Below are 42,936 nucleotides of genomic sequence, written 5' to 3'. Positions count from 1 at the left end.
TTAAAGAGCCGGCGGAGGGACTCGAACCCACGACCTGCTGATTACAAATCAGCTGCTCTAGCCAACTGAGCTACGCTGGCGACTCAATATGTATTTTGTAATAAGCCAACTTAAATAAAAATCCATCTAAATAAATAGATGGATTTTTTAAAGAGCCGGCGGAGGGACTCGAACCCACGACCTGCTGATTACAAATCAGCTGCTCTAGCCAACTGAGCTACGCTGGCGACTCATTACGGGTGCAAATATAAGCCTGTATTTCGTTTTTTCAAAATAAATTCAAACTTTTTTTGCCCTTTTTTTTACTACAAATCGTTGATTTTAGCAATCAATTGATTAGCAGTTTGTTCCAATTCAACATTAATTTGTTTGAAGTGTGCTTTTTTATTTTCAACTTTCTTTTCGTTCACTTTAGTGATCAAAACGTCAAAAGCAGCAATAGCTTCATCGATTAATGCATTAGTTTCTGTTGTAGGTTTTCCTGTTGTAGAAATTTCGAACAAATAAACTGCTTCAATAATATCTCCTAAAACGTAGTTGATGTCTTTCTTTAAATTCTTAACGTTTGCCATTTTATTTTTATTTAATTTGCGTTTGCAAAAGTACACATAATCTTTCTATTACCTACTATGAAATGTAAATTTCTAAAATAGAAGCTTTTCCATTTAGAGTAAACCCATTCATAGCTGCTGGTATTAAAACCGTGTCTCCTTTTTTATAATTATACTTTACTTTATTGTATTCTATTTCAAAAGAACCTTCAAGACACATATAAACGGTGAAAGTCTCCCCTGTTTTAAATATTACCATTTCTCCATCTAACGGAAGAAAATTGGTTGTAAAATAAGGACAATCAACTATTGTATTAGACTTATTTACTTCCTTAGTATACTCCTTAAAAGTATCTACTTTATTGTAGTTTATGGCTTCAAGAGCCAGATCAACATGCAGTTCCCTTGTATTTCCTTGCGCATCTTTACGATCAAAATCATACAAACGATACGTTATATCCGATGTTTGCTGTATTTCGGCAACCACTAATCCTGCTCCAATAGAATGAACAGTACCTGTTTCTAAGAAAAAAACATCTCCTGGTTTTACTTTCACTTCATCAAGAATAGAAACCAAAGTGCTGCTTTTAAGATGATCTAAATACTCTTTTGGACTTGAATCTTCTTTAAATCCAACAATAATTCTAGCATCTTGATCGGCCTGCATAACGTACCACATTTCAGTCTTACCAAAAGAATTATGACGCTTTTTGGCTAATTCATCATTGGGATGCACTTGAATGGACAGGTCTTCGCGAGCATCCAAATATTTAAAAAGCAACGGAAATTGATTCCCAAATCTTTTATAAACAACTGTCCCCAAAACTTCGTTTGGATAATCACTAATCAGCTCCGTCAATGCTTTTCCTTTATAATCCCCATTTACAATAACGCTTACGTCTCCTTCAACAGTAGACAACTCCCAACTTTCTCCTGTAATACTCGAAGAAATTGGTTTGTTCAGAATTGTTTTCAATTTTTCCCCTCCCCAAATTCTTTCTTTGAGAATAGCTTCAAATTGCAATGGATATATTTTTAAGTTCATGTCTTTTATTTCCAAATTTCAACACTTTTATAATCAAACAGCTCTACCTGTTTTATCAATTTACTACTGTATTTTTCGTATTGATTCAAGCGCTTTAGGAATATGGCGAGCTGCCATCATACTGTCGAATATCATAATAATCGTTCCCGTTTTATCAGTAACATAGGTAACTCTTCCAGGCAGTATCCCAAACAAACCGGAAGCCACTCCAAAAAGTTTCCTTATTTTTTTATCCTGATCTGACAAAAGGATAAAAGGCAATTGAAATTGTTGGGTGAATTTTTGATGCGAAGCCACGCTATCGCTACTTATTCCTATTACCTCGGCACCCAGATCTTTAAAATCCTCGTACTGATCCCTAAAACTACAGGCCTGCGCAGTGCAACCCGGCGTATTGTCTTTTGGATAAAAATAAACAACCAATGTTTTTGTACCAATTACATCCTGACTATCAAAATCATTCCCATTGGTATCTTTTGCGGTAAAATTTGGAATTTTATCTCCTACTCTCAATTTCATTATTCTCCTTTATAGGTTACAAAATTGCGAGGTGTTTCATAAAGAACCACTTCCAAATCCAATTCTTCTTTTATTTTTTTTCTGATTTTATTCCAAATTACCACCACAATATTCTCAGCTGTAGGGTTCAAATCTTGAAATTCTGGAACGTCTAAATTCAAGTTTTTATGGTCAAATTGATCTTCAACCTCAACTTTGATAATATCGGCTAGAAATTTCACATCCATAACAAAACCTGTTTCCTGATCTATCTCTCCCGTAACACTTACTATTAATTCATAATTGTGTCCGTGAAAATTAGGATTATTGCATTTACCAAAAATGGCATCGTTTTGTTCGAAAGTCCAATCTTTTCGATACAAACGATGGGCTGCATTAAAATGGGCTTTTCTGGATATAGTTACTCTCATAAGTGATTTTAGATTTTTGAGTTTAGATTTTAGATTTAGTATATAGATTTTAAATTTTAGAGTTCAAATTTTAGGTTTTATATCCACAGCCTTCTGCGATCTGCCTTCTGCAATCTGAAATCTACACTCTAAAATCTGCAATCCTATATTGTATGTTCTTCCAAAAAATGATAAAATTCATCAAAAATGATTTTGAACCAAACGGTATAAATTTCTGGATTCAAAAGCATATCTTCTTTAATATCTTCAATTTTCATCCATTTCCAATCTTCAACTTCTTCTCTATTAATCAAAGGTTCACCATTATAATAGCCAATCATTACGTGATCGAGTTCATGCTCTGTCAAACCGTTATCAAAAGGCGCCTTATAAATAAAATGAAACAATTCTTTCAACTCTGTATTAAAACCCATTTCTTCAAACAGTCTGCGATTACCGGCTTGAATATTGGTTTCACCATCTCGTTGATGACTGCAACAGGTATTCGTCCATAGTAAAGGAGAATGGTATTTTTGATGTGCTCTTTGTTGGAGCATAATTTCGTTTTTATCATTCAAAACAAAAACAGAAAAAGCACGATGCAAAATGGCTTTTTCATGTGCTTCCAATTTAGGCATTAAACCAATTTGCTGATCTAATTCATTCACTAATATTACTTGTTCTTCTTCCATAAATTGTATTGATGGAACAAAAGTACAAAAAAGATATGCTTTATAAAGGCTTTAACATTCTTTTGGATTTTGTAGAAGTTATTTCTCTTGAGCAACCTTGAAAACCCAACCATAGCAATTCTACATCCCCTTTTTTGTATATTTGGAAGTAAAAATCATAATCAATGAATACAATAAGTATCCGAAAAGTAACTCTAAAGGATCTAGAAAAACTTCTGGAATTCGAACAAGGGATTATCACAGCCGAACGCTCCTTTGACCCAACATTGAAAGAAGGAAAAATAAGTTATTACAACATAGAAAAAATGATTTCAGCCGCTGATGTGGAAGTCGTTGTTGCAGTCCTGAATGAACAGATTATTGGCTCTGGATATGCCCGAATTGAAGATGCAAAACCTTATTTAAATCACAAATTATACGCATATATGGGTTTTATGTTTACGCATCCAGACCACAGGGGAAAAGGTGTGAATGCTCAAATCATTGAATCACTAACCACTTGGGTACGTTCGCAAGATGTTTTTGAAATGCGATTGGATGTTTACAATGACAATCCATCTGCTATAAAAGCATACGAAAAAGTGGGGTTCAAAAAACATTTAATAAACATGCGTATTGGTTTATAAAAAACTGTTCTATTTACTACTTTTTAAAACCAAAAAGTCATTTTTAACGTAACTAACAATAGTTAAAAATTGTATAAATAGAACTTGAATTGTAAAATACCCGACATTTCAATTGTAACTTGTCCATTACTTTTGGGGTATAAAAAATAAACATCATGAAAACAAGAACATCCTTTTTTTGCATTATACTACTGCTTCCCCTATTTGTATTTCAAGCTTGTGGACAGAGTAAAGAAACAAAGAGTAGTACTATAACTCCTGAAACTAACCAAAGTAAACCTGAAAATCCATATTACTCCCATACTGACACTACAAAACTGAATTTGACTGATGCCGAATGGAAAAAAATACTGCCGGAAGACGTTTATTTGGTTTCTCGTAAAGCCGATACTGAAAGAGCATTTACAGGAAAATATTGGAATACCGACCAAAAAGGCACCTATTATTGTGCCGCTTGCGGCAATACCCTTTTTCGTTCGGGAGCCAAATTCGCGAGTAGTTGTGGTTGGCCTAGTTTTTTTGAACAAGAGAATAAAAAAAGCATCGTGTTTAAAAACGATAATTCTCTAGGAATGGAAAGAATCGAAGCCCTTTGTGGTAGATGCGACGGTCATTTAGGACACTTATTCGATGATGGCCCTGCTCCTACCGGCAAAAGATATTGCATGAATTCCATAGTGCTTGATTTTATCCCTGATGCTAAATAAAAAATCAAATCGATTATTATGAAAACGAAAACAATTATTTTAGCCTGTTTGCTAATTACCGGAACACTATTTTCTCAAAACAATAATACAACTAAAAAAATGACACAATCGAATTTTGAAACCATAACCCTAGGCGGTGGATGCTACTGGTGTGTAGAAGCTGTTTACGAAAACCTGAAAGGCGTGAAATCTGTAGTTTCAGGGTTTTCGGGAGGTAAAGTTCTGAATCCAACTTACGAAGAAGTTTGTTCTGGTACTACAGGTCATGCTGAAGTAGTTCAAATTACTTTTGACAAAAACGTAACCAATCTTGATGAAATCTTCAAAGTATTCTTCACCGTACACGACCCAACAACACTGAATAGACAAGGTGCCGATAGAGGAACCCAATACCGTTCTGTGATATTTTATAATAATGAAGAACAAAAACAAGAAGCTCAGTCTCTTATAGCTGAATTAAAAAAAGCAAAGGTGTATGAAAACCCAATCGTTACTACACTCGAACCTTTGACTAAATTTTACAAAGCAGAAGACTATCATCAAAACTATTATGCGAATAATAAAAGTCAACCTTATTGTCAAATGGTCATTCAGCCAAAACTAGAAAAATTTGAAAAAGTGTTTAAAGATAAACTGAAAACTAAAAAGTAGTCATAACTTTGTTCAAGCCGGAATTCATTTTCGGCTTTTTTATTTAAAACAAAAAAAACAACTAGCGAAATTTTCAGCAAATGAGCCTTCAAAATCCAAGAATGACAATTGAAAAATTACCCAAAGACTTCATTTACATAAAAAATTTATTATCCGACAATAGCACCTTCGTAATCAGCCAACCCATTCTTGAACCCGAAAGTTCTGAATACGGAGCCTGTACTTTCGTTCTGAATAATTTAAACATTCGATACCGAACCGCCAAAATCACTCCTACCAAAACAGGTCAATTTGTTACGCTTTGGAAAAGAATAAACAAAGGCCCTATTCAGCCTTTTGACAGTACCGACCCTATTGATTTGTTCATTATTAGTGTTAGAAAAAACGATCACTTTGGGTTGTTTATTTTTCCTAAATCAATTTTGATAACCAAAGAAATAGTTTCTGATAAAAAAGAGGGCAAACGTGCTATCCGCGTTTATCCACCTTGGGATGAAACATCCAGCAAGCAAGCACAAAAGACACAACAATGGCAATTGGATTATTTTCTGGAAATACCTCAAAACCAAACAATGGATTCAAACCGTGTAAAATTACTCTTCCTTTTAGAAGACAAAAAAGACTTGTAATCACAAAAATAAAATTTTCTTTCCCTATCTTCATTACCACTATTAAACTAAAAACAAACTAATTACAAGTTTTAAATTCTTCAAAACATGACAAAAGCATTTATAAACCTAACCTATTCCCTATTTTTTCTGTTATTACTAGGCCTCAATTTAACTCAAGCCCAAGAAAAGAAAGTGGCCCCAACCTCGCAAGAATTATACAACGAAATTGCAGCAATGGACACCATCCTTTTCGATGCCTTCAACGCAAAAGATATGGTCAAATTTAAACCGCTGTTTGCCGAAGATTTAGAATGGTATCAAGACAATGGAGGATTGCTTTCCTATCAAACTGTTTTTACTAATTTTGAGAATATGTTCAAAAACGAAAATAAACTCACTCGCCAGTTGGTAAAAGGAAGTCTTGAAGTACATCCCTTAAAAGATTTTGGAGCTATCGAAATAGCCATTCATCAATTCCGGCACATGGAAAACGGAAAAGAAGAAATAGGCACCTTTAAATTTGTTGCAATTTGGAAAAAAATAGACAATCAATGGAAAATTTCAAGAATGATAAGCTACGATCATTGATTCCACTTTTAGCATTCCAAACTTTCATTAACTTCTGAAATTTAGCTTTCTTTGTATTTTCAAAAAAATGAAAAATGAAATGAGCATAACCTTTAATCGGTCGAAAACACCAATGAAGATATGCGAATTACATAAAAATATTATCCCATATGAAAGCACTTACCTTCTCAGTATTCGGAAATTCTGATGTACTTGAATATATAGAAATCCCTTCACCAACATTAAAATCAGGTGAAATATTAGTCGAAATGAAAGCAATCGGTCTCAACTTTGCCGATGTTTACAGACGCAAAGGAAACTACCACCTTAAAGGAAATCCCCCATTCATTGCTGGTTATGAAGGTGCCGGAATTGTAGTCGAAACTAATGGAAATTCCGATTTTAAAGTTGGAGATCGTGTAGCTTTTGCCGATGTTCCTTTTGCGAATGCCGAGTTGGTCGCAGTTCCTCTTGACCATGTAATTCCGTTACCAGAAAATATATCTTTCGAAATCGCAGCTACTATTTTACTACAAGGATTAACCGCTCATTATTTGGCAACCGACAGCCATAAAACCCAAAAAGGAGAAACCGTATTGGTTCATGCTTCGGCTGGAGGAGTCGGGCAATTCCTGACACAAATCAGTAAACTTTTGGGCGCTAGAGTAATTGGACTAACATCGTCTTCTGAAAAAGCGACCGTTTCTAAGCAAAACGGAGCTGATAAAGCATTTTTATATTCCGAAAATTGGAAAAAACAAGTATTCGATTTTTGTCCCAATGGCGTGGATGTTGTTTACGACAGTGTTGGCAGCACTTTGAATGATAGTTTTGAAGTAACCAAAATGTGTGGACAAGTAGTGTTTTTCGGAATGGCAGGTGGCGATCCCGAATTGGTAAACCCAAGAATGCTAATGGATACCTCGAAAACTTTGACAGGTGGCGACTTGTGGAGTTATTTGATTTCAAAAGAAGAACGCATCAAAAGAGCGCATCAATTATTCAATTGGATTTCTAATGGTGACATTACCATTGCAACCCCAACCATCTTTAAACTTTCAGAAGGAAAACTGGCCCATGACTATCTGGAAAGCCGAAAAAGTACAGGAAAGATTATCTTGATTCCTTAGCTGGAAACAGAACTACAGTTTAACAAAACAAACCTCGAAATATTAATTTTTTCGAGGTTTTTATTTATTCAAAACCTACCAAATCTTCAAAATATTTCTCCCTGTCAATCACGGCCGAGATCATTCCTCCTACGCAACTACCCCCTTTACTACAAGAACATAATCCTTTAATCTTCATTTAGTAAACTTCCGGAAGAACACTGTCTTTTTTTTACCAAAAGTATCAACAATACTATTGTTCACTTGAATCTATAAATAATTTAAACAAAAATGTAGCAATTTTATTATACATTCGTCTGTAGTATAAATTATGATTCTAAATACTATAACAACCCAATAAATCAATATGAAATTATTTAAAAAACTACTATTCTTTGTAACTGTAATTATAAGCAATTATACTATCCACGCTCAAACTGATAGCATTGATGTCTTTCTGAAAAATGAAATGCAAAAGCGACATATTCCTGGCTTGCAATTGGCCGTTGTTCAAAATGGTAAAATCGTGAAACTTGGAAATTTTGGATTGTCTAATCTTCAAGATTCAATTCCCGTGACAAAAAACACTGTTTTTATCATTAACTCCATCACCAAAGCTTTTACAGGAGTTGCCATAATGCAATTGGTCGAAGCGGGAAAACTAAACCTATCCTTGCCCGTTTCTACTTACCTCTATGACTTACCGGACGCTTGGAAAACCGTAACCATACAGCAATTGTTGTCCCATACTTCCGGAATTCCCGACATAGTAGATGAGGAAACCAATATAATAGCCCCCGAGGGAGAAGAAGCTTCTTGGGCGAAAGTACAAACCCTGCCAATTGATTTCAAACCAGGAGAAAAATTCAGATACAATCAAACCAATTATTTATTACTGGGACGTATCATTGACAAACTAAGCAACATGTCATTCACTGAATTTATAGTAAAAGAACAGCTTCAAAAAACAGGAATGATCAATACGACAAGAGCAGGCTTTGGAGGTTCTAAAGATGTCATAGCACATTCCGCACGTGAATATCGCTTCAAAAAAGGGAAATATACCAATATGTTTTTCTGGTTACCACCTTCATTACAAGCGGCAGGAGGCATGGGTGCAACCGCCAAAGAAATGGCTGACTGGATTATCGCATTACAAAACAAACAGTTACTAAAAGAACAAAAGAGCCTCACTACACTTTGGACTCCGGCACTTCTAAACAATGGAAAAACTGGTGGTTTTGACAATTTGCTTAATGGATACGCTGCCGGTTGGCCAACTATAACAAGGGAACAACATCCTGCCGTTGCTCCTGTTGGTGGAGGGCGTTCCGCTTTATTTGTTTATCCAAAAGACAATCTTTCCATTGTTGTGCTTACCAATTTAAACGGAGCATCTCCCGAAACTTTTATAGATGAACTTGCCGCATTTTATATCCCTGACATGAAAAAATTAGCTGGCATCGGTTTTTCACCTTCTGTTGGCAATTTAAGAAATGTATTGGAGAAATCAGGATATAAACAGGCCATTGAAGAAGCCAAAAAAGCAAAAACTACTTTTGAAGAAAATGAAATAAACAATTGGGGATATATGCTTTTAAAAGAAAAGAGAATCAAGGATGCAATAGAAATATTCAAGTTAAATGTCTCTCTCTATCCGAATAGCGCCAATACCTACGACAGTCTTGGAGAGATGTATGCGTTTATGGACGAAAAGGTGTTGGCTATCGAAAATTATGAATATTCCCTTAAGCTGAATCCTAAGAATAAGAATGCAGAAGAAGTATTGAAAAAATTAAAAAAATAATTTCTAATAAAGATTGGTATAATATGGATTTAAATGGCAAACTCCTTTTAAATCCATATTCGAAATATTTCTAAAAAAGCAAACCTCATTTAATATTTTAAATGAGGTTTGCTTTTTTTAATAAATACTGGAATTGATATTTTTGAATACCAATAAAATGGGTTGCACTCTATAAACTCTCTTTAATTTTCAAAGCACATTTTTCCCCGTCAATAGCTGCAGAAATAATTCCACCGGCATAACCCGCTCCTTCTCCACAAGGATACAATCCTTTGATTTGCAAGTGCTCATAGGAAACCGCATCTCTAGGAATACGAACGGGTGAAGAAGTTCTAGATTCTGGCGCATGCAAAATAGCTTCGTTTGTCAAATAACCTTTCATTGACTTTCCAAATTCGGAGAAACCTTCTCTTAAAATTTGGGTTAAAAATCCCGGAAAAACCTGCCCCATTTCTACCGAAGTAGTTCCAGGCACATAAGAAGTTTTAGGAATATCCGATGAAACTTTATTTTGAGTAAAATCGACCATGCGTTGTGCGGGTACTTTTTGGGTCTCCCCCGCCAAATGCCATGCTTTTTGTTCGATACTTTTTTGGAATTGCATTCCGGCCAAAGCACCAAATTTTTCAAAAGGTTTGAAATCTTCCAGTTTTAATTCGATTACAATTCCTGAATTGGCCGTTGCTTGATCTCGTTTAGATGGAGACCAACCATTAGTCACTACTTCACCAGGGCTGGTAGCACAAGGCGCAATTACACCTCCTGGACACATACAAAACGAATACATCCCGCGACCATTAACTTGCTTCACAATCGAATAAGGAGCTGGCGGCAAATGTTCCCCTCGATAATCACAACTGTACTGAATGCTATCAATTAAAGATTGTGGGTGCTCTGCTCTTACGCCCAAGGCAAAAGGTTTGGCTTCTATAAAAATTTTCTTTCTGTCAAGTAATTCAAATATATCTCGAGCAGAATGTCCCGTTGCCAAAATTAATTTATTTGCGGAAATTGTTTCTCCTTTTTGGGTTACAATTCCATGTACTTCATTATTTTTTACAAGAATATCAGTCACTCGAGTTTCGAATAAAACTTGTCCGCCACATTCGATGACTTTCTCTCGAATATCTTGTATGATCTGAGGTAATTTATTGGTTCCAATATGCGGATGGGCATCTACTAAAATATCCCCAGTAGCACCAAAGGCAACCAATAACTCTAATATTCTAGTGACATCACCACGTTTTTTGGAACGCGTATATAATTTCCCATCCGAATAGGTTCCGGCACCGCCTTCTCCAAAACAATAATTGGAATCCTCGTTGACAATATGATCGACATTGATGGCTTTCAAATCGCGACGACGACCTCGCACATCTTTCCCGCGTTCGATTACTACTGGCTTTAATCCTAATTCTATCAGCTGCAAAGCTGCAAAAAGCCCAGCAGGTCCTGCCCCAACAACTATAACTTCTTGGGCAGTTGACACATCCTTATAATCAGGCAGCTCTATTTTTTGCTCTTGAAAAGGCTCTCCTTGTAAATAAATCGAAACTTTCAAATTGATTTTGATTGCTTTCTGACGGGCATCAATGGAACGTTTCAAAATAGAAACATGCTGAATCTCATTTGCCGAAACTTTTAGCTGTTTGGACAAATAATCTTTAAGCAATGATTCATTAGAGGCTATCTCTGGTGAAACTTGTAATAGGAGTTCTTGTGGCATTTTTTTATATTCTGTAATTTTATGGGAATAATTTATAAATATCTTCCCGTTTGGCAAATCTAGCAAGTTCTATAATTTCTCCATCAAAATAAAATCCCAATCGGTATTTTCCAATTCTTATTCTATAAGCTTCGGAATGACCTTTCATCTTTTTTATATTGGATAGTAGATTTAGATTTTCTGCATTTTTTAAAATGATAATAACATCAAATAAATTATCCTTCAAAGTTTCATCATTAATTTTAGACAAATCTTTAGAAAATTGCTTTAAATATTCAACTTTCATTTACCTAATATTCTGAAGATTTCTTCTTCACTAACTTTCTCATTTCTATCAGCTTCTTGCATCAACATAAGCATGCCTATATCCTCTTTCTCTTCATCAGATAAATTTTTGAATTGACCGGATTGCTTATTTTTCACGTACATTTGCACAGCATTTTCTATCAATCCCTTAACACTTGTTTTTTCAAATATTGAAATCACTTTCAATTTTGTCAAAGTAGTTTCGTCTATATCAATTAATTTTCTCATGGGGAAATAAATTTTACACAAATATATACGATATATACGATATATACAACAACAAAATAAACTTCGTAACTTTACACCCTAAACGTTAAACATCTATAATGTCCAGAAAAATAAAACTAATATGGGATTTCCGTGGCCCTGCATCCGCAAAAACGGCAGAACACCACGAAATTCATTTGAAAGAATACATTACTATTGAAAAATTACCAATAAACATTACCGGATTTCAAATCTTGGATGAAATGTATGCGATTGCCTTTATGGTGGTTTTGGAAGAAAACATGATTCAGGTACGTGATGCCTTGAAACCGCATCGAGGAGAGGTCTATTAGTATTCAGTGGTCAGTTTTTTAGTGGTCAGTCCAATTAATGCCTAATTTTAGTGGCCAGTAGTGGTGAACGTTTAAATATCCAATTCAAACAGAAAAAAACTAAACACTAAAAAATGTTCAATGGCCAATAATTAGTAACCAGCACCATGAAAACAGGGATAACTGAACACTAAAAAACTGAACACTGAACACTTCTTCCTAATTCGCTACTTCGCTAATAAATTTTATTCGCATTAAACGCAATTCAATAAGATCATAATCTCCATCAAATTCTTTGAGGGCATTTTCTATGTTATCGGAATCGGATTCCATAAAATAATCATGGATTTCTTCTTGCTGATCATCGTCAAGCATTTCATCAATCCAATATTTGATGTTCAGTTTGGTACCAGAATATACGATTTGCTCCATTTCTTTGATCAAATCATCCATCTTTAACCCTTTTGCGGAAGCGATATCCGTTAAGGCCAACTGTCTGTCAATATTCTGAATAATGTACAATTTGTTAATTGAATTGACACCCGTTGATTTTACAACCAAATCGTCTGGACGAACAATATCATTGTCTTCTACATAACGACTGATTAGGGTAACGAATTCTTTTCCGTATTTTTTTGCTTTTCCTTCACCAACTCCGTGAATATTAACTAATTCTTCTTGTGAAATCGGGTATTTTAGAGCCATGTCTTCAAGAGATGGATCTTGAAAAACCACGAAAGGAGGAACGCCAAGTTTCTTAGCCACTTTTTTACGCAGTTCACGCAACATGGTCATCAATAATTCATCTGCAGTACCCGAAGATTTTGCGGCTGTAACGATAGCTTCGTCCTCGATTTCATTATACTCATGATCCTCAGACATCATAAACGACACTGGTTTTTTAATAAAAGCCGATCCTTTTTTAGTTAGTTTAACGATCCCATAAGTTTCAATATCTTTAGACAATAAGCCGTCTACAAGGACTTGTCTTAATAGGGCCATCCAGTATTTCTCGTCATGTTTGGATCCTGAACCAAAAAACGATTGAGAATCTGTTCTATGCGCTTTTATCATCGCATTCACACGACCAATTAAAGTGAATACAATTTCTTTAGATTTGTAAATATATTTAGTATCCCTTACCACTTCCAATAATTGAACTACTTCATTTTGTGCTTCTACTTTTGTCTTTGGATTTCGAACATTATCATCCATATCAGCTCCCTCACCAGTCTCGCTATCGAATTCTTCACCAAAGTAATGGAGTAAAAATTTTCGTCTGGACATAGAAGTTTCGGCATAAGCCACCACTTCCTGCAATAAGGCAAAACCTATTTCCTGCTCGGCTACAGGTTTTCCAGAGAGAAACTTTTCTAATTTCTCTACATCCTTATAGGAGTAATACGCTAGACAGTGACCTTCGCCACCATCCCGACCAGCACGACCTGTTTCTTGATAATAACTCTCTAATGATTTAGGTATATCATGATGAATTACAAAACGCACATCGGGTTTATCTATTCCCATACCAAAGGCAATGGTCGCCACAACAACCTCTACATCTTCCATCAAGAACATGTCTTGGTGTTTGGCACGTGTTTTCGCATCCAAACCAGCATGATAAGGCACGGCACTAATTCCATTTACTTGCAAAACCTCGGCAATTGCCTCTACCTTCTTGCGGCTTAAACAGTAAATAATTCCCGATTTTCCTTTATGTTGTTTTATAAAACGAATAATATCGGATTCGATATTTTTTGTTTTAGTACGTATTTCGTAATATAAATTAGGTCTGTTAAACGAAGCCTTAAAAGTAGTTGCATTAACCATATCCAGATTTTTCAAGATATCCTCTTGCACTTTTGGCGTTGCAGTAGCAGTAAGACCTATAATAGGTACATCCCCGAGTTGCTTAATAATATTTTTAAGATTCCTATATTCAGGTCTAAAGTCATGTCCCCATTCTGAGATACAGTGCGCCTCATCTATAGCCACAAAAGAAATAGGCACCGTTTGAAGAAAAGCCACATACTCCTCTTTGGTTAAGGATTCTGGAGCTACATATAACAACTTCGTAATTCCTGATGTAATGTCAGCTTTAACTTGGGTAATTTCTGTTTTGGTAAGTGAGGAATTTAAAACATGCGCAACACCATTTTCTGAAGATAGGCTTCGAATGGCATCTACTTGATTTTTCATCAATGCAATTAAGGGAGACACCACTATTGCGGTCCCTTCTTGAATTAATGCAGGCAATTGATAACAGAGCGATTTTCCGCCACCCGTAGGCATAATAACAAACGTATTTTGCTTATTGAGCAGACTTTTTATGACCTGTTCTTGCAGCCCTTTAAATTGGCTAAAGCCAAAATATTTCTTTAATTCTTTGTGTATGTCAATTTCGTTTGAATTCATTCTTTATTATGTGGTATTTTATCTAAATTTGCGGCACATAAAGATACTACTTTCTTTTATACTAACAAATTTTAAATTATCTGTTTTGATAACAAGAGAAAACATATTGGCGATAGCCAAAAAAACAATCGAATCCGAAAGCAAATCAATTACCAAACTAATTGATTTTATCGACGATACATTTGCGGAAGCGGTACAATGCATCTATAATTCTAAAGGAAGATTAGTCGTAACCGGAATAGGAAAAAGCGCCATTATTGCCCAAAAAATGGTAGCATCTTTCAATTCTACCGGTACACCTTCTTTATTTTTACATGCTTCGGAAGCCATTCATGGAGATTTAGGGATGATTCAAAATGACGATGTTATCATTTGCATTTCAAAAAGTGGCAATAGCCCAGAAATTAAAGCTTTGGTTCCACTTTTGACCCGTTTTGGCAATAAATTGATCGGAATAACCGGTAATATGACGTCATTTCTTGCCAAAGGTTCTGATTTTGTTTTAAACACTACTGTGGATACCGAATCTTGCCCTTTAAATCTGGCACCAACCAATAGTACAACCGCACAATTGGTCATGGGAGATGCCCTAATCGTTTGCCTAATGGAAATGCGTGATTTTAAAGCAGAGGATTTTGCTAAATTCCATCCAGGTGGTGCTTTAGGAAAAAAATTATTGCTTCGGGTAAAAGACATGCTGGAACATACTTTGAAACCAGAAGTTGCCCCGGATGCCTCTATTAAAAAAGTCATTTTTGAAATTTCGGAAAAACGCCTTGGCGTTACTGCTGTTGTGGAAAACAACAAAGTAGTTGGCATAATTACCGATGGCGATATTCGTAGAATGCTCAACGATAGAGATACTTTTGTCGATTTGACCGCAAAAGACATTATGACCAAAAGCCCAAAAACAACCAATTCAGAGAGCATGGTTATTGATGCTTTTAATATTATGGAAGATTTCTCCATCACACAATTAATGGTTGTTGACAACGGTGAGTACAAAGGAGTGCTGCATTTGCATGATATATTAAAAGAAGGAATCGTATAATGGCAAATAAAACTTTAGGCGAAATGTCTTTTTTAGACCATCTTGAAGAACTAAGATGGCTATTGGTCAGAAGTACATCGGCAGTTTTAATTATGGCTTTTGTGACTTATTTCATTAGTGATTACTTATTCGATGTCATTATTTTTGGACCAACAAGACCATCCTTTTTTACGTATACTTTTTTTTGTGACCTATCACATCAATTGGGTTTTGCCGAAAGCATTTGCATCACCGAAATGCCTTTTATCATTCAAAACACTGAAATGGAAGGGCAGGTTAATATTTTTGTCTGGATGTGTGTCTTGGCAGGTTTCATCCTAAGTTTTCCTTATATTTTATGGGAAGTTTGGAAATTCATCGGTCCCGCTTTGTATGAGAAAGAAAAGAAAAATGCTAAGTTTTTCATATTCACTTCTTCTTTACTTTTCTTTTTGGGAGTGCTGTTTGGTTATTTTGTGGTTATACCGATGTCCGTTAATTTTGTCGCTACCTTCACAGTAAGTGACGTGGTAAAAAATCAGTTTACATTAGACTCTTATATCGGAATGGTAAAAACCAGTATTCTGGCGAGTGGATTGTTTTTTGAACTCCCTATACTTATTTATTTTCTAACAAAATTAGGTTTGGTAACCCCTGAATTTTTAAGGAAATATTGGAAATATGCCGTGGTAATCATCCTAATTGTAGCTGCAATTGTTACTCCTCCTGATGTTGTGAGCCAAACTATTGTTGCCATTCCAATGTTGATTATTTATGAAGTAAGCATATTGATTTCAAAACTTGTAGTACTAAATAAAAAGAAAGAAAATGTCTGATATCATTCAAGAATTCAACGACTACCGTTCTAAAATGAACGAAAAATTATTGGCAGACAATAACAAAATAGTGAAACGCATTTTCAATTTGGACACCAATGCGTATGCCGCAGGAGCACTTGACGTAAAAACCAAAGAGCTATTAGGATTAGTAGCTTCAGCCGTTTTGCGTTGTGATGATTGCGTAAAATACCATTTGGAAACCAGCCATAAAGAAGGCGTTACCAAAGAAGAAATGATGGAAGCCATGGGAATCGCTACTCTTGTTGGCGGTACAATCGTAGTGCCCCATTTGCGTAGAGCTTATGAATTTTGGGAAGCTTTGGAAGAGCAAAAATAGGCAGCAGGTTTCAGAAATCAGATGGCAGTTCGTCATTTTTCGGATTCTAGTTGGCAAGATTAAAAACCAAAATTGAAGTTAAAACCTAAAACCAAATAGACGAAATTCGTTTCTTTGCAACAATAAAAACTTAGTTACTCAGTAACTATGCTACTTAGCAACTTTAAAAACATGAAATTAAGAGCAGAAAATTTAATAAAAACCTACAAAGGTCGCAGTGTTGTAAAAGGCATTTCGGTCGAAGTGAATCAAGGCGAAATCGTAGGGCTTTTGGGTCCAAATGGTGCTGGAAAAACCACTTCATTTTACATGATTGTAGGATTGGTCAAGCCAAATTCAGGAAACATTTATTTAGACGATTTGAATATTACGGATTATCCAATGTACAAAAGAGCACAACAAGGAATTGGGTATCTGGCACAAGAAGCCTCTGTTTTTAGAAAATTAAGCATCGAAGATAACATTTTGAGCGTATTGCAATTGACCAAACTTTCTAAGGAAGAACAAGAAGCCAAAATGGAAAGTTTGATTGCCGAATTTAGTTTGGAACACATTCGTACCAACCGCGGGGATTTGCTTTCGGGTGGAGAACGCCGTCGTACCGAAATTGCCCGTTGTTTGGCAACCGACCCAAAGTTCATCTTACTAGATGAGCCTTTTGCTGGTGTCGATCCAGTTGCTGTAGAAGACATTCAAAGAATTGTAGCCCAATTAAAAAATAAAAATATCGGAATTCTAATCACCGACCACAACGTACAGGAAACGCTGGCCATCACGGATAAAACCTATCTAATGTTTGAAGGTGGTATCCTAAAAGCAGGTATCCCAGAAGAATTGGTAGAAGACGAAATGGTGCGTCGTGTGTATCTAGGTCAGAATTTTGAATTGAGAAAGAAGAAGCTTGAATTTTAACAATCAGTCCTTATCAATAGAAGATTTAATATCATTATTAACCATTCCTAAAACGAATGGTTTTTTTTATATAAACCGATAACTGAATACTAAAAAACTGAACACTGAACACTTGTCCTCTACTCCACAGTAATAAACTGCAACTGCTGTAAGTCGCCATTGTAAATATTGACATCTACATTATAATCGATTCCCGGAACGGTACCTTTTTCCGTAAATTGCCAAAAAAGCCAGTTGTCTTGAATTTCTTCGCGGTAAAAATTATAATTGGCGATCCAAAAAAGATAATCGCTGAACTCCTCTTTCAAGAAATCATCGTAGTATTTCTCTCCTGTATAAATTATAGGCCGTACCCCATAATGCAATTCTACCGTTTTCAGCCAACGTCTTAAACCAATTTTCAATCGTTCTATAGACTGTTCTTTAGGTAGTTTTTCGATATCCAAAACGGGAGGTAAATCCCCTTTTTTCAATTTAACTGTTTTTATAAAAAGTTCGGCTTGTTCGAGAGAATTTTCGTTTGGACGATAATAATGATAGGCACCGCGAATCATTTTATTTTCTTTGGCGCCAAGCCAATTTCGCTTAAATTGATGATCCACCCTGTCGTTTCCTACAGTTGACCGAATAAGAACATAACGCAGCGGATATTTTTTTTCTAAAGTATCTACATAAGACCAACGAATTTTTCCCTGATATTCGGAAACATCTATACCTACTACTTTTCCCTCGTTTTTTTCTAAAACTTTTAAATTTCTAGCTTCGGAAAAAACATCAGTATTACGGGGGAAATGTGATTTAAAACCTAAATAATACGCAAAACCCGATCGGTAGTGATAACCAACCGATAAAACAACGACGATTAGGAAACCTATAAATAGATTACGAACTATTATAGCAGAGAAAACGGAACTTTTCTTTTTGGGTTTACGACTATACGTTGTTCTTGTATTCTTTCTTTTCATCCAAAAAACTACTTTTTTAGAAATTTATTATTAATTACCGAAAGCAATACATAAAATAGGATTACCAATGTAACTCCCAAATATTGAAGAAAAAACAACAATAAAACTGAGATGGCTAAGAAAATAATCTGAAGTGCATTATCCTTGAAATTAAATTTTTTGATTTTTAAAGAGAACAAAGGAATCTCGGCATTTAAGATATAAGCACTGAACAATGACACCAATAGTAAAACCCATTTCTCTGTCAAAATTTCAAGAACCATCAATGACTCAGCAGAATAATACTCTAAAACTAGAGGAAGACTCAATATAAAAAGAGCGTTAGCCGGTGTTGGCAAACCTATAAACGAGTCCGTTTGACGAGTGTCTATATTGAACTTTGCCAAACGAAAACACGATCCCAAAGTGATTATAAAACCTAAATAAGGAAAAAATTGAAGATATCCTTCACTCATGTAAACCGAGCTACTTTGCATCATTTTAAACATTACAAATCCAGGCACTACGCCACTGGTTACCATATCTGCCAGTGAATCCAATTGCAATCCCAAAGGGCCTGACACTTTAAACAAACGGGCAAAAAAACCATCAAAAAAATCTAGAAATATACCCAGACAAACAAAAAAGAATGCCATTTCAAAACGATCATGACTAACAAATACCAAGGCGATACAACCACATAAAAGGTTTAATAAAGTAATTGTATTCGGGATGTGTTTTTTGATGTTCATAGTTTTTAAATTGAATGATAAGCTCGACAAATTTAATACAATAAGTGAAAGTGATACCCGTTTTCTTAAGAGATTTTAGATTCTTACCCGCAAAACTTATTAATTAATTGAATTGAAGTAACTACATCATCAAAAAACTTTATTTTTGGTGAAAATTAAAAACGCTTTCTGCCACAAATAGTAACTTTTGAAAAAAATACAGTTCTTTTTATTGCTTTTTATTGCTAACTTTTGCTACAGCCAAACCGTTCGTAAATACTCGAATGAGTTCATGAATATTGGTGTAGATGCAGCCGCATTGGGGATGTCAAACGCTGTTGTTGCTTCAACTGCTGATGTAAATTCCTGTTACTGGAATCCAGCAGGGCTTATTAATCTGGAAGAAAACCAAATTGCTCTGATGCACGCCAATTACTTCGCTAATATTGCCAAATACGATTATGCAGCTTATGCAAGTCCAATTGATGACAGAAGTGCCTGGGGAATTTCATTAATTCGTTTTGGCGTGGATGACATTTTAAACACCACCGATTTGATTGACAATGAAGGCAACATTGACTACAACAGAATTAAACTTTTTTCTACTGCAGACTACGGGTTTACTTTTTCTTATGCCATAAAATTACCCGTACCTGGATTTCAATATGGGGTCAATGCTAAAATTATCCGAAGAGTAATAGGAGATTTTGCCAGTTCTTGGGGATTTGGTTTTGATTTTGGTTTGCAATTCGAAAAAAACGACTGGCAGTTCGGATTAATGCTTCGAGATATTACCACCACGTACAATATCTGGAACATCAATGAAGAAGCCTATCAAAAAATAGCCGATGCTATTCCGGGTCAAAATCAGGAAATGCCCGAGAGTTCTGAGATTACACCTCCCAAAGCCCAGCTGGGTGTCGCCAAAAAATTTATTTTTCATGAGGATTACAGCCTTTTGGCTGCTGCCAATATGAATATGCAATTTACCGAAACCAATGATTTAATTTCAACCTCTTTTGTGAGTATCGATCCAGCTATTGGTTTAGAATTTGGCTATACAAATCTTGCTTTTTTGAGAGCAGGTGTTGGGAATTTTCAACAGGTAACCCAATTGGATAATTCTGAAAAAATAGGATTTCAACCTAATATTGGCTTGGGATTTAAATACAGAGGCATCGCCATTGATTATGCATTGACCGCTTTAGGAAACCAAAGTACGGCTTTGTACTCAAATGTGTTTTCATTAAAAATTGATTTATCGCTTTTTAGAAATTAACTTTAGACTATTCAAAAAATTACATCTTAATTATATTTTAAAAATGAAAACTCCCCTATTAAAAAAAATATTCGTTTGTATTCTTTTACTGAGTTCAATTTACAACTCATTTGGTCAAGATGTTGCATTGTCAAAAAATGCCCATATCAGCATACTTACTTGCGGTACCGGAAATGAATCGTATTCTTTATTTGGCCATACCGCAATAAGGGTAAGCGACATAGACAACAATCTGGATGTGGTTTATAACTATGGAGCTTTTGATTTTGACACCCCAAATTTTGTGATGCAGTTTGTAAAAGGGGATTTGAATTATTTCATAGTAAACAATCGATATGCAGATTTTATCAATCAATACACTTATGAAAAAAGAGATGTCTACGAACAAGAATTAAATATTCCACTAGCGCTTAAACAAGAATTATTTAACAACTTAGCCCAATCAATGTTGTCTGATGAACGCTTGTACAACTATAAATTTATAGATAACAATTGTACTTCAAAAGTTGTAGATGTCATCAACAAAACATTACAAGCAAAAATAATCACCAAAAAAGCAGATACTGATCTAACCTATAGAACTATTTTATATCCTTATTTTGACAATCATTTTTATGAAAAGCTAGGGACGAGTATCCTATTTGGAAGAAAAGTGGATCAAATGGGCACTAAAATATTTTTGCCTTTTGAGCTTCTTAAAAGCTTAAAACTCATTCAATACCAAAATCACCCTTTGTGCGGAGAAACTAAAGCGATACTAGTCTTTGAAAAGGAAATTCCAACTTCTTGGTGGAATAATTATTACTCTTACCTTTTACTTTTAGGCTTTGTAATCCTAATAAATAAAAAAGCAATTGATTTCATTTATCTGTCGACGATAACCTTATTTGGATTGTTATTTGTTTTTTTAGGTTTTTATTCCTCCCATCATGAATTAGGATACAATTACAACACCTTATTATTCAACCCTACGCTACTGATCCTGTTCTATTTTTGGCGTACAAAAAACACAAAATGGATCTATAAACTAGCGGGTTTCAATATCCTGATGATGGTTTTGTATTTCTTTTTGATACTTAACAAAGCTCATTTGCTACTAGTTACACCTATTTTAGTAACCAATATGTTTGTTTTAGTAAGACTCGCCGTTAGAAACAAAAAACGTATTCCGATAATTATATAATATGGCTATTCATTACTCATATCAAACCAATAAAACTAGTCACAGATTTAAAGAAAGTGGGTTTGGGACTTTGACAAAGAATTGCTAACTGAGAAAAGCCTTGACAATGGAACGCAGATGACACGGATTGGCTAAAGCCAAGACGCCGAAAAAAACTGATTTCTAACAACCTAAAAAAGGGTTAAATAGCTTTAAAAGATTAACACGGATTTTATGTCTGTTTGATAAAATCCGTGTTAATCTTTTTTATCTGTGGCAAAAAAAACACTTGGTATATTTTGCGATTGACCTATACTATTATTGCCCTCTATAAAACAGAACGGTAGAAATTGTTTTGAAAGCAATGCCCAGATCCAAATAGACACTTCGATGTTTAATATAATACAAATCATACTGGAGTTTAATCAAACTGTCTTCCATTTTTTCTCCATAAGAATAATTCACTTGGGCCCAACCTGTTAGACCTGGCTTGATGATATGGCGAGTCTCATAGAAAGGCATTACTTTAGCGATTTTATTTACAAAATAAGGACGTTCCGGACGAGGACCAATCACTGCCATGTCTCCTTTTAGAATATTAATGAACTGGGGGAACTCATCTATTCTTGTTTTTCTTAGAAATTTTCCAAACTTAGTGACACGAGAATCATTGGTTGTAGTAAAGACGGCCCCTTTGGTTTCCGCATTTTCAATCATGGTTCTGAATTTTATAATTTCAAATGCAACACCATCTTTTCCCACCCGTTCTTGGGTATAAAACAATTCTCCTTTGTTCCAAAAAAAATTTCCAATGAAAATTATGGGAATCAAAACAAGACCGATAGTTATGCCAACTAACGACAAGCCAATTTCAAATAGTCTGACAATAGACAAATACAAATGATTTTGGTTACTGCGGCTAAAAGGAAAAAAACGGTGAAAATCTCTGGCAATATATTGCACTGCGATACGGAGTGTTTTGCTCTCAAAAACCTGGGCATATTCCCGAATAGTTACCCCTGATTCTAACAACTGAATCAACTGATGATACAAATCTACCGTTATTCCATCTGTTTTTTGGGATGCCACCACAAGTTCAGAAATTCCATTTTCTGTTACAAATGAACTTAATTCTTCTCTTTTTATACAACGAACGTGATGACATTCAAAATTATCGTCAATAGATGTATCTGAATTTATGTATCCTATTATTTTATAATGGGGATCTGCACTTTCAAGCCCCAAAATTAGTTCTTCGACCTGCTCTTTATCACATAGTAACACCACTTTTTGAACAAACCGATTGGAGGCCAAAAACCGAACATAAATCATTCTCCAAGTGTACAATGCAATAAAAAAAGCCAGATAAAAAACCAGCAACTGAAGCCTGTTCTTTGGTAATTGGGGAGATAAAATAGGGGTTAGTAAATAAAAAACCACCGTTGCAGTAGTCGTAAGAACAGTACTTTTTAGCACCTGAAAATGATTACTGGCCACTTGTAGATTGTACATTTCAAAAACAGCCCCAAATACATTTATATAAATAGCCAAAAGTATTGCCCAATAATAGTTGGTGACAGAAAATATAAAATACTCAAAATTAAATAAAAACCCAACAAGATACATAGCGCCCAAAACAAAAACCACATCGAAGAGGCGCAATAAGAGCTTTCTCTCTGAAATCTCGAAGTGTATGTTTTTTTGGTTATTCATATGTAGATAATATTGTTTTTGTTGGAATATGGTATCGCCGGATCTTCATTGGTGTTTGTGACAAATTTTGTCATGGCGATTTCATATGTAGATCTTTATTGCATTGTATCGGTCATATGTAATTGCTTCGCCAGTACGCATTCGCTCGAGTCACATATCTTTATTGTTTTTTTGCCACCAATTTTAGGGTCATGCTCATTTCGTATAAAGATAGCATTTGTTTTTCATTGAAATACGGTAAACCATTTATGCTTAACACATTCCCAATCAAAACACTCAGCTTTCTGTCTTGCATTCTTTGCTAAATTTACAAATAAATTATCATCTTCTAACAATTTTTCAATCTCCAAAACCATTTCATCAACATCATTGTCTTGCACTAATAGCCCTTCTTTTTTATTTTCCAATAAATAAGGAATACCTCCAACATTCGTAGAAACTATCGCTAATCCTAAACTCATGGCTTCTATTACACTTACGGGCATATTATCGAAACAAGTTGTATTCATAAAAACAGCATACTCTTTAGACTTACTTATCCAATCTTGTTTCGATAATTTTCCCGTAAAAAGAATATCCAATTTTAAATCTTTGTTTTTTTGTTTAGCTTCTAATAAACTTCCATCTTTTTCTGGTCCAACCATACAGAGTGTCGCTTCGGGATATTTCTTTTTTATCATAGAAAACACCTCAACTGCCATTAAAGGATTGTACATTTTGGTAAAAGAACGCACCCACAAAAAATTTGGAGAAGCTTTTTTTCGTTCTTGAAAAGGATAGTTTTTTATTTCAATACTATTAGGAATGCAAATTAAATTATTAAAACCCTGCTCCTTGAATTTTTCCAATAAATAATTGGAAGGAGCTATATTTTTATAGGAATAATTAAAAATCAAGCTACAAATCCTTTTATTTTTTTGCAATCGGAAAGATAAATTTCCTCCGTGCAAAATTGGAATGTATTTTAGTTGCAACAATCGACACAACTGAGAAGTAGCAAATGCATACCAAAAATTAGTAGTGCTATAGGTGTCAATCAGTACATAATCTGCTTTTCTGTTTTGAAAAACAGACCATAGCATATCAATCATCCTAAGGCAAATATTCTTATATGAAGAAGTATAGATCACGACGAAACCCTCTTGTTCCAAAAGTGGCCCAAGAATTTCAATGGTAGTTGGAGTAACCCCATGCTTGGATAATTTATTCCCTATGTACAGTAGGTTTTTCAATTTCTGCTTTGTGATTTTTAAATTTTATACAATTGCATTTCTCCAAATTTTTTAATTAATATTGCATCTTTCCAAACAGTATTGCCTAAGATATAATTAACTTTTTTCTTTTTTAAAAAGTTAATTTTGTCAAAACTGTTTTTAAATGAATTGAATTCATTTAAATCTATATACCACTGAACAAACTTATGTGGATTTCCCTCAATAAGCATTGAAGCCCCTTTCGCATCTAGTACAACTGCTCTATTCGCAGCAGTACGTACAAGAGATGGTCCATAAAAAACCGCATCCTTTTCAGTATTCTTTTTTACATATTCAAGCATTAACCCTAAATCCGTTTTCCTCTTATCTTCTTTCTCATTATAAATTTTGAATGATCGTGGCAATACTTTTGTACTGATATCATCACCAACAAATGGAATGTTTTTAAAAATGGGTAATGTTGATATGATTAGAACTATTGTGTAGCCAACAAAACTTATCATTTTAAATAATGACCCAACAAGATATTTGTTAAACAATTCTACTAACAATAAATAAAAACCGGTTTCAAATAATATTAAAATAAACTTTTGATACCTGATCAGCTGAAAGGACATTCTAATATTGGAATCAAACAATTCGTTGATTAAGCTCTCAAAATAGGCAAATGAATTAGCGGAAACAAAGACAATTAATACCGTAAAAAAAAGTATTTTAAAATTTATCTTTTTAAAACTAGTGTCAAAAAAGTAATAAATAAAAAAAACTGTTCCAAAAAAAATCAATGGCGGTCTGTTCCATCTAGTTATAAATTCTAGAGGATCCGTAAACATAGAACCTATTCTGCTTCTAAGAGCTAACTCATAAATAGTAGAGTCTATATGTAAATCCGTTTTAACTGCTGCGAAATAAGTAAACAAAAAAGGTAATAATCCAACAAAGCAGGACAACATTAGCACTATCAAATTTTTCACAAACAAATTGTTTTGTACTGTTTTCTGATAATAGTTATACAGCATAAACATTGAAAAGTAAACTACAATTATACCAATACCACTTAGTGGATGAAAATTAAGTATAAAGCCAAGCAAAAAACCGGAAATCATAATCTTATATTTTTTTAAATAAACATAAGATATGAAAGGCAATGGTACCAAGGCCAAAAAAACGGTTCTTGGCATTATGGTCCAAAGCTCTGAAATTCCTAATAATTCCCCACCTGGAGGCCATACAACTCCTCTAATAAGTAACGAAGAAATAATGGCAAGCCAATACTCGTTTTTTAAAGCATAAAACAATAAAAACCACAATACTCCATAGCTTAAATGAGTAATAAAACCCAATATATTAAGCGCTTCAATATAGTCTCCCTTCGTTATTTTTGAAAGATAACGCAACGATTGAACGTAGAATGGAGTATAATACGCTACATCTTTACTATCATTTAGATACAAATCATTTTTAAAAGAGCTTGGATTGTCAAGCTTCATACATACCGGAATTATATTTCCTAAATCCGAAGAAATATCAGTTGCATTTGCATTTCGGTCGTCGTAATAGAAACCTAAGGCTATGGCTAAGTTTAAGAAAAAAACAAATCCCAGTAGTTTGCTATTCATTTTCACTTTGATTTTGGAGCATTAAAAATGTCGTATTGCATGGCTTGGAGCCATAACTCAAATCCAATAATTATCGATAGAGAAACAATCATTATTGTTCCCGTAGGTGCAAAAATATTTTGAGAAGCATAAAACCACCACTCATATAATCCAAAAAACACTCCAAAAAGGAATAAGGGTATTCCAAAAAGAATGTAAAGCGAACCGATATTAAAATCAAAGAGAAAATACTTTTTAATTATTCTTGTAAAAAAAACTCTAATCAGGTTAATTAGAAAAATTACTGGCATTTTCCAAATTTTCATATTGGATTTTTCGTCACCGTAAATTGCTGGCATTGCAATATCTTTGATTGGAGCTCCCGTAAAATAGAGTTCCGCAATTAAAGAGGTTTCGAAAAAATAGTTGTCGGATAAATTAGAAAAATCAATTTTTTTAAGAAGACTGACTTTAATGGCTATAAACCCATTTGTAGTGTCAAAATTATTCCAATAGCCTGTTGCCGCCTTAGTTAAAAAAGAAAGAGTCAAGTTTCCAATTCGTCTCACAATTGGCATATTCTCAATTGATTTTAAATCCCTAAACCTATTCCCTTTAGACATTTTCACTTTCCCATTAATTATGGGTTTGAGCATTTTCTCTAGATAAGACGTATCCATCTGATTGTCTGCGTCAACTTTAACAACGATATCAAAACCGTGATCAATTGCATATTGAAATCCTTTTTTGGTTGCTCCTCCAACTCCTAAATTAATTTCATTCTCTAGGATAACCAACTGTGTTTTGACATTACCTATTTTTTTGATTCTTTCATAAGGTAGCGGTTCAGCACTATTGTCATTAACAATGATAACAGCATCGATAAAATCGGGCAAATCGGTTATTACTTTTACAATATGATTCGCAGCGTTATAATACGGTATTGCGACAGCTATCCTTTTATTTTTTTTATTCATTTTTATGCAGTATTGATACAAAAATATTTGATATTACTAAAAATAAACCCAAAAAACCAAACAACGGCCTGTATATATAGAGATGTTCCCCAAAAAATAATGTTACTAACATTGAAAATATTAAGCCTTTCAAAGCTAATGAAAATCCCTTAAACTGTTTGAAATCAATAAACAAATAACTTAAAAGCCAACCAAAATACAATACAAATCCAACAATTCCTAATTCTCTGACGACCTGAATATACATATTATGGGCTGATAATCCCGGCGCATTCGAAAATCTATTTACAAATCCCATCCCAAAAGGAATGATTTGTGGATTCTCTAGCAAATAATACAAATTACCCGTAGAAAGCCGATCGCGACCAGAGCCCAAATCTGAATAAAGCTCACCTACTTTTCCTTCTTCTATAGATTCTTTGTTTTTAATTTTATCTGTTACTCTATTACTGATAACTTCATCAATTTTTTTAAACAAATCACCATTAATATTGATTGTTAGAAAGAAGAGTCCTAAAACCAATATAGTAACGTAGCTGAATTTCAATGTGCTGAAAACTGCAAAATAAATCAAGAAAATCAGCAGTGCAAGATATGCTGTTCTAGAACCTGACAACATAACAATGTATAAATTTAAAGCAATCGATACAATTATTACCGTTTTATTAATGCGAATTGATTTTTCAAGATAAACACCAATTGATAGCACAAAGACAATAAATGAGGTCATTCCCAGTACAATTTTATTTGGCCCTAAAGTTCCCGAATTAAACCCACTATAAGCTGACCTATAAAGATCGCTCCAAAGAAAAGGCACAATTCTAAAATTTTGAAGAATTACAATCACACCAACAATCATTGACCCAACGACAATAACATAAACAAACCACTTTCTGTTGATAGGATTTAAACAAAATACATAAATAAAAATAGAGCTCAAATAAAACACCCAAAAATGATACAAGTATAATAATACTTGAAAAAAAAACGAGATTCTATCATTAGCAATGCTGAATAGAAGTGTCAGTATTATTCCAAATCCCGCCCAAATAATGAATCTATGCAATAATTTTAAGTAATTTATCCCTTTAATTAGAATGGATATCGTTTTGTAAAATTTAAAATAATAATAAAATACAAATACCCCTAAAACATCATACAACCTAAATTCGTTTTCTCCTGTAACACTGTATTTTATTACCGGCAAATTATAAAAAAATGAAATTATCATTCCCGAAACCACATACAATAACATTCTTTCTTTTAAGATCAGCAACAAACTAATCCTAAAAGACATTTTTAAACGTTCCAATTTCTGAGAATTTAATTCGGTTCTATTCATGCTCTGTTTTAATCATAGAATCTGATTCAGGGAACTAGATTCAGGATTCTTATTATAAATTACTCTGTAACCAATTTAAATATTTTTTTATTACACTTTCAGCAGTATAATCGGCTTGAATGGTATTATAAAGTGCTTTTCCAAAATCAGATCGCAACTCCATATTGGATATCAAATTGACCAGAAATTCGTAAAATAAATCGGCTTCATCTGAATCTACAATAAAACCGTTGATTTTATGCTGAACTACCATGGGCATTTCTCCAACCTTAGTAACAACAACCGCTTTTTTACACAATCCATATTCTAAAAGTGCAACTGGTAAACCTTCGGATTGTGAAGTCAAAACAGCAATTGATGATTGATTGAGTATGTTTTCTACATCTTGTTTGGAACCATATAGAAATACATTATTTTCTAAATCGTAATCAATTATTAATTCCTTAATTTGCGCAGCATACTTATCTTTAAAATCTTTTCCCACCAAATGGAAAGTCCAATCTGCATGCGATTGCTTTAGTTTCTTAGCTACTTTCAAGAGTAAAAAATGATTTTTTTGTTCCCTTAAATTAGCCAAAGAGACAATCCGTTTTCCATCTAACCCTTTTAGGATTGTATGGTCATCATCACCTAGTTCTTTTACTGGAAAGTTAGGCAAATAAATAACATTATTAGCTTTTAATTGTACTTCTGACCAATTTTTAAGCTTTTGGTTTACAGCAATAACCCCGTTAAAAAAGGAAGCTGTTTGTTTCAATACAAAATTAGGTCTAGTCTCTAAAAATTCATTGTTCCCATAATGATCGTGCCTAATGATTTTCAAGTAAGGACAAATCAATTTTAATAAAAACGCTAAGAAAAAAGAAGTACTGTGTGCATGAATATGAGTCACTTTGTTTTTTAGAACAAAAGACCGTAATCTTAAAATTGCCGCTAAATCAAGTTGTTCCTTTTTATTCAAAAACAAATACGAAACTTTAGGATTGATTTGATTGAACAAGGTACCTTCCTTTCGAGTAGCAACCAAACCCGAAAATTCAATTTCATCAGCCAAAGTATTGGCATAATTTACCGCCATGCGCTCGGCTCCACCAGCTTCAAGGGAATCTATGATTTGAATGATTCTCATAGATTTATTTTTTTTTCAATAATATATTTACACTTCCTGCTATTAACTCTTCATCACTATACTTTCTAAAGTCTTCATGAATTGTTAATTCTTTAAATTTTTCATACCCTTTTGAGTCAATATTTATTTTATCATGTTCAAAAAATAGTATCTCAAATTTATTTTTAAAAAGTGCTAAATATTGAGGAAGCCTTAATCTATTATGATAATCAAATTTAGTTTGGATCTGATTCCACTCTTTTTCACTGTATTTTAAAAAATCTTGCAATGAAAGTGAATCATCACCATATGCTCTATGATCACTTGGTGAAATTAAATGTAACACATAACTACCTGATTTCAAATTAGAAAACAAAAAATCATGAATCTCTATGATTTCATTGGGTGATACATGTTCTAGTACAAATCTAGATAATACCATATCGATATCTTCAAATTTTCCATTACAAATATTTGTTTTAGGAAAATAGGTAACTGCATTTAATAAAGGGTATTTACCTTTATTCTCAATTTCAACAGTACCATTATAACTGTTACTATAATAATCGTTTAGTTTTTTAATTTGTTTTAGATTATAATGCTCGTTTATATCATAAGTATCGACACGCTTAGCATTTCCTTCTAGAATTAATTGATATGGAAAAATAGGTGTCCAGCCAGAACCTAACTCAGCTATTCTGGTCCCTTCAAGGTTTATATTGTTTTTCTGCAATATTCTTACTACACTCATGTAAGTGCTATATGTAGATTGAATTTTACTCTCCACTGTTAGCTTACTGCTTTTATCTTGTAAAAAATGATATAATGAATATCCCAAACGATTAGGAAGCAATGAAAGCATTTTAAAAATTCTAGTTTTTATAATATGTTTCATGATTTATCATTTTTTTTATTGCTGAATCAAAAACATCAAGTGTATATTTTCGTGACCAATCTAAAGCCTTTTTCCTTTTAGCATCAAAACCTATTTCATCATTTATGATCGTTTCCAGTTGTTGAGCATCTTGTTCTAAATTGCTGCGCCAGTTCGAGCTATGCTCTCGGGTCATTTGCAACAATGCACCTCTTTCTCCATAACCAAGCATAAAAGGCACACAGGAAATTGGTACAGCAATTGGAACACAACCCCAAAACATCCCCTCGGCGAGAGCTTTTGGCCAACCTTCACTTTTGGAAGGCAAAAGTACAAAATGGCTGTTTTGATAGGCATTGGTAACCGTATCTTGATTTTGGTTCCCTCTTAACTTTATAATGTTGTCTATATTATTTGAAATAATGTAATACTCTAAAGCGTTACGTTCTATTCCTTCTCCATATAAATCTAGACATACGTCGTATCCTCTTTTATATAAACCTTCCACTAACTGTACCGCATACAATGGATTCTTTCCTGACACTAATGCCCCTACAAAAATAAAATGTATATCCCCCTTTAAATTCAATGGTTTCATCGGTACTTTATCCGCTTCGGAATAGGTAGCCGTAAAAAAGGGCTTTATATTTTTAGTGCTTCCCTCCCATTCCCCATAGACCAAAACTTGCATGTTTCTAGTCAAAAACGTATTGTTCAAAATCCATTTTTGCAAACGGTAACTCCAAGGTTGTTTTGCTTTCGGATCCCAATTACCCGCATATTTTGCCGTTTTGGATTTATTGGGAAATAAAATCTGAACCAAACAACCCAATAAACCAATATTGCCAGGGCAACGCAAATGGATGTGATCGGCTTGGCGCATGGCTTTAAAAATTTGCCGGCAAATCTTGGGCGTCTTCAAAATCGCATTCAAAACCGCCTGTAATCCCCTCAAACTAATTTGGCCAATTGGCACAAATTGTATGTTACTATTATGGTAAGAGCAATCCATAGCTGTTTTATCAGCTTTTTGCATAGGAGCCAAAACAATTAATTCATCACTATATTTTGACCAAATATTCATCTCATTTACATAAGGTCCATACGCAAAATACAGATTTTTTAATTGAATGTGAGGCACATGGGTGATGACAGCAAATTTCATTTAAAAAACAAATTAATTATTATCTCCAATAATTGATAGTACTCTTTTAATATAATTTTTTGGATGCAAATATTCATTACTCCATTCAAGATTATTATTCCCAACTTCAAGATACTTTTTATCTTTTAATAAATATTCAATTTTATCAGGTAACTCACTAAAAGCAGATCGAGTTGATAATTTCCCGTAATTAATATTCTCTTTGAAATTCTCTAAACTAATACTTAATGGAGTAGTAATAACTGATTTTCCAAATAATAAATATTCTCCAATTTTCCAACCAGGAGTATCTTTTAAACCATCATCAGCTATGCCAATATTATAGTTTTTCAATTTGTCAAAATATATTTTTTTATTAGAATCCTTACAACTTAATAGAATATCTGGAGCCATATTTCTTGAAAGATCGTCCGAAAACAAACCAACTGATGAGTTTGTGAAATTTTTCTTAATTATTCTACACGCATTAATTCTAAAATCATTTTGAAGTCTTCTACGTTCTTTTTCATCAGCATCAGGATGATTATTTGGATCCCATAATCTTGTATGAAAAATCACATTACCGCCTGTGTCCTCATTTTTTTTCGGATAATGTCTAATGTCTAAAACGCTATGAGATGAATTAGTAAATATTGAAAATCTATCTAAAGCTCGAATAACTTCCGTCCTGTTTGGTTTATAAAGCAACAAATCTCTACTTAATTTTAATGTTAATGAAACTGACTTATATGCCATTGGAACATTAAAATTAAGAGGGTAAACGTTTTTAATTATATTGGTAACAAGCAAAGATCTTTTAAAATAATAATCAAAATTCTCTGGAAAGTCAATAAACCTGCTGTCATCGGAATAATCAAAAAAAATTTCTTTTCCCTCTAAAAACAATACTGCTCCGTTAAAAGCAACCTTATTATTGAAAATTATTTTCAGTTCTAAATCTTCTTTTTCACAATAATAAAAATAAGAATATATTAATTGATTCAAATGATGTGTCCAAGAAGAAATTTCCAATCTCATAAAAATTTACTTTTAGTATTTATTATATTCCAATATCAAAAAAAACTGATTAATTATTTTGGTTTACTAATCATCAAACTCCACCAACCTACAGTTCTTCCCAATGCTTCGGTAAAGGCTTCATTTCGTTTTATAGTGTTAAAGATATTACTAAATCGTATGATTATCAAAAGTATTGTGATAGAATGCCATTTGAGTTGATCCTTCCATACTGGTTTTGGATTTTTTACACGCCACACATACCAGCCGTTTATAACTACCATTTTCCCGTATTGGTATTGGTTGGGTCGTCCTGAATCTCCATGATAATGATTTAACTGTGCTGCAGTATTGAGATACAACTTACCTCTTTTGGCTACTCTCAAACTAAAATCGGCATCTTCATACAAACCATAGCCTTCAAAATAAGTAGAAAACTGAAAAGTTTCAAATACAATTTTTCTAAATGAAGAAACCCCTCCCATCAATTGCTCCACTTCATACGTTTTGTCACTTGGAGGTAGAAAACCAACACTTCTTCCATGCGAAAATAAAGAAGAAAATCCTGGTGCACAATCACTGTCTATACCTAGTTTTTTTCTTAAAATAAATCGGCTTCCATCTTTTCTTTTCCATCCATCAAAAAAAAACTCGTTTATTTTAGGCTGATAATTAACCCCAACACATTCCCACTTTGTTTCATTATGAATGTACCCACCCACTCCTAATGCATCCGGATATACTTGGTACGTATTTAGTAATTGCTCAAAATAGCCTTTTTCTAAAACTGTATCATCATCCAAAAAACAAACCACTTCCGCATTCGAATCAACTCGAACAATTCCAAAATTTCGTTGCTTAGTCAAACCTCTATGTTCTTTTGGAACTAGAGAATATTTTAGATTTTGAAAAGGGTTATCCGTTACTATTTGTTCGGTTTCCCTATCAGTAGAACCATCGACAATAAGAATTTCATCTGGATATACCGATTGTTCCCGAACCGATTGCAACAATTGAAGCAACGGTTTTGGACGCATATACGTGCAAATGATTAATGAAAATTTCATATGTGTAAAATTTATTTATCAGAGGTCACATATGGTATCGCTTTTTATTTATCGGTGTTTATCTCACAATATTCTATTATCGTCGGTATTCGATGATTTTCAATTGTTTGCAACAAACTGATTGTTAATGGCGATTTCATGACTTATTTTTCAATATATTTACCCAATATACGCTTTTTTTCCACTGTTTTTTATAATAAATTAAATACCTAAAAGGGTTTTTAATAGTTTGAAATTTAAAAAATTTAAAAAATAGCGTGGTTTTATATCCCATTACTTGCTCTCTAACATTGTATTTCTGCTTCACATACATAATAGTTGGAGAAGGTTTGGGTTGTATCTTTTCATTAGACCAAACAAAAGTAGGCTTTATTCTAAATCCTCCCATTGGCGCTTTTAAATGTAAAATATTGAGATTTGGAAAATAGATTATATCAATCCCCAAATTTCTCAACTGCAAACCAAAATCAGTATCCTCTCCATAGCCAAACTCTAAAGATTCATTAAAAGAAACTTGCTTTAATAATTCCGTTTTTAAGAAACTATTACCTGAACCAAAAATACCAGATTGAGAAATAATTGAATTTTGAAGTAATTCATTGGGCTGCAAATAGGATGTAGTAACACTTTTAACTCCATATTTTTTAATATTCTCAAACACTTTTTCTATTAAATCCGATTCAAATCGATTGTCATCATCATTCAAGAAAACCCATTCGCTTTCAACTTGGTTCAAAGCCAAATTTCTTGCATTACATGCCCCTGCTTGATGGGTAAAAGTATGCTTAATCTCAAATGGCCATTTTTCGGTATGCAGATAATCCAATTCTGAAACACTACCCTCTTGTGGATTTTGTTCTACAATAATCACATTAATAGGCAAATGGGTTTGCTTGGCTAAATCTTTCAATACATCGTACAAATATTGCTTTCTCCCAATAGTAGGGATAATGACATCGATTGTTGCCCTTTCAACTATATGCCTATTGGATTGAACAGGAATACTCGCTAAAGAAATTGAACACCTATTTCTATTTTTAAAAAAAAGAGCAAAAATGAAAGCAAAAAAAAGAAATCGACGCTCATACAGCAGTATATTCAGCAGTAATAAGAATATCCAACGTGTTTTATAATGTTGCTTTACAAATTTAAAAAGAGTAAATACAGAGGCACTTGAGGTTACTTTAATTTGAGCTTTAACTAACAATTTAGGTTCAGAATAACACAACAACCCTAAAGACATACCAATTTTGGCGATAGAATTGAGATAATAATCAAAATCCGAATCTAGCTTGATTTTATCTTTAAAAGCAATTAAAACAGTGGCGTGAATAACACCTACTAAACTACTCATTTGCCAAGTAGGATAGGTTACTTTTTTATTTACATTGATAAAAGGGGATTCTTCGACATAACCAATTTTACTTCCTAGATAATTACAATCAGTCGGATTATAAGATAGCATCATTTTTTGATGATGCAGTATTTCTGGCACGACTGCTATATCAATTTGCTCTTGGCATTCTTGATGACACCAAACTAACGTTGATTCCGGAAACTGAATGGCTACTTGCATTAATCCAAATGCAATAGTCTTTTTTCTATCAAAGACTATAGTCTTATCCTCTTCGGATTCAACTCTGGTAATACAACTGCTATTATGGTAGATTACAATCAAAATTAACAGATTAACGTTTTATAAAAAGCTACATTTTGTTTTGCTATTCTTTCTATATCAAAGATAGTTTCTATTCTTATCCTTGCTGCACTCCCAATGGTACAACATAAATTATCATCTTGTAACAAACCAATTATTTTATCGGCAAACAAATCGTGATCTTTGGGGTAAACCAAATACCCATTTTCTCCATCAACCAGCAATTCTTGCGCCCAACCTATATTACTATTTACCACAGGCTTTTGCAAAGCCATGGATTCAATAGTTACCATCCCTAAAGTCTCTGCAAAAGTAGGAAAAACGCAAACGTGGGCTTTTTTGATGTATTGTTGTACCTCGTGATACGGAATCTTTCCTAAATAAGTAAGGTTGTTTAAATCCTCTCCTTTAAACTCTTTTTGCAATAATCCCCATGTGGATTCCGATTTTGTCTGAATATCAAACGAATCACTTCCAATTAAAACCAACCGTGCATTGGGATATTTTTCTCTTACTTTATTGAATATAACGGGTAATTCCAACACCCCTTTTTTTCGGATTATCGTACCAATATACAAAATAAACCCTTTCTCATAAACCAAGGGATTTGCATTTTCAAATTGATCCAGTTTCAATCCGTGGTGAATGGTTTGGATTGTTTTATTCTTGATATCAAAAAGTTTTTTCGACAATTCTCCTGCAAAATGAGTAGGGGTAATAAAAGCCTGAGCATTACTTACCGCTAATTTTTCGAACCAAAAATTCTTGAGTTTTTGTTTTCGTTGTTCCAAATGACAAAAATAAGTATCACTTCCGTGAAAGCGAATTACAACCGGCACTTTCAGATTCATGAAAGCGGTAATTCCTGTCCAATCGGGGGCCTCAACCAAATCTATTGCTTCTGAAACAATGTATGTATTAAGATAATTTTGAATGTATTTTCGATGTAAATACCAACCTAGCACTTTATTTTTTTGTGCTTTTATCAAATGAATTTTAACGCCTTCTTCCTGAAAAAAAGTCTCTTCTTCCTGTCCATAAACAAAAACGGAAACTTTAACTCCACTTTTAGCCAAAGCTATCACCAAGTTCTTGATACTCGTACCAATTCCTGCCGCATATTTTACGCGTTCATGAGGATATTCAGAGGTCAAAAAAGCTATGTGCATGATTTTCTATTTATTGCTTAATCCCATAAATAACAGCATTTTGTAAAATACATTTGTAAAACATATAAGTCATATAAGTTTTCAATTTGAATAAAATCAAGTAAAACCAATAGTTCATTTAAGCAAAGCCACAAAGTCTTACAACGAACGTTTTTAACTTATGTTCACTTTTAACCATTAATTTGAAAAAATAACTTTCTTTAACTTACACTACTTATATGTTTAAAATTGAATGCGGTTTATTTTAAAACATATCCCTATTTATTAAAAAAGTCCTTCAAAATTTGAGCGGTAAATAATCTTGCGCCTGTATTATTCAGGTGCCCACAAGACGAAAAATATTTATCCTCAACCACTACATTTTCATAATTATGAATTTCGGGATAGAGTTTTTGCACTTTATCAAAATAATTAATTCCCTCAGTGTTTTCACACATTGGGGTCATTACGGCTATGAAATTGATTTTATTGGCCTTACAAATTTGCTTGATTTCTTCGTAGTATCGGTTGTGTTGTAAAGGTTTTAAATTGACAATATTATTTTTCAAATTAGCATTCGGTTTTTTGCCTAATGGATAATACCCTAAATTATTTAAATGTGTTGTTTTTTTATGAATCACACTAAAAAACATTTCTCGAAAACCAATACGAGCATCAAATTTAATATATCGGTAAAAAGGAATATAATACAACTCCTTAAAATCGTCCTCTTGTTCAAAATGCCTTTTAATGGTTTCCGACTGATGCAAGTAAGGCAAGAACTTGGCCGAAATTCCCTCCGCTTGATGGTCATTCGACAAATTCAAATCAGCTTCGAGAATTACAGTTGCAATTTTATAATGCCGCTCCATCATTAACTTTAAAAGCAAAGAAGCTTCGAATAAATGTCCGCCACTCATGCCGTAATTAAATGTTTTCAGCCCTTTGTCTTCAAACATTTGTGAAACAAAATGATTGTTGGCTCTGGATGATCCTAAAATAACCACATCAAAATTTCTATTTTTAGAGTTATAGATATGATCTATTTTACCTCGATTGCTCGATTGCAAATAAACAGCAGTATATAAAAAGTCTAGAACAACAGCGATAACTATCGTTAAAGCTAACATTTTTAAAGTGAATAGTATAAACTTTTTCATTAGAATTGAAAATATATAAATTCTTTATAATCCGAATAGGTTCCAAAAGCGAGAATGGCAACTATAGCCAGAGCCATTTTAACGGTATTGTATTTCCCAGAAATAGGCTCTTCTTTGGTTCTATTATTCCATTCTACCAAAACAAATACGCCCACCATCAAGAGCAATTCATAATTGTAACGCTCATTCAAAAGGTATTGCGAGCTAAATTCTCTATTCACTACAATTCGCTTCAAATACAAAAAGGCGTCGGATATGGTTTTGGCTCTAAAAAATACCCAGGCTATACAGGTTAACGAAAAAGTGTATAACATGCGCCCAATTATTCCAACCGAATCAAAATTCCATTTTAGAGTCTCTGCTTCAAGATTATTCCGGTTTCTACTTAACAATAGCAGTGGCAAAAAATACAATGCATTGATAAATCCCCAAGTCACATACGTCCAATTGGCGCCATGCCAAAAACCGCTTACCAGAAAAATAATAAAAACGTTTCTGATTTGCATGGCTTTAGAACCTTTGCTTCCACCCAACGGAATGTACAAATAATCCCTAAACCAAGTGGTGAGAGAAATGTGCCAACGACGCCAAAACTCGGCTATATCTCTTGAAAAATAGGGGTAATTAAAATTGCGCAATAAATCCAGTCCAAACAATTTTGATATCCCCAACGCCATATCAGAATATCCAGAGAAATCACCATAAATTTGGAACGCAAAATAGATGGCGCCCAAAATCAGAGACCAAGAATTCATGGTTGCATAATTATCAAAAATGGCATTGGCATAAGTAGCGCACGTATCGGCAATAACCACTTTCTTGACCAATCCCCAAATGATTTGACAGACTCCTTCTTTGGCTTTTTCTAAATCAAATTCACGTTTAACTTTTATTTCAGGCAATAAATGAGTGGCTCTCTCAATAGGGCCCGCCACCAAAAGCGGAAAATAACTCACAAACAAAGAGTAATCGACAAAATTATACTCGGCCTTGATTCTCTTATAGTAAATATCAATCACGTAGGACAAACCATGAAACGTATAAAAAGAAATTCCAACGGGTAAGATGACATCCAATAAAATAGGACTCGCTTTAACCCCTACAGCAGTAAGCATTTGTGCAAACGAAGTGGAGAAAAAATTATAGTATTTAAAAATCCCCAAGAATCCCAAATTGACGCCAACACTCAACCAAAACCAAAACTTCCGTCCTTTCTCGGTACTGCTTTTTTCAATTCTAATTCCGGTATAATAGTCTAAAAATGTAGAGAAAACCAACAGAAACAAAAAACGCCAATCCCAACAGGAATAGAAATAATAACTCGCAATAATGAGGAGTGCATTTTGAGTATTCTTTGTTTTATTAAAAACAAACCAATACAAGAAAAACACTATCGGTAAAAACACGGCAAAAGCCAGGGAATTGAAAAACATAATTTATTTTAAAAAATTGTATTGTAATTGTAAGATGCAAAGAAAAGGATTATTCCTTAGAAATGATGATTTTAATTCCTTCCCAAATACGTCTTGAAGCTTCTTGTGCAGGATGCTGATTAATGATTTCAAACCATTGCTGTGCAGCTTTTATAACCGAAGGTTTAGTTGCTATTCCTTCCTTAATCATTGTTGCAATTGCATCTGGACTATTGATCCAAAAAACGGTTTCGGTATTCGGCATGGAGCGAAAATGAACGTAATTGTATATTTTTTTTACGGACCAATCTGTATTTTTTTTATGGACAACATCATAATTGATAAAAGCACAGGCTTTATGATGGGCCACATAATCAAAAACCATGGATGACCCTAGATTGACCACTAGTTCCGTATGCGCTATCGTATTCATTTGCAAATCAACATCGGCTTGAGTGGGCAAAACAGTATTCCAACCTTCCCCTATTTTTTTCCAAAGCGGGGCAATTGGAGTGATTACATCCTGATAATCATTGAGCACTTTGTCATATCGATTCGAAAAATCAACGGGACAACGCCGAAAAACAATTCCCAATGAATGTCCATTTTTGTTTAATTCTCGAATGGCAATAGCAACATCCTCAAGGTATTTTGGATCATCGGGACAAGTCGTTACATCGTCTCCCGAATAGCAAATGTATTTTTTATTCACATCTAAAGCATTTTGCTCAAAAAAATCCGCTCGTGAAAGCAACTTGTTTTTATCAAAATGGGATTCGAATTGTGGAGTCCCAGTCACAAAAACCTGTGATTCTTTAATATACGGATAGTAAAAAAGTAATTCCTTTTTCATTAAATCACTCCACACAAAATAATGGTCCGTTTCTATCACCATGGTAGCCTTAGCCAAATTATCCCAAGAAAAAATGAAGGTTGCGGTAGGAATTCCTAACTCTTGTGCAGCCAACAATGGTGCAATTGCAGTCATCGGGCGTTGATTGGTGCAAAAAACCATCGCAGGATTTTCTTTTTGCAGTGTTTCTAAACATTGATGGTAATACAACGTTTTGCGTTCCTCTTGTTTAATTTTTTCCCGAATGCGTTTTAATCCATACTTTGAAGAATGGGTAAATGATAGTAGTTGTGTAACAAAACTCTTTATCGCTCTTGGAGTCGTTGCATATAAAAAAGGAAACCGATAGGTGTCATAAACTCGGTCTTTGGTTCTTCGAATAAAGAGATTTAATTCTATTTGTTTACGGACATTCTTATAGGTTTCCGTAAGCGGATGCGATTTGGAGTTTTGAATCTTTATTTCTTTAAACCCCAATTCGGTTAAATCAAATGGAGTATTGTTCCAAAAAACAACATCAAAATTTTCTTGGGCCCCAATAGCCTGAAAATCAGAATACGCAAAATTACGTAGACCGATTCCGTCGGGTAGAAGGATGAGTATTTTATTATTTTGCATTATCTGTCTCTAAACTGTTTCTGATGATTCATTTTCCAAAACTCCCCTTTTTGAAGGCATTCCAAAAATAATTCAGCGCTATTGCCTTGCCCAAAATCGACAACAGTTTGATTCACTTGGCGCGAATCGATAGTTGTCAAGGCTTCTGTGATATTCTTTTCATTATAATCTACATGTATAATATCAGCATGCACTGCTCTATTTTGCTGTCGGGAACCGATATTGATAATGGGAATCCCGTAATAAGGAGCTTCCCGTATTCCTGCACTGCTATTCCCAATTATGAATTGGCAATTTTTCAATAATACCAAAAAATATTCAAATCGCAATGATGGAAAAATCCGGAATCGGGGATTACCTACTAATCGTTCGTAGGTTTTCAAAATCGTTTTACTTCCCAAATCATTATTGGGAAATACAACAATGTAATTATGTGTATCTGCCAGCAATGCATTGACAAAGTGGGTAGCGTACTGCTCCATTTCGTTTATTTCTGTGGTAACAGGATGAAACATGACTATAGCGTAGGTTTCAAAAAACAATTGATAATATTCTTTAGCATCAGCTAAATCTGGAAGTTTATCCGAAAACATAACGTCAATATCAGGTGAACCAATGGTAAAAACAGATTCATTTATCTCACCCATCTGTTCCAATCGCTTGGCAGCTTTGGCATTCGAAACAAAATGAATATGGCTCAATTTACTGACACTATGGCGAATCAATTCATCTACAGTTCCCGATATTTCGCCACCCTCGATGTGGGCCACCAAAATATTATTCAAAGAACCCACAATGGCTCCCGCCAAAGTTTCTACCCGATCTCCATGCACGAGAATCAAATCCGGTTCTACTTTTTTTACATAACTGGAGAGCCCTTCGATGGTTTTGGCCAATGTCAGATCCATGGTGGTTTCATGGGTATGATTATGAAAAGTATGGATATTTTTATACCCACAACGTTGTATTTCTAATACCGTGTAGCCATATTCTTCCTGTAAATGCATACCGGTTACCGCCACAAAAACTTCAAATTCGGGTTGTAGCTCCAAAATCGAAATCAATGATTTTATTTTACCAAAATCGGCACGTGTACCCGTTAGGAATACTATTTTTTTCATTTATTTTTTCTTTTTAGTCAACCAACCCTTTCAGAGTTTATCCCGATAACTATCGGGACTGAAAGGGTTAATCAGCAAGAATTAATCAACATCCTCCCAACTAATCTGCTCATCATTTACAATATCCCTAGTGGCTCTTTTTCCTAATACGACATCAAAATGTTCCGCCAGAATCTTTCCCGTTCCCGGGCGTTTCACCCAAATATTTTCTTTAGTAAATACCTCCCCTTTTTTTATATCGGCGATAGCACAAACCGTGGCAAAAGCAAAATCAATAGTCACTTGTTCTTCTTGGGTTGGCGCTTTGACTCCTCCTCGCATTTGCCAAATCTCATTAGAACTTGTAATCAATTCTTTGGTGGTTTGTTCATCCATACTACATACGATATCTGGCCCTGTACGCTGCATGCGGTCTGTAAAATGACGTTCCAAAATACTGGCTCCCAAAGCCACTGCTCCCAAACAAGCATTATTATTCAAAGTATGATCGCTCAAACCAAACACTTTATCCGGAAAAGCTTCATGCATTTGAGTCATGGCCCCCAAACGAACCAAATGAGTTGGTGTTGGATATAAATTAGTCGTATGCAATAAAACTACAGGGACTTTATGACTATCAAAAATAGCTACTGCTTTGCGAATACTTTCAATGGTATTCATTCCCGTACTCAAAATAACAGGTTTCCCAAACGAAGCAATATGTTCTAACAGCGGATAATTATTACATTCGCCCGAACCAATTTTATAAGCCGGAATATCAAAATTTTTCAATCGCTCGGCTGCGGCGCGAGAGAACGGAGTCGAAATAAAAATCATCCCTTTACTTTCCACATACTTTTTTAATTCCAATTCATCTACTTCATTCAACGAACATCGTTCCATGATTTCATATATGGAAACATCGGAATTCCCTGGAATAACTTTTTTGGCAGCTCCAGACATTTCATCTTCGACAATATGGGTTTGGTGTTTAATTACCTCAACTCCTGCTCTATGGGCTGCGTCTATCATTTCTTTGGCCACTTGTAAAGAGCCTTCATGATTAATCCCAATTTCGGCAATGACTAAGGGGGGATAATCGAGCCCAATTTTTCGCCCTGCTATTTCTATATATGGGTTCATAAAATGAGTTACGAGTTATGAGTTATGAGTTTTTGATAAAGATATTCTGCGTATTCCATATCATCTTTTGTATCAATGTCAACATTGGAAAAAACATGATTTACTTCGAGAGGAAAGGCATTTTCTGAGATAATGACATTCTGCAAAATCAACGATGCTTTTGTAATATACAATAATCCATTTTCAGAATATAGAGGCTCTAAATCTTGGCTGCGTTGCCCAATTGCATAATTGTACGGAATGAATTTATTATCGTCTATTTTTCCAAATTTCTGATGATTTCTCGTGACTGTAAAC

At 34.1% G+C, this 42,936-nt stretch carries 43 protein-coding genes and 2 tRNA genes (1 of these 45 running past the window's edge); 14 read left to right on the top strand and 31 right to left on the bottom strand.

The features are described 5' to 3' along the window. Positions 1-6: 6 nt before the first annotated feature. The 7 genes from DB891_RS07400 to idi form a co-directional block, all read right to left on the bottom strand. A tRNA-Thr gene (locus DB891_RS07400) sits at positions 7-80 on the bottom strand. Positions 81-153: 73 nt separating this feature from the next. Beyond that, positions 154-227, bottom strand: a tRNA-Thr gene (locus DB891_RS07395). A gap of 78 nt (positions 228-305) precedes the next feature. Beyond that, positions 306-572 (bottom strand): hypothetical protein, encoded by a 267-nt coding sequence (locus DB891_RS07390; protein WP_116762090.1) that lies wholly within the window; start codon positions 570-572, stop codon positions 306-308. Between the two features lie 55 nt (positions 573-627). Beyond that, positions 628-1,596, bottom strand: coding sequence for a type I phosphomannose isomerase catalytic subunit (locus tag DB891_RS07385; RefSeq protein ID WP_116762088.1), 969 nt, complete (start codon positions 1,594-1,596; stop codon positions 628-630). A 63-nt stretch (positions 1,597-1,659) separates the two neighbouring features. Further along, entirely contained in the window at positions 1,660-2,115 is a 456-nt protein-coding gene (locus DB891_RS07380) for a peroxiredoxin (RefSeq protein ID WP_116762086.1), read from the bottom strand. Next, positions 2,115-2,525: a 6-pyruvoyl trahydropterin synthase family protein gene (locus DB891_RS07375; protein ID WP_116762084.1), complete on the bottom strand. Its 411-nt coding sequence runs from the start codon at positions 2,523-2,525 to the stop codon at positions 2,115-2,117. Before DB891_RS07375 ends, DB891_RS07380 begins: the two co-directional genes overlap by 1 nt. Positions 2,526-2,668: 143 nt before the next feature. Then, complete coding sequence (gene idi, locus DB891_RS07370) at positions 2,669-3,196, bottom strand: isopentenyl-diphosphate Delta-isomerase (RefSeq protein ID WP_116762082.1); 528 nt, start codon at positions 3,194-3,196, stop codon at positions 2,669-2,671. Between the two features lie 164 nt (positions 3,197-3,360). On the opposite strand from idi, the gene DB891_RS07365 reads away from it, so the two are divergent. The 7 genes from DB891_RS07365 (at position 3,361) to DB891_RS07335 (ending at position 9,274) form a co-directional block, all read left to right on the top strand. Continuing rightward, positions 3,361-3,822, top strand: coding sequence for a GNAT family N-acetyltransferase (locus tag DB891_RS07365; RefSeq protein WP_116762080.1), 462 nt, complete (start codon positions 3,361-3,363; stop codon positions 3,820-3,822). A gap of 155 nt (positions 3,823-3,977) precedes the next feature. Continuing rightward, entirely contained in the window at positions 3,978-4,529 is a 552-nt protein-coding gene (gene msrB, locus DB891_RS07360; RefSeq protein WP_116762078.1) for a peptide-methionine (R)-S-oxide reductase MsrB, read from the top strand. A gap of 18 nt (positions 4,530-4,547) precedes the next feature. After that, positions 4,548-5,180 carry a peptide-methionine (S)-S-oxide reductase MsrA gene (gene msrA, locus DB891_RS07355; protein ID WP_116762076.1) on the top strand — a complete coding sequence of 211 codons (633 nt, stop codon included), beginning with the start codon at positions 4,548-4,550 and terminating at the stop codon, positions 5,178-5,180. 80 nt (positions 5,181-5,260) lie between these two features. Beyond that, positions 5,261-5,809 carry a MepB family protein gene (locus tag DB891_RS07350; protein ID WP_116762074.1) on the top strand — a complete coding sequence of 183 codons (549 nt, stop codon included), beginning with the start codon at positions 5,261-5,263 and terminating at the stop codon, positions 5,807-5,809. Positions 5,810-5,896: 87 nt separating this feature from the next. Then, positions 5,897-6,379 carry a nuclear transport factor 2 family protein gene (locus DB891_RS07345; protein ID WP_116762072.1) on the top strand — a complete coding sequence of 161 codons (483 nt, stop codon included), beginning with the start codon at positions 5,897-5,899 and terminating at the stop codon, positions 6,377-6,379. A 149-nt stretch (positions 6,380-6,528) separates the two neighbouring features. Next, the gene (locus DB891_RS07340) at positions 6,529-7,488 is read left to right on the top strand and encodes a quinone oxidoreductase family protein (RefSeq protein WP_116762070.1); all 960 of its coding nucleotides are present in this window, start codon (positions 6,529-6,531) and stop codon (positions 7,486-7,488) included. 346 nt (positions 7,489-7,834) lie between these two features. Then, positions 7,835-9,274 carry a serine hydrolase gene (locus DB891_RS07335; protein WP_116762068.1) on the top strand — a complete coding sequence of 480 codons (1,440 nt, stop codon included), beginning with the start codon at positions 7,835-7,837 and terminating at the stop codon, positions 9,272-9,274. Between the two features lie 169 nt (positions 9,275-9,443). On the opposite strand, the gene DB891_RS07330 is transcribed toward DB891_RS07335, so the two are convergent. From DB891_RS07330 to DB891_RS07320, 3 genes are read right to left on the bottom strand one after another with little or no spacing between them, the layout of a single operon-like run. Then, entirely contained in the window at positions 9,444-11,000 is a 1,557-nt protein-coding gene (locus tag DB891_RS07330; protein ID WP_116762066.1) for an NAD(P)/FAD-dependent oxidoreductase, read from the bottom strand. Between the two features lie 19 nt (positions 11,001-11,019). Then, complete coding sequence (locus DB891_RS07325; protein WP_116762063.1) at positions 11,020-11,286, bottom strand: type II toxin-antitoxin system RelE family toxin; 267 nt, start codon at positions 11,284-11,286, stop codon at positions 11,020-11,022. Continuing rightward, complete coding sequence (locus tag DB891_RS07320; RefSeq protein ID WP_116762061.1) at positions 11,283-11,534, bottom strand: hypothetical protein; 252 nt, start codon at positions 11,532-11,534, stop codon at positions 11,283-11,285. Before DB891_RS07320 ends, DB891_RS07325 begins: the two co-directional genes overlap by 4 nt. Positions 11,535-11,632: 98 nt before the next feature. On the opposite strand from DB891_RS07320, the gene DB891_RS07315 reads away from it, so the two are divergent. Then, entirely contained in the window at positions 11,633-11,866 is a 234-nt protein-coding gene (locus DB891_RS07315; protein ID WP_116762059.1) for a hypothetical protein, read from the top strand. Between the two features lie 198 nt (positions 11,867-12,064). On the opposite strand, the gene DB891_RS07310 is transcribed toward DB891_RS07315, so the two are convergent. Continuing rightward, entirely contained in the window at positions 12,065-14,260 is a 2,196-nt protein-coding gene (locus DB891_RS07310; protein WP_116762057.1) for a RecQ family ATP-dependent DNA helicase, read from the bottom strand. 85 nt (positions 14,261-14,345) lie between these two features. On the opposite strand from DB891_RS07310, the gene DB891_RS07305 reads away from it, so the two are divergent. The 4 genes from DB891_RS07305 to lptB all read left to right on the top strand — a co-directional run bounded on the left by DB891_RS07305 (position 14,346) and on the right by lptB (position 17,378). Further along, a complete protein-coding gene (locus DB891_RS07305; RefSeq protein WP_189337120.1) occupies positions 14,346-15,311 on the top strand; it encodes a KpsF/GutQ family sugar-phosphate isomerase in 966 nt (321 codons plus the stop codon). Then, positions 15,311-16,126, top strand: a complete 816-nt coding sequence (gene tatC / locus DB891_RS07300) for a twin-arginine translocase subunit TatC (protein ID WP_116762055.1) — start codon at positions 15,311-15,313, stop codon at positions 16,124-16,126. Before DB891_RS07305 ends, tatC begins: the two co-directional genes overlap by 1 nt. Next, positions 16,119-16,466, top strand: a complete 348-nt coding sequence (locus tag DB891_RS07295; protein ID WP_116762053.1) for a carboxymuconolactone decarboxylase family protein — start codon at positions 16,119-16,121, stop codon at positions 16,464-16,466. The genes tatC and DB891_RS07295 overlap by 8 nt, the downstream gene beginning before the upstream one ends. Before the next feature lie 171 nt (positions 16,467-16,637). Then, positions 16,638-17,378: an LPS export ABC transporter ATP-binding protein gene (gene lptB / locus DB891_RS07290; RefSeq protein WP_116762114.1), complete on the top strand. Its 741-nt coding sequence runs from the start codon at positions 16,638-16,640 to the stop codon at positions 17,376-17,378. Positions 17,379-17,497: 119 nt separating this feature from the next. Here the strand turns inward: lptB and DB891_RS07285 are convergent, their stop codons facing one another. Together DB891_RS07285 and DB891_RS07280 are read right to left on the bottom strand one after the other, a co-directional pair. Next, positions 17,498-18,343 (bottom strand): glycoside hydrolase family 25 protein, encoded by an 846-nt coding sequence (locus DB891_RS07285; RefSeq protein WP_116762051.1) that lies wholly within the window; start codon positions 18,341-18,343, stop codon positions 17,498-17,500. Positions 18,344-18,351: 8 nt separating this feature from the next. Continuing rightward, on the bottom strand, positions 18,352-19,074 hold the full coding sequence (locus DB891_RS07280) for a CDP-alcohol phosphatidyltransferase family protein (protein WP_116762049.1): 723 nt from the start codon (positions 19,072-19,074) through the stop codon (positions 18,352-18,354). Between the two features lie 187 nt (positions 19,075-19,261). On the opposite strand from DB891_RS07280, the gene DB891_RS07275 reads away from it, so the two are divergent. Continuing rightward, entirely contained in the window at positions 19,262-20,332 is a 1,071-nt protein-coding gene (locus DB891_RS07275; RefSeq protein ID WP_449404074.1) for a putative type IX sorting system protein PorV2, read from the top strand. A gap of 43 nt (positions 20,333-20,375) precedes the next feature. Next, positions 20,376-21,515: a lipoprotein N-acyltransferase Lnb domain-containing protein gene (locus tag DB891_RS07270; RefSeq protein ID WP_116762112.1), complete on the top strand. Its 1,140-nt coding sequence runs from the start codon at positions 20,376-20,378 to the stop codon at positions 21,513-21,515. 297 nt (positions 21,516-21,812) lie between these two features. Here DB891_RS07270 and DB891_RS07265 read toward each other — a convergent pair whose 3' ends face one another. The 18 genes from DB891_RS07265 to DB891_RS07180 form a co-directional block, all read right to left on the bottom strand. Continuing rightward, entirely contained in the window at positions 21,813-23,207 is a 1,395-nt protein-coding gene (locus tag DB891_RS07265) for an exopolysaccharide biosynthesis polyprenyl glycosylphosphotransferase (RefSeq protein ID WP_116762045.1), read from the bottom strand. 224 nt (positions 23,208-23,431) lie between these two features. Further along, a complete protein-coding gene (locus tag DB891_RS07260; RefSeq protein WP_116762043.1) occupies positions 23,432-24,439 on the bottom strand; it encodes a glycosyltransferase family 4 protein in 1,008 nt (335 codons plus the stop codon). 17 nt (positions 24,440-24,456) lie between these two features. Continuing rightward, positions 24,457-26,040: a hypothetical protein gene (locus DB891_RS07255; RefSeq protein ID WP_116762041.1), complete on the bottom strand. Its 1,584-nt coding sequence runs from the start codon at positions 26,038-26,040 to the stop codon at positions 24,457-24,459. A 2-nt stretch (positions 26,041-26,042) separates the two neighbouring features. Further along, positions 26,043-26,996, bottom strand: coding sequence for a glycosyltransferase family 2 protein (locus DB891_RS07250; RefSeq protein WP_116762039.1), 954 nt, complete (start codon positions 26,994-26,996; stop codon positions 26,043-26,045). Then, on the bottom strand, positions 26,989-27,936 hold the full coding sequence (locus DB891_RS07245; protein WP_189337119.1) for an O-antigen ligase family protein: 948 nt from the start codon (positions 27,934-27,936) through the stop codon (positions 26,989-26,991). The genes DB891_RS07250 and DB891_RS07245 overlap by 8 nt, the downstream gene beginning before the upstream one ends. A gap of 454 nt (positions 27,937-28,390) precedes the next feature. Then, positions 28,391-29,467, bottom strand: coding sequence for a glycosyltransferase family 4 protein (locus DB891_RS07240; protein WP_116762035.1), 1,077 nt, complete (start codon positions 29,465-29,467; stop codon positions 28,391-28,393). A gap of 4 nt (positions 29,468-29,471) precedes the next feature. Next, positions 29,472-30,341, bottom strand: a complete 870-nt coding sequence (locus DB891_RS07235; protein ID WP_116762033.1) for a hypothetical protein — start codon at positions 30,339-30,341, stop codon at positions 29,472-29,474. Beyond that, on the bottom strand, positions 30,319-31,485 hold the full coding sequence (locus tag DB891_RS07230; protein ID WP_116762031.1) for a glycosyltransferase: 1,167 nt from the start codon (positions 31,483-31,485) through the stop codon (positions 30,319-30,321). Before DB891_RS07230 ends, DB891_RS07235 begins: the two co-directional genes overlap by 23 nt. A gap of 12 nt (positions 31,486-31,497) precedes the next feature. Further along, complete coding sequence (locus tag DB891_RS07225) at positions 31,498-32,502, bottom strand: hypothetical protein (protein WP_116762029.1); 1,005 nt, start codon at positions 32,500-32,502, stop codon at positions 31,498-31,500. A gap of 53 nt (positions 32,503-32,555) precedes the next feature. Continuing rightward, positions 32,556-33,548 (bottom strand): glycosyltransferase family 2 protein, encoded by a 993-nt coding sequence (locus DB891_RS07220; RefSeq protein ID WP_116762027.1) that lies wholly within the window; start codon positions 33,546-33,548, stop codon positions 32,556-32,558. Positions 33,549-33,684: 136 nt separating this feature from the next. Further along, positions 33,685-35,226: a glycosyltransferase family 2 protein gene (locus tag DB891_RS07215; RefSeq protein WP_116762025.1), complete on the bottom strand. Its 1,542-nt coding sequence runs from the start codon at positions 35,224-35,226 to the stop codon at positions 33,685-33,687. A 2-nt stretch (positions 35,227-35,228) separates the two neighbouring features. Beyond that, positions 35,229-36,374 (bottom strand): glycosyltransferase family 4 protein, encoded by a 1,146-nt coding sequence (locus DB891_RS07210; protein ID WP_116762023.1) that lies wholly within the window; start codon positions 36,372-36,374, stop codon positions 35,229-35,231. Between the two features lie 257 nt (positions 36,375-36,631). Then, positions 36,632-37,513, bottom strand: coding sequence for a hypothetical protein (locus tag DB891_RS07205; protein ID WP_116762021.1), 882 nt, complete (start codon positions 37,511-37,513; stop codon positions 36,632-36,634). Then, positions 37,513-38,946, bottom strand: a complete 1,434-nt coding sequence (locus DB891_RS07200; protein ID WP_116762019.1) for an MBOAT family O-acyltransferase — start codon at positions 38,944-38,946, stop codon at positions 37,513-37,515. The genes DB891_RS07205 and DB891_RS07200 overlap by 1 nt, the downstream gene beginning before the upstream one ends. 49 nt (positions 38,947-38,995) lie before the next feature. After that, positions 38,996-40,396: a glycosyltransferase family protein gene (locus DB891_RS07195; protein ID WP_116762017.1), complete on the bottom strand. Its 1,401-nt coding sequence runs from the start codon at positions 40,394-40,396 to the stop codon at positions 38,996-38,998. Next, on the bottom strand, positions 40,396-41,517 hold the full coding sequence (gene neuC, locus DB891_RS07190; protein ID WP_116762015.1) for a UDP-N-acetylglucosamine 2-epimerase: 1,122 nt from the start codon (positions 41,515-41,517) through the stop codon (positions 40,396-40,398). The genes DB891_RS07195 and neuC overlap by 1 nt, the downstream gene beginning before the upstream one ends. An 81-nt stretch (positions 41,518-41,598) precedes the next feature. Then, positions 41,599-42,639: an N-acetylneuraminate synthase gene (gene neuB, locus DB891_RS07185; RefSeq protein ID WP_116762013.1), complete on the bottom strand. Its 1,041-nt coding sequence runs from the start codon at positions 42,637-42,639 to the stop codon at positions 41,599-41,601. 8 nt (positions 42,640-42,647) lie between these two features. Then, positions 42,648-42,936, bottom strand: the 3' end of a protein-coding gene (locus tag DB891_RS07180) for an acylneuraminate cytidylyltransferase family protein (protein WP_116762011.1). Its footprint extends 395 nt past the window's final position; only the last 289 of its 684 coding nucleotides appear in the window; its start codon lies off the right edge, out of view; it ends in the stop codon at positions 42,648-42,650.

Source organism: Flavobacterium laiguense, assembly GCF_003097655.1.
GTDB classification, from domain to species: Bacteria; Bacteroidota; Bacteroidia; order Flavobacteriales; family Flavobacteriaceae; genus Flavobacterium; species Flavobacterium laiguense.
This window is presented reverse-complemented; position numbering and strand designations above follow the sequence as displayed.

What these genes read in the sequence shown, in the direction of transcription:
- idi (WP_116762082.1), bottom strand. Translation starts at nt 3,196, where the DNA reads ATGGAAGAAGAACAAGTAATATTAGTGAATGAATTAGATCAGCAAATT.
- msrB (WP_116762078.1), top strand. Translation starts at nt 3,978, where the DNA reads ATGAAAACAAGAACATCCTTTTTTTGCATTATACTACTGCTTCCCCTA.
- neuC (WP_116762015.1), bottom strand. Translation starts at nt 41,517, where the DNA reads ATGAAAAAAATAGTATTCCTAACGGGTACACGTGCCGATTTTGGTAAA.
- tatC (WP_116762055.1), top strand. Translation starts at nt 15,311, where the DNA reads ATGGCAAATAAAACTTTAGGCGAAATGTCTTTTTTAGACCATCTTGAA.
- DB891_RS07225 (WP_116762029.1), bottom strand. Translation starts at nt 32,502, where the DNA reads ATGAGATTGGAAATTTCTTCTTGGACACATCATTTGAATCAATTAATA.
- msrA (WP_116762076.1), top strand. Translation starts at nt 4,548, where the DNA reads ATGAAAACGAAAACAATTATTTTAGCCTGTTTGCTAATTACCGGAACA.
- DB891_RS07365 (WP_116762080.1), top strand. Translation starts at nt 3,361, where the DNA reads ATGAATACAATAAGTATCCGAAAAGTAACTCTAAAGGATCTAGAAAAA.
- DB891_RS07265 (WP_116762045.1), bottom strand. Translation starts at nt 23,207, where the DNA reads ATGAATAACCAAAAAAACATACACTTCGAGATTTCAGAGAGAAAGCTC.
- DB891_RS07385 (WP_116762088.1), bottom strand. Translation starts at nt 1,596, where the DNA reads ATGAACTTAAAAATATATCCATTGCAATTTGAAGCTATTCTCAAAGAA.
- DB891_RS07205 (WP_116762021.1), bottom strand. Translation starts at nt 37,513, where the DNA reads ATGAAAAAGTTTATACTATTCACTTTAAAAATGTTAGCTTTAACGATA.
- neuB (WP_116762013.1), bottom strand. Translation starts at nt 42,639, where the DNA reads ATGAACCCATATATAGAAATAGCAGGGCGAAAAATTGGGCTCGATTAT.
- DB891_RS07220 (WP_116762027.1), bottom strand. Translation starts at nt 33,548, where the DNA reads ATGAAATTTTCATTAATCATTTGCACGTATATGCGTCCAAAACCGTTG.
- DB891_RS07310 (WP_116762057.1), bottom strand. Translation starts at nt 14,260, where the DNA reads ATGAATTCAAACGAAATTGACATACACAAAGAATTAAAGAAATATTTT.
- DB891_RS07375 (WP_116762084.1), bottom strand. Translation starts at nt 2,525, where the DNA reads ATGAGAGTAACTATATCCAGAAAAGCCCATTTTAATGCAGCCCATCGT.
- DB891_RS07250 (WP_116762039.1), bottom strand. Translation starts at nt 26,996, where the DNA reads ATGAATAAAAAAAATAAAAGGATAGCTGTCGCAATACCGTATTATAAC.
- DB891_RS07325 (WP_116762063.1), bottom strand. Translation starts at nt 11,286, where the DNA reads ATGAAAGTTGAATATTTAAAGCAATTTTCTAAAGATTTGTCTAAAATT.
- DB891_RS07295 (WP_116762053.1), top strand. Translation starts at nt 16,119, where the DNA reads ATGTCTGATATCATTCAAGAATTCAACGACTACCGTTCTAAAATGAAC.
- lptB (WP_116762114.1), top strand. Translation starts at nt 16,638, where the DNA reads ATGAAATTAAGAGCAGAAAATTTAATAAAAACCTACAAAGGTCGCAGT.
- DB891_RS07315 (WP_116762059.1), top strand. Translation starts at nt 11,633, where the DNA reads ATGTCCAGAAAAATAAAACTAATATGGGATTTCCGTGGCCCTGCATCC.
- DB891_RS07235 (WP_116762033.1), bottom strand. Translation starts at nt 30,341, where the DNA reads ATGAAACATATTATAAAAACTAGAATTTTTAAAATGCTTTCATTGCTT.
- DB891_RS07270 (WP_116762112.1), top strand. Translation starts at nt 20,376, where the DNA reads ATGAAAACTCCCCTATTAAAAAAAATATTCGTTTGTATTCTTTTACTG.
- DB891_RS07195 (WP_116762017.1), bottom strand. Translation starts at nt 40,396, where the DNA reads ATGCAAAATAATAAAATACTCATCCTTCTACCCGACGGAATCGGTCTA.
- DB891_RS07340 (WP_116762070.1), top strand. Translation starts at nt 6,529, where the DNA reads ATGAAAGCACTTACCTTCTCAGTATTCGGAAATTCTGATGTACTTGAA.
- DB891_RS07320 (WP_116762061.1), bottom strand. Translation starts at nt 11,534, where the DNA reads ATGAGAAAATTAATTGATATAGACGAAACTACTTTGACAAAATTGAAA.
- DB891_RS07255 (WP_116762041.1), bottom strand. Translation starts at nt 26,040, where the DNA reads ATGAATAGCAAACTACTGGGATTTGTTTTTTTCTTAAACTTAGCCATA.
- DB891_RS07335 (WP_116762068.1), top strand. Translation starts at nt 7,835, where the DNA reads ATGAAATTATTTAAAAAACTACTATTCTTTGTAACTGTAATTATAAGC.
- DB891_RS07345 (WP_116762072.1), top strand. Translation starts at nt 5,897, where the DNA reads ATGACAAAAGCATTTATAAACCTAACCTATTCCCTATTTTTTCTGTTA.
- DB891_RS07230 (WP_116762031.1), bottom strand. Translation starts at nt 31,485, where the DNA reads ATGAAATTTGCTGTCATCACCCATGTGCCTCACATTCAATTAAAAAAT.
- DB891_RS07210 (WP_116762023.1), bottom strand. Translation starts at nt 36,374, where the DNA reads ATGCACATAGCTTTTTTGACCTCTGAATATCCTCATGAACGCGTAAAA.
- DB891_RS07330 (WP_116762066.1), bottom strand. Translation starts at nt 11,000, where the DNA reads ATGCCACAAGAACTCCTATTACAAGTTTCACCAGAGATAGCCTCTAAT.
- DB891_RS07280 (WP_116762049.1), bottom strand. Translation starts at nt 19,074, where the DNA reads ATGAACATCAAAAAACACATCCCGAATACAATTACTTTATTAAACCTT.
- DB891_RS07285 (WP_116762051.1), bottom strand. Translation starts at nt 18,343, where the DNA reads ATGAAAAGAAAGAATACAAGAACAACGTATAGTCGTAAACCCAAAAAG.
- DB891_RS07380 (WP_116762086.1), bottom strand. Translation starts at nt 2,115, where the DNA reads ATGAAATTGAGAGTAGGAGATAAAATTCCAAATTTTACCGCAAAAGAT.
- DB891_RS07350 (WP_116762074.1), top strand. Translation starts at nt 5,261, where the DNA reads ATGAGCCTTCAAAATCCAAGAATGACAATTGAAAAATTACCCAAAGAC.
- DB891_RS07200 (WP_116762019.1), bottom strand. Translation starts at nt 38,946, where the DNA reads ATGTTTTTCAATTCCCTGGCTTTTGCCGTGTTTTTACCGATAGTGTTT.
- DB891_RS07390 (WP_116762090.1), bottom strand. Translation starts at nt 572, where the DNA reads ATGGCAAACGTTAAGAATTTAAAGAAAGACATCAACTACGTTTTAGGA.
- DB891_RS07240 (WP_116762035.1), bottom strand. Translation starts at nt 29,467, where the DNA reads ATGAGAATCATTCAAATCATAGATTCCCTTGAAGCTGGTGGAGCCGAG.